This is a genomic window from Nonomuraea sp. NPDC050310 (genome assembly GCF_040655795.1).
Classification (GTDB): domain Bacteria; phylum Actinomycetota; class Actinomycetes; order Streptosporangiales; family Streptosporangiaceae; genus Nonomuraea.
In genome coordinates, this window is record NZ_JBFAKP010000008.1 from 113,549 (window position 1) to 166,534 (window position 52,986).

The following is a 52,986-nucleotide window of genomic DNA, read 5'->3' on the forward strand; positions in this document are numbered from 1 at the left end:
CGACACCTCGTGGGAGTCCGAGCGCGTCACGCAGGAGGAGTGGTGGGATTTCCTCGACACGAGGATCATGACCGACCCGCCGGTCGCCGCCGGATTCCGGCGCGAGTGACGGGACCCACGAGCCTGAGGAGCCACCACCATGCCTGCCAGAGTGCCCGCCAGAGTGCCCACCGGCGTGCCCGCCGGCGCGTCTGAACGCGCCGCCACCGAGGTCGGCAGCCAGACCGTCGCCACGGTCGAGCGAGCCGCCGACGTCCTCGTCCTGTTCGCCGAGTCCGGCGCCCTCACCCTCGGCGTGACGGAGATCGCCGAGAGCCTGGGCATGTCCAAGGCGGCCGTCCACCGGGTCCTGGCCTCGCTGCGCACCAGGGGACTGGTCGAGCTCGACGAGGAGAGCAGGCGCTACTCGCTGGGGCTGACCGCGATGCGGCTGGGCCTGGCCTACCTCGACCGGATCGACGTGCGGCGCCTGGCCGCCCCCGAGCTCGTCGAGCTGAGCCGGCGCACCCAGGAGACGGCGACGCTGTCCATCCGCACGGGCGGCAGCAGCCGGGTCTACCTCGACCAGGTGACACCGGAGCGCGAGGTGATCATGTCGGTCTCGCTCGGCGTGCCGTACCCCCTGCACGCCGGCGGGTCGTCCAAGGCGTTCCTGGCGTTCCTGGCCGACGCCGAGATCGACGACTACCTGAAGCAGCCGCTCACCCGGCTGACCCCCTCGACCGTCACCGACCTCGACCGGCTGCGCACCGAACTGGCGCTCATCCGGCGCCGCGGTTACGCCATGTCCGTCTCGGAACGGCAGAGCGGGGCCGCCTCCGTCGCCGCCCCCATCCTCGACCACCACGGCCGGCCCGCCGCGGTCGTCAGCGTCTGCGGCCCGGCGGAACGCTTCATCGGCGAGGCCGACGCCTGCGCGGCCGCGCTCCTCGAAGCCGCCGACCGGCTCTCCGCCCAGCTCGGCTATCGAAAGGAATCCCCTGATGCACCGCTACGACCTGCTCGTCAAGGGCGGGCTGATCGTCCTTCCCTTCCACGGTGAGATCCGCGCGGACCTGGCCGTGTCCGGCGGCCGGGTCGCCGCCATCGCCTCGGAGATCGGCACGGCCGAGGCCGCCGAGGTCATCGACGCCACGGGCAAGATCGTGCTGCCGGGCGCCGTCGACGCGCACTTCCACATCGGCATCTACCGTGACATGGCGCTGGACGCCTTCGAGGAGACCCGCTCCTCCCTCGTCGGCGGGGCCACGACCGTCCTGTCCTACTTCCGCACCGGGCAGCACTACCTCGACCGGACCGGGCCCTACAAGCAGATCTTCCCCGAGGTGCTGGAGGCGGTGGCCGGGCGGTGCTTCACCGACTACGGCTTCCACCTGGCGCCGATGACGGTCGAGCAGATCGGCGAGATCCCGCAGCTCGTCGAGGAGCACGGGATCACCTCCTACAAGTACTACATGTTCTACAAGGGCTTCGACCTGGCCGCCAACAGCCGGGACGCCCAGGCGTTCACGATGGGCGACGAGTACGACCTCGGCCACCTCTTCCTGATCATGGAGCAGCTCGCCGCGGTGCAGGCCGCCCGTCCGGACGTCCGCCTGTCGCTCTCGCTGCACTGCGAGCAGTCGGAGCTGATGCGGGTCTTCATCGACCGGGTCCAGCGCAGCGGCGCCCCGCAGAACCTGCGGGCCTACAGCGAGGCCCGGCCGCCGCTGACCGAGCGCGTCGCGATCGCCGAGGCGACCACGCTGGCCGGCCACACCGGCACGAACCTCAACCTGCTGCACCTGTCGAGCGCCGACGCCCTGGCGGCCGCGGCCACCGCCCGGGACCTCCACCGGCACGTGGACATGCGCTTCGAGACCACCCTGCACCACCTGTGCCTGGACCACGACGAGCTCGACGCCCGCGGCGGGCTCGGCGGCAAGGTCAACCCGCCCATCCGCACCCGCGAGCACAACGAGGCGCTCTGGCGGGGCGTGCGGGACGGCGTGGTGAGCTGGGTGGCCTCCGACCACGCCTGCTGCATGGAGGAGCACAAGGGCGACCTGCTCTGGCCGGCCCGGCCCGGCTTCGGCGGCACCGCCCTGCTCTATCCCGTGCTGGTCTCCGAGGGACATCTCAAGCGCGGCATCCCGTTGACCAGGATCGCCGAGATCGCCTCGGCCAACCCGGCCAAGGCCTACAACCTGTGGGGACGCAAGGGCAGCCTCGCGGTCGGCTTCGACGCCGACCTCACCGTGGTCGACCCGGAGCTGACCCGGACGGTCACGACCGATCTGCTGCTGTCGGCGCAGGACCACTGCCCCTTCGAGGGCGCCGTCGTGACCGGCTGGCCGGTGGCCACCGTGGTCGGCGGCCGGGTCGCCTACCGGGACGGCGAGGTGGTCGGCTCGCCGGGCGGCGCCTATCTTCCGCGCTCGTGACACGTCCGGCCCGTTGACCCGCGCCCCGGCCGCCTTCGGCTGAGATGCGTGCCGCCGGGGCGCCGGGCATTCCGCCGGTGGGCTACATGCCGTCGCCGTCCCACCGGCCGCGCGAACGGCTCCGGACCGGGATGCTGGAGACGACCGGCGCGGGGATCGGGTCCCCGGGCTTCCACGCCCTGCCCTGCCCCCAGTTGTGCGCGTTGGCGTCGGTGCGCTCGTCGGGGTGCTCCAAGGTGCTCGGGTCGGCACCCCAGTCGTGCCCGTGCCCGTGCTCATGGTCATGGTCATGGTCGTGCCCGTGCTCGTGGTCGTGGCCGCCCTGGAGGCGGGCGGCGTCCATGGCCTTGGCGATGGCGATGAGGCTCTTGTCCGTGCCCATGCCGTGCTGCACGTACTCGGCGTCCGGCCGGCCCTGCTCGTGCTGGAAGCGCCAGGCGGCGGCCAGGTCGGCCAGATCGCGCTCGCTGCGCCGGGTCGGCCGGGCGGCCAGGTCGTGCGAGGACTGCGACCAGCGCATCCGCCCGCCCCGCGGCCCGTAGTTGACCGCTTCGCCGCCCCAGCGGACCCACTCGTTCTGCGTGTACCAGTTGTGCAGCTCGCCGTCGGAGCGCAGCAGCCAGGTGGCGCCGCCCTCCATGGTGGTGAAGTGGCCGTGCTTGACCCGGGCCGGGCGGAAGAAGTAGGTGCCCAGGTCGAGCGTGCCGAAGTTGTACTCCATGTGCCCCTGGACCGTGTAGGCCTCCTCGTAGCAGGGGTGGTGGGCCAGGCGGTGGTCGGCCCAGCCCTCCTGGGCGTGCACGAGGCGGGTGTAGAAGCCGGTCACCGGGTCCACGTGCAGGTATTTGATGAACAGGCCCGGCATGGGTCCGGGGTTGGGCACGGCGTCCCACCGCATGGCCTCGCTGTCGATGACGATGACCTCGTCGCGGGCGCTGTCCCAGCGCGTGGCCCCGAGGTCGAACCCGGCGTCGCCGTACTCGCGGTAGTGCAGGATCCGGGTGCCCTCGGCGAAGGTGACGGCCTCGATGGGCACCCCCTTCGGCGCGTGCACGTAGCCGCCCTTGCCGAGGCGACGACCGCCGTAGGTCATGGAGCCTTCGAGCACGTAGTACTCGGTGTCGGCGTGGTGCACGCCGGGCCCGCGGCCCCAGCCGGTGTGGAAGTCGATCCGCAGCGAGGAGGAGCCGTCCTCCTCGTCCACCGACAACCGGCGCTCGCTGGCGCGGCCCTCGCCGCCGACGAGCTCGGCGCCGTGCCAGACGTAGTCGTCTTCCTGGATCAGCTCAACGTGGGGGCGCATAGCTCTCCTTCAGGGTGCGCTTGAGGATCTTGCCCGCGGCGTTGCGAGGGAGCGCGCTGACGAACTCCACGCGCCGGGGCAGCTTGGGGCCGGAAAGGCTGGTACGGCAGTGCGCGTCGAGGGCGCCGGGCGGCACGGAGGCGCCGGGGAGGGTGACGACGAAGGCGGCCACCGTCTCGCCCCACCGCTCGTCCGGCAGGCCGACGACGGCCACCTCGGCGACGCCGGGGAAGGCGGCGATGACGTCCTCCACCTCGCGCGGCGCGATGTTCACCCCGCCCGAGATGATCATGTCCTTCTTGCGGTCGACGACGGAGATGTAGCCCTCCTCGTCCCGCACGACGATGTCGCCGCTGGTGAGGTAGCCGTCGCCGGTGACGCAGGCGGCGGTGGCCGCCGGGTCGTCCAGGTAGCCGTTCATCAGGTACGGCGAGCGGCTGAACAGCTCGCCGCGCTCGCCCGGACCGACGGCGTGGCCGTCGTCGTCCACGACGCGCACCTCGGTCATGAACCACGGCCGGCCCACCGAACCGATCTTGCGGCGGGCGTCGGCCGGCCGGCAGTTGGCGACGATCCCCGCCTCGGTCGAGCCGTACAGCTCGTGCACGCCGACGCCGGGGAAGGCGTCCAGCACCCACTCCTTGAGCGGGCCGGGCAGCGCGGCGGCGTTGAAGTAGAGCGTGTCCAGCGAGGACAGGTCGTGCTTGCGCAGCGCCGCCTCGCCGAGCGCCCGGATCGCGTGGGCGTGCGTGGGGACCAGGAAGACCGACTGGGCGCGTTCGCGCTCGATCATGGCGAGCAGCCGCTCGGGGTCCCAGGAGCGGAGCATCGCCACCGTCCCGCCGGTGAAGACGGGCGCGTAGCCGAAGGCGAAGCCGGCGCCGTGGTACATCGGCGCGACCGCGATGGTGCGCCGCCCGAGGCCCAGGCCCCACTCCAGGGCCGCGGCGTAGAAGGTCAGCGCCCTGGAGCGGTGGCTGATCACCACGCCCTTGGGGCTGCCGGTGGTGCCGGAGGTGTAGGCGACGCAGAACGGGTCGCGCTCGTCGACGGGGATCCGGGGGCCGGTGCCGGAGACGGTGGAGAGCATCGCGTCGTAGGAGGGGCCGAGCCCCGTCCCGCCGATCGACAGCACGGTCCCGGGCGCGCAGGACGCGGCGACCGAGCTCAGCGCGTGATCCAGGATCAGCGCCCGGCTGCCCGAGTGCCCCATGACGTAGGCCGCCTCGGCGGCGGTGAGGCGGGGCGCGATCGGTACCATGACCAGCCCCGCCTCGGCGATGCCGCAGGCGATCTCGGGGTACTCCATGCGGTTGCCGAGCAGGACCGCGACCCGCTCACCCGGCCGCAGGCCGGCGCGGAGCAGGACGTTGGCCAGCCGTCCGGAGCGGTCGCGCAGCCCTCGGTAGCTCAGTTTCCGCTCGCCGTCGACCACGGCGATCGCGTCAGGGGTGGCGGCGCCGAACTCGCGCACGCCGCCGGCGATGGACAGCGAGGCGCCTCGGGGGAGGGGCATCGGAACACCTCTTGTTCCACTGTGTGAAACGGCATTTCAAAAATGATGTCGCGTGGTCCCGCCGCCCGTCAATGGAAAGTCTGACGTTTTCGCCTAGGATGCTCGGGTGCCCATTCCCGCCTATCACCGGCTCGCGACGAGCCTCAGGGAGCGCATCCTCGCCGGGGAGTTCCGCCCCGGCGACCGCCTGCCCGTCGAGCCCGAGCTGTCGGCCGGCTACGGCGTCAGCCGCAGCACCGTCCGCGAAGCCCTGAGGTTGCTGGCCAGCCAGAACCTCATCGCGACGCTGCGCGGCGTGAGCGGCGGCAGCTTCGTGGTGACGCCGCGCCCCGACCAGATCGGCGACTACCTGCACACCAGCTTCAACCTGCTGGCCGCCGACACCCGGATCACCGTGGACCAGTTGCTGGAGATCCGCGCGCTGCTGGAGGTGCCCGCGGCCGGGCTGGCCGCGCTACGGCGCAGCCCGGCCGACCTCGCCGAGCTGCGCGCCGCGCTCTTCGATCCGGCGACGCTGCCGGTCGAGGAGATGCACGAGCCGAACAAGCGCTTCCACACGCTGCTGCTGCGCTCGTCCGGCAATCCGGTGCTCGAGGTCGTCGCCCAGCCGGTCTTCCGGGTGCTCGACGAGCGGTTCCTGCGCGAGCGGGCGCCCGGCCGGTTCTGGCACGAGGTCGACCGGGACCACCGCGAGATCCTGGCCTTCGTCGAGGCCGGCGACGAGCGGGGCGCGAGCGAGGCCGCCGGTGCGCACCTGGAGCACCTGCGCTCCACCTACCTGGCCATCGACCGGGCGAGCTGAGCGACCACGTCCGGCTCGTCCCAGACCTCCCCGTACTTGGCCTGGATGTCGAAGAGGCCGGCCTCGTGCGGACCCGCGTCGCGGTCGCCGACGGCCTGCCGTACCACGATCGGCACGAAGCCGTGCTGGATCGCGTCCACGGCCGTCGCCCGGACGCAACCGCTGGTGGAGACCCCGGCCAGCACCACCGTGTCCACCCGCAGGGCGTGCAGGGTGGAGGCCAGCGTGGTGCCGAAGAAGGAGCTGGCGTACTGCTTGACGATCACCAGCTCGCCGTGTGCGGGCGCCACCTCCGGCATGAGCCGGCCGAGGGGCCCGTCGCCGACCAGGTGGCGCAGCGGCGCCACCTTGCGGAAGAACAGCCCGCCGTCCAGGCCGTCCGCGCCGAAGGACACCCGCGTGTGCAGGACGGGTACGGCTGCCGCCCGCGCGGCGGCCAGCACCCGCGAGGCCGACTCCAGGCAGGCGCGGGAGCCGATGAACAGCTCCTCGCCCGGCTCGAAGTAGGCCCGCATGAGGTCGACCAGGAGCAGCGCCGGACGCTCACCGAAGGGCAGCGAGCGGCCGTACACCTCCTCGTGGGGCCGGATCACCGCGACACCGGGAAGAGCGACGCGGCCGGTCCGTTCTGCGCGCGGAGGAGCCGATGGAGCATGGGGAGTCCTTTCAGATGACCCTGGCGGACCTCAGGGCGGCCAGTTCCGCTGCGGAGAGGCCCAGCAGGCCGCCGTAGACCTCGTCGTTGTGCTGCCCGAGCGCGGGACCGGCGCTGCGCACCCGCCCCGGCGTGTCCGACAGCCTGGGCACCACGTTCTGCATGGCCAGCTCGCCGAAGTCCGGGTGCGGGACCCGGACGATGGCCTCCCGGGCGGCGAAGTGCGGGTCGGCGAACATGTCCTTCGCGGTGTAGATGCGTCCGGCGGGCACGCCGCTGTCGTTCAGCGTGCGCAGCAGTTCCTCGGCCGGCCGGCCGGCGGTCCAGGCGGCGATGATCTCGTCGAGCTCGGCCATGTGCTCGCCGCGCGAGCTGTGGGTGGCGTACCGGGGGTCCTTCGCGAGCTCGGGCGCCCGCATCGCGGCGGCCAGGCGCTGGAAGACGCTGTCCTGGTTGGCCGCGATGAGGATCTCCTCGCCGTCCTGGGTGGGGTAGACGTTGCTCGGCGAGACGTTGGGCAGCACAGGACCGGTGCGTTCGCGCTGGTAGGAGGCCTGCTGCCACTCGGGCAGCAGCGACTCCATCATGGCCAGGACGGCCTCGTAGATCGCCGAGTCGACCACCTGGCCCCGGCCGCTGCGCTCGCGCTGGTGCAGGGCGACGAGGGTGCCGACGCAGGCGTGGGTGGCGGCCAGCGAGTCGCCCAGGGAGATGCCGGTGCGCGACGGCGGCCGGTCGGGATCGCCGGTGACGTGGCGCAGGCCGCCCATCGCCTCGCCGATCGACCCGTAGCCCGCCCGGGGGGCGTAGGGGCCGCTCTGGCCGAAGCCGGTGACCCGCGTGATCACCAGCCGCGGGTTGATCTCGTGCAGGTCCGCCGGCGCCAGGCCCCAGCGTTCCAGCGTTCCGGGCCGGAAGTTCTCCAGGAGCACGTCCGACTCGGCCACCAGCCGCCGGACGAGGTCCTGGCCCTCGGCGGTGCGCAGGTCGCAGGTGACCGACTTCTTGTTGCGCGCCACCACCGGCCACCACAGGGACTTGCCGTACGGCTTCTCCCTGCCCCACTGCCGCATCGGGTCGCCCTCGGCCGGGTCCTCGACCTTGATGACCTCGGCGCCGAAGTCGCCGAGCAACTGGCCGCAGAACGGCCCGGCCAGCAGTTGTCCGAGCTCGACGACGCGGAGGTCGTCCAGGGGGAGCGGGCTCATGTCTGCTTCCTCGGTTTCCTCGGTCCGAGCAGCGACGCGCGCGCGGAGAACAGGTGGGCGCGCATGACCGCCTCGGCCCAGTCCGGATCTCCGGCGCGGACGGCCGCCGCGACCTCGATGTGGTGGTTGACGCTGCGCCGCATGGCTTCGGCGTCGAAGCTGGAGTAGGTGCGCAGCAGGACGGGCGAATGGATCAGGGAGCTGATCGACTGGGCGAGGACCGTGCTGCCGCCGAGCCGTACCAGACCCTGGTGGAACTCGGCGTTGAGCCGGTAGACCAGGTCCAGCTCGTCCCGCTCCGCGTGCTCCTTCACCGCGACGGCGACCTCGTGCAGCCGGTCCGCTTCCTCGATGGAGGCCGTGGCCGCGGCCTGCCGGGCGGCCAGGCCCTCGATCCGCGCCCGCAGCTCGAAGACGGTCTCCAGATCCTCGGCCGGGTACTCCACCACCCGGGCGCCGCGGTTGGCCACGATCTCGACCAGGCCCTCGGACTGCAGGCGCCGCAGAGCCTCGCGCACGGGGGTGCGGCTGACCCCCAGCGACTCGGCGAGCTCGACCTCGCCGAGCCGGTCCCCGGGGGTGTAGTGGCCGTCAAGGATCAGGTTCCTGAGATCGTCGACGATCGACATGTGTACATTCCTCCGATCGGAATGGCACCATGATGGAGAAATGGCGGCGGCTGGGCAAGGGATTGTATGCAATTCATCGACTTGGAGATCGTCGAGGTCGGCCCGCGCGACGGTCTGCAGAACGAGAGGGTGATCGTCCCCACCGCGGCGAAGGTCGCCTACATCGAGGCGCTGGTCGCCGCCGGGCTGCGGCGGATCGAGGCGGTGAGCTTCGTCCATCCGCGCCTGGTGCCGGCCATGGCCGACGCGGAGCAGGTGATGGCGCGCGTGCCGCGCGTGCCCGGCGTGCGCTACGCGGGCCTGGTGCTGAACGAGCGCGGCCTGGAGCGCGCGCTGGGGGCGGGAGTCGACGAGGTCAACGTGGTCGTGGTCGCCACCGAGACCTTCTCGCGGCGCAACCAGGGCATGTCCGTGGACGAGGCGGTCCGGGGCTTCGGCACGATCGCCGGGCGGGCACGCGGGGCCGGGCTCGGGGTGACGCTCACCGTGGCGGCGAGCTTCGGCTGCCCGTTCGAGGGCGAGGTGAGCCCGGCGTGGGTCGCCGAGCTCGTCCGGCGGTGCCCGGGCGCGCAGGAGGTCGCACTGGCCGACACGATCGGCGTCGGCGTGCCCGCCGACGTGCGCCGGCTGGCCGCCGCGGTCGGCGAGGCGACCACCGCGCCGCTGCGCTTCCACTTCCACAACACCCGCAACACCGGCTACGCCAACGCGCTCGCCGCGCTGGAGGCGGGCGCCGCGGCTCTGGACGCCAGCGCGGGCGGCATCGGCGGCTGCCCCTTCGCCCCCGCCGCGACCGGCAACATCGCCACCGAGGACCTGCTCTACCTGCTGCACCGCTCCGGCCTGCGCACCGGCGTCGACCTGCCCGCGACCCTCGCCGCCGCGGCTCTCATCGAACGGCGCCTCGGCGCCGCGGTCCCGGCGCAGCTCGGCCGTGCCGGGACGTGGCCGGTGAGCCCGGGGACCTGAACCCGCTAGCTTGTCCTGATGGCCGAACGCAAGCACGGACGCCCCGCGCCGCCCACCGAGACGACGATCATCTCCGCCGACTGGGACGGCCGTACGGTCACCGGCGAGCGTCACACGCGGGTGCTGTTCCGCGACGTGGACATGACCGAGCTGGTCAACCACCGCTCGGTCTTCGAGGAGTGCACCTTCAGCAACGTGCGCTTCAACGTCTCCACGCACGAGGACGCCGCCTTCATCAACTGCACCTTCCGCCGCTGCTCCTTCTTCGAGGCCGCCTTCGTCGGTTGCAAGCTGACCGGCAGCATGTTCGACGGCTGCAGTTTCGGCCTGCTGAAGGCCGAGGGCGGCGACTGGTCCTACGTCGGCCTGCCCGGTGCCGACCTGCGGGGCAGTACCTTCTCGGAGGTACGGCTGTGCGAAGCCGACCTGACCGGGGCCCGTCTGGCAGGCGCCCAGGTGCGGCGCTGTGACCTGTCGGGGGCCTGGCTGCACAGCGCCGACCTGTCCGGATGCGACCTGCGCGGCAGTGACCTGAGCGCGCTCGACCCGCAGGTGACCACGGTCAAGGGTGCGATCATCGACTCGGTCCAGGCCACGACGGTGGCCACGGCCCTCGGCTTCGACGTGCAGTGGTGAACTGACAGATCTACAATGTAAAGGCGCGGGGCTGTTCAGGTTCCACGGAAGAGACGAAAGGGAAGAGCACCGGCGTGACCTTCCTCGGAACGATCAGGCTCACGGGAGCACCCGCGCTGGCGGAGCTGACGGCCGCTCTCGAAGCGGCGGCCGAATCCGGCTGGGAGGCGCCCGGTGGCGTCATCCGCATCCGTGACCACCGCGTGCTCGGCCACCCGGCCGGCGCGACGGTTGAGCTGGTTCTCGCCGGCCAGCACCTGGAACTGGATCAGGCCGCAGTCGCCCTGGCCGCCCTGGGCCGTCATCTGCTGTCTCAGAGCCCCGGCCTGCCGGCGTGCACGATCAGCGCCTTGGAGATCACCACCCACGCCGGCATCGGACGGCCCCGCCGCTCCCTGCCCTCCCTTCTGGACGAGGAACTCCTCGCCCTGTCAGCCCAGTACCTGCTCGCCGCGGCGGCGCACTCCCTGCGAAGGCGCGCCGCGACCCCCGCCGTCACCGCGGACGACGTGGTCGCAGCAGCGGCCGACCACCCCTGGGCCCGGGAGCTGACCGCAGCGCTGGGCCCGCTGCTGATCAGCGCCGCCCGCCTGGAGGCCACGACCCAGGCCCGGGCGAACCTGACAGCCGGAGGCGGCGACACGGCCCTGGCCGAGGAACTCCTGCGCCGAGCCCGCGCGACAGCAGTCACCCACGCTGCCGAGGACTCCGCCGCACAAGGCCGCCGCCTCGTCGAAGACTTCGTCCGCGACCACGACCTCCGATGGAACCCCGACGTCCCGCCTTCCGGACCGGACGAGCTGCTGTGGCCGGGGATCCGGGCCCTGGCCACGCTGACCTCCTCCCTCTCGGGAGCCGCCAGCCCGTGGACGCTCCTCACCCGCTTGACCGACGACGAACTCGTCAGCGAGCTGGCCGAGAGGGAGGCCGAGCGGGTCGAGATGTCCCTCGACGGCGACGGGGAAGAAGTGGCCGGCGCCGCGCTCGCCCACGCCGCCGTCTGGCTGGCCATCCAGCGTCCGGACCTGCTGGACACCCCCGACGGCGAACGCCTCGTGTCCGGCCTCGCCGAGGACATCGCCCCCTTCCACCACCTCGCCTACTCAGCGCTGCTCATGGCCGGGGCCGCCCCCGTCACCGCCGCCATCGAGGCCACCGACGCCCAGGCGACCTTCAAGGAGGTCACACAAGCCCTCGGCCTGGAGCAACCGGACAGCGACGCTTACAACGCCCTGCACCACGCACTGGAGACCGTTTTGCAACTGGGGGAGGACCTGCCCGCCCGGTTGCGCCAGCTCTTGACGATCATCACCCTGTCAGCGGACCTCACCGCCACCGAGCTCAACCCGCGCCGTGGCCAGGGCGGCTACGTCTCCTCACCCGCCGAACTCGCCGCCGCACTGCTGCGGCACCCTTCCGAGTACGCCGCCCTCATCCTGTTCGACGGGTTGAGCTCCGACGCCCGCCTACGCCTCCACGCCTTGGCCACCACCGCCGCCTTGGACCCGTCCGCCGCCGGGTCGATGGCCGCCACCCTTCCCGACCTGACCGGCGACGCCCCGCACACCGAGCCGACCGCCCGCGCCCGCCGCTGGGTCGAAACGGCCCTGCTCACCTGGGACGGCCCCCTTCCCGACCTCGACGACGCCCCCGACGCAGGGGTGATCCTGAACGCCGTATCCGCCGGCGCCGCCGTACCCACCGACTGGCCTCTGCGCCGCGTGGTCGCCGCCTCCGCCCAGGCCGCCGCCCTCCTCGCCCACGCCGCAGGCCGAACCGATCTCCTGCGCGAGATCTTCACAGCTGCCTGAGCAGCGAACCGGTCATCCGCCCCGACCGACTCTCGCCTGCGCCTGCGCCGCCACGTCGGGGTCAGGATCGTCAAGGAGAAGCCGCGCAATGGCCGCTGGCGTCGTGGACCAGGTGGCCAGCCACCATCGCATATTGACCGATCGATCATGGGCAAGGCGCTCCATGGCGTCATGAGGGAGCCGCCCCGACTGCACCGCGGCCGCGCGGACGGCTGCGATCCTGTCGTCGGCCAGCAGGCGAAGGTGCGCGGGTGTGGCGCGCACGTTCTGGGCCGCGCCGACGCGAACCTCGGGCTCGGGGGCGGCTATCAGCGCGGCGAGGAGGTCCGCGTCGTCGGTGTACGCGGCCAGTCCCGCACGGACGGCCGGAGCAGGGTCGGCGGCGAGGGTCGCACTCGTCTCCCGATCCAGTCCACTGCGCTCGGCGAGCAGCCGACGCAGCACGTCATCAGCGGATCGGCAGATGGCTCGGCGGACCTCGACGCCGGCGCCCGGATGGTCGGGGAGCGACCACCGGACCGACCAGTGAGGGTCGTCCACCAGGGTGAGCAGCGCGTCAGGCGGGCAGGCCGGGTTCTCGGCAAGCGTCTGGCGCGTCTTCAGGTCCGGGTCCCGGGCCAGTTCACGCAGCAGCTCGGCCGGTGCGTCGGTTCGAGCGGCCAGGGCGCGCCTGACCGCGCGGGACGGATCTGCCGTCATGGGGTGAAGGATCTCCGGGGGAGTGGCGGGGTCGCTCGCCACGGTCACCCGGACACCCACCCGCTTGTCGCGGGCGCGGGCGGCCAGGTGAGCCGCTTCCGTGCTGCCGTTCGTTTCGGAGGTCTCTGGTTCTTGCTGCACGTGCCGGTCCTTTGTCGATCGGGTGCCTGGCTGATTCGGCGGGAGGCCTCCCGACACTCGGTCGGTGGAGACTACTGGTCTGGCAACGCCGGGTGCCCGGCGGGCGTCCTACCCGGAGAGGTGAGGCGGCCGGGGCTGAGGGTAGCGTCGCACCCGCGCCGAGAAGGGCTGGTCAGGACCTGCGCGAAGAGGGGGCCGAGGTGAGGACGCATGGCGGAACCGTACGGACAGCGGGCCGGGCCGCGTCCGCCGGAGCCGCTTGCCGATCAAGGCCGGATCACTATTCTTGGGCGGTCGATGAAGCGGACGGCAGTGGGAATGGTGGCGTGACGACGTTGGACGCTGATGCTCAGATCACGGACCTGGGACTGAACGAACACGCCTGCCTCACCTTCGGTGAACCGGAGGAACTGCTGGACCTCACCGCCGCCTACGTCCGCGACGGCCTGTCCGAGGGCCTGCGGGTGGTGTGGCTGAGCGAGGCGCCGCAGGACGCCACGATCGCTCTCAAACTGCGCGGCGTCTCGATGCATCCGGCCGGCCGGATGGACGTCGGCGCCTGCCAGGACGAGTTGCTGACCGGGCAGGCCTTCGCGCTCGAGCAGGCGACGAGCTGGCTGCACCGCCAGATCGAGCAGGCGGAGCGGGACGGGTGCGCGGGCTTGCGGGTGGCCCTGGACATGAGCTGGGCCCTGCGGCCGATCAGCGGCATCGAGCAGTTGCCCGCCTTCGAGCGGGAGATCGCCGCCGTGCTGGCCGGCACGACCGCCTCGGTGTTGTGCCAGTACGATCGGGAACGGTTCGACCCGGTGACGCTCGCCTCGGTGTCGGCCTTTCACACTCGCTCGGTGGCCGCGGCGACCTACCACCACGACCCGTTGCTGCGGATCTGCCGGCAGTACGCGCCGCCGGGCATCCGCCTGGCCGGGCAGATCGACAAGACGGCCGAGGACGCGCTGGCCCTGGCGCTGGCCGAGGCCATTCGCGCGGAGGGTGAGGTGACCGTCAACATGGCCGAGCTCTCCTTCATCGACCTGGCCTGCACCCGCATGATCCTCGACGCGGCGCGCAGCCTCGCCCCCACCCGGAAGGTCGTCATCCGTGGCCAAGCCGCCATCCTGGCCCGTTTCGTCCTCCTCGGCGCCGCTACGGTGCCGGGTCTCGATCTGGTGACCGTCCATGACCGGTAACGAGCCCATCGACGTTCCGCGCGCCCGGGAGCACGGCCCCGGCGATCCGCTGCCGGGCGGCCGGCTCCTGGTCGATCAGCCCTTCGACCGCGGCACGCTGTACGCGATGCGGGCCACCTTGGAAGCACATCTCGCCCACGCCGGGCTGCCTGAGGGTCGCGTGGCGGACGTGGTCATCACGATGCACGAGCTGGCCACCAACGCCGTGCTGCACGGCGCCGGCTCCGGACGGCTCCGGATCTGGCGGACGGACGGAGCCCTGCACTGCGAGGTGCACGACGCGGGCCGTCCCAAGCCCGCCGGACCGGCCGAGGCCTGGCCCTTCGAGCACGGGCACGGGCTGTGGATCGCCCGGTACCTGGCCACGCACCTCGACGTGCGGACCGGGCCGGGGGGTTCGACCGTGACGGTCGTCTTCCCTCTACCCGGGCGTGACCACCGCCTGCCGTTCAGCCTGAGCCGCCGCCGGCTCGGCGGCCACACCGTCCTGGCGCTGAGCGGCGACCTCGACCAGCACGCGGCGCGCGAGCTCGGCGCGGCGGTGGAGGCTCTGCTCGCCGGGGAGCGCACGGCGCGGCTGGTGCTCGATCTGAGCGGCATCGGCGACTGGGACGCGACCGGCGTCGCCGCGTTGATCACCGTCCAGCACCGCGTCACCGGCACGCCGGACGGCTTCCTGCTCCTGGCCGGGGTGGCGCCGGAGTTCCGTGAGCGGCTCGACGCGCTCGGCACGACCGCCTTCGCCTTCTGTGACAACGTCGACCAGGCGCAGAGCCTGATGCCGCGCCCGGCCGCCGGCGAGGCAGGCGGCCCGGCCTGAGACCCGCCTCATGGCGTTCCGGGCCGGTCAACGCCCGGGTCTCGTGGCACCTCGCGCCGGGAGTCGGGACAATACGGTCATGTCGTTGTGGAAGAAGCTCGGTATCGGCCTGCTGGTGCTGTTCGGGACGCTGCTGGTCTGCCTGATTCTGGTGATCTTCGTGCCTGGCGGGTGGAAGATCGCCCTTCCCATCCTGGCGGTGCCGGTCGTCGCCGGGTTCGGCGTGTGGGCCTGGTTCGACGGATATCATCCGCCCTCTCGGCGCGACGAGGCCCGCTGGGACGACCGGAACGAGCGGTTCCGCTGATCCAGCAGGAAAGCCGCGTCACGCCGGGGGCGGGGAATCGGTGTGGCAGGCGCCGGAGGCTCGGAAGGGTTCGGCGAGCTGGGCGAGGTAGGCCGTCGGGTAGTCCGGCTTGGCGGCCATGCCGAGCTGGTCGGAGGTGAAGCGGCGGGCCGGGTCGTAGGAGAAGGTGCCGAGCAGGTGGTCCCAGACCAGGGTGAACAGGCCGAAGTTGACGTCGCCGACCCCGGCCCACTTGAGGTGGTGGAAGCGGTGGCCCTCGTTCAGCGCGAGCACGTACTTGAGGACGCCGACCCGGTAGTCGGCGTTGGAGTGCTGTAGCAGGAGCTGGACGGCGACGGCGATGGCCAGCGCGCCGGCGACGTCGACGGGGAGCCCGATGAGGATGAGCGGAGCGACGCCGGCGCTCATCTCCAGGGTCTGGTGCAGCGGGTGCTTCATCAGGCCGTTGAAGCCGTAGAAGCGCTTGATGGAGTGGTGGACGGCGTGGAACCGCCACAGCACGCCGATCTTGTGGCTGGCGTAGTGGGTCAGGGTGATCCCGAGGTCGGCGACCACGACGGCGGCCAGCACCTGCAGGGCGAAAGGCCACGCGTGCGGCCACACGTCGGCGACCGTGACGGTGGTGGCCAGCAGCGGGATGACGCCGACGCTGACGAGCAGCAGCAGTTCGTTGACGCCGGCGTGGGCGACGTCGCGGGTGCCGTCGCCGGCCGGGGTGTTCCAGTCGCTCTCGTACGGCAGGGCACGTTCGGCCAGGAAGGAGCAGCCGATGGCGGCCGGCAGCAGGCCGACCAGCCAGAGCTTGGAAGCGCCGGAGGCGGCCAGGGCGATGGCGGTCCCGTTGACGCCGAGCAGCATGAACGGGACGTAGCCGTAGCGGATGAGGGTGCGGTGCATGCCGTACAGCCTCGTGGCGGGCGGCCCGCGGGGACTTGGACGGATCCGCTGCCTGTCACGCCCGCACGACGTGGACGAGCCGGGAGGGCGCCAGGCCGAACATCTCGTGGCAGGCGCGGGTCAGGTGGGAGCTGTCGGCGAAGCCCGCGCCGTGCGCGGCCTCGGTCAGGCCGGCGCCCTGGCGGGCCAGTTCCATGGCGCGGCGCAGGCGGAGCCAGCGCACGTAGACCGGGTAGGGCAGGCCGAGCTCGGCGGTGAACAGGTGGCCGAGGCGGCTGGCCGACAGGTGCACGGCGGAGGCCAGGTCGGTGAGCCGGACGGGCCCGGCCAGCAGGTCCGGCAGCAGGGCCAGGGCCCTCAGCAGGGCCGGGTGGCGCGGGCCCCGGGCCGGTGCGCTCCAGCCCCGCACGAGCGCACCCGGATCGCGGAGGCCGCCCACGGTCACGTCCCGGTCGGGCCTGCCGGGGTCGCCTGCGGTCACGTCCGGGCCGGGCCTGCCGGGGGCGCCCGCGGTCTCCTCTACGGCTGGCAGGAGGGTGTCGGCCGCGGCCACCCAGTCGGCGACCCGGTCGTGGCGCGGCCAGGTGACGGCGGTGAGCAGGTGACGGCCCGCGCTGCCGGCCGGGTCGAGGTACAGCATCTCGGCGCGGGCGCCGGGACCCCCGCGCACGGCGTGCCGGGCACGCGGCGGGATGATCGCCGCCCGCACCCGGAGGCAGGTGCGGTGGGCGTCGGTCACGTCCACCGTCCCGGCGGTCACGACGAGGACCTGCAGCGCGGCGTGCGCGTGCGGTCCGGTGACGCCGACCTCGCCGCTGAAGGCCAGCCAGCCCGGCCGCAGCGTGGTCGTCCCCTGCCATCCGGGGGGTGCGGGCGTGGGAATCACACGCTCATCCAACAGGCTCGCACCCCCGGCTCACCGAGCGGGCAGGCCGGACTGGGACATCTCCCAGAAGGCGGCGTAGCGCCCGCCCCGGCTCAGCAGCTCGTCGTGGCCGCCTTCCTCCACGACCCGGCCGCCGTCCAGGAAGGCGATACGGTCGGCGCGCCGGACGGTCCGGATGCGGTGCGCGACCATCACGACCGTCCGCCCGGCCATCAGGCGTTCGATGCCTTCGTGGACGGCGGCCTCGTTCACCGGGTCCAGGGCGGAGGTCACCTCGTCCAGCAGCACGACGGGCGCGTCCTTGAGCAGCGCCCGGGCGATCGAGACCCGCTGGCGCTCGCCCCCGGACAGCCGCGCGCCGCCCTCGCCGACGTTCGCCGCCCAGCCGCCCGGCAGGCGTTCGATCACCTCGTCCAGCCGCGCCGCGCTCGCCGCCGCTCGTACCTCGGCGTCGGAAGCGCCGGGGCGGCCGAGCCGTACGTTCTCCTCGATGGTCCCGTCGAAGAGGTAGACGTCCTGGAAGACGACGGCGAACCGCGCCATCAGGGCCTCGCTGCCGACGTCGCGCACGTCCACGCCGCCGAGGCGCACCGCGCCGGAGTCCACGTCGTGGAAGCGCGCGAGCAGTTGCAGCAGCGTGCTCTTGCCCGCTCCCGACGGCCCGACGACGGCGAGTCGCTGCCCCTCGGGCACCGACAGCGACACCTTGTCGATCACCGTACGGTCGCCCTGCCGGAAGGTGACGGACTCCAGCTCCAGGCCGTGGCCGGCCGGCTGGAGCGGCTGCGGCGCCTCCGGTAGCGGCTCGGTGCGCAGGAGCTCGTCGAGCCTGGCCAGCCCGGAGCGCGCGCTGCGGAGCTTGCCGCCGAGGTCGGCCAGCGAGAGCAGCGGATCGGCGCAGCGCGCGGCCAGCACCAGGATCGTCAGCACCTCCGCGACGCCGACGCTCCCGCCGAGCGCGAGGAAAGTGCCCAGCACCAGCAACCCGGTGAACACCGCCTGCACCACCAGCGTCAGGCCGATCATGCCGGGCACCACCGACACCACGGTACGGCGGGCCGCGCGCCGCAGTTCCCGCAGCGAGTCGTCGAGCGAGGTGAAGTGCCGGCCGCTCCGGCCGCCGGCGCGCAACACCGGCTGGGCCTGGAGGTATTCGATGACCCGCCCGGTCGCCTCGGTGTCACGCCGGTGGCGCTCGGCGTCGCCGGCGGCCAGCGCCCGGCCGGTCCAGACCTGGATCGCCGCCACGAGCGGTACGGCGATCAGCGCGGCCAGACCCAGGTGCCAGTCGTAGGCGGCCATCACGCCGACGATCGTCAGGGGCGTGACGACCGCGCCGAGGTAGGGCGACAGCAGGTGCGCGAGCACGCCCATCGTCTCCAGCACGCCCTGGCCGGCCAGGACCGACACCTCGCCGACCCGGCTGGCGCCGTACCACCCGAGGGGCAGCCGGGCCAGATGCTCCCCGAGGCGGTGGTACATGCCGCCCAGCAGGGTCGTCCCCGCACGGAAGCCGAACAGGTCGCTGACGTAGCGCAGCACCGCGTAGGCCGCGACCGCGCCGCCGAAGGCGACCAGCCAGGGGGCGGCCTCCCCGGGGTCGCCGCCGAACAGGCCGCGCAGCACGGGGACCAGCAGGGCGTAGGACAGACCCTCGACGACCGCGGTCAGCGTCATCAAGGCCACGGTGCGGCGCACCGGCCGGCCGTACTCCTGGCCCAGGACGCGCAGCAACAGGCGAATCATCGGTACTCCTTGGATTGCCAGAAGGCGGCGAACCTGCGGTCGCCGGCCAGGAGGTCGGCAGGTCTGCCCCGCGCGACGATCGACCCGTTCTCCAGCAGCACGGCGGTGTCGGCGCCGGCGACCGTCTCCAGGCGGTGGGCGATGACCAGGATCGTGCGATCGCCTCCCAGCGTCGCCAGCGCCTGCCGTACCGCCTGCTCGGTGTGCGGGTCGGCGAACGCGGTCGCCTCGTCCAGCACCAGCACCGGGGTGGCCGCGAGCAGGGCACGGGCGAGCGCGATCCGCTGCGCCTCACCGCCCGACAGGCCGCTCTCCTCGCCGAGCACCGTGTCGTAGCCGCGCGGCAGTTCGAGGATCCGGTCGTGGATGTGCGCCATCCGGGCGGCGCGAACCACGTCTTCCACGTCGGCATGCGGTACGGCAAGCGCGATGTTCTCCGTGACCGAGGCGCGCAGCAGGCGCACGTCCTGGAAGACGAAGGACACCAGCCGGTGGAGCGTGTCACCGCCGATCTCGCGCAGGTCGGCACCGCCCAGGGTGACGGACCCGTGGCTCGGGTCGAAGAAGCGCGGCAGCAACTGGACCAGCGTGGACTTGCCGCTGCCCGAGGGCCCGACGATCGCGGTGACCGTACCAGGTTCGAGCGTGAGGTCGATGCCGCGCAGCACCTCATGATCCTCGTCGTAGCCGAAGCGGACGCCGCGCAGCTCCACCCGGTGACCGCGCGGGGTGACGGGGCGGGTGGGCTCGGGAAGCGGCCGCACGTCGAGGACGTCCCGGATCCGGCCGAGCGCCCGGCGGGCGTTCTGCAGATCGTCGAAGCTGTGCGCGATGAGCGCCGCCACCGGAGCGGTCAGGCCCAGGCCCAGCAGCAGGAAGGGCAGCAGGTCGGCCGGGGCCAGACCGCCGGTCATGATCAGGGCCGTCCCGCCGATCAGCACGACCAGCAGCACGAACGGCGGCGACAACACCACCTGCATCCCGGCGGCGACCAAGGAGAGGCCGCGCACGAAGCGGTGGTAGATGCCGACGAAGTCGTCGGTGGCCGTGCGGAACCTGCGGTGGGTACGGCCGGCGCCGCCGAACGCCTTGACCACCGAGACGCCCTGGACGAACTCGACGACGGCACTGGCGATCCGCCCCATGGCCGCGTCGAACTGCTTCTCCTCGCGCAGCCGGGCCGGGGTCATCATCAGCGGGACGTGCGCGAGGGCCAGCGCCACCGGGATCAGCGTGATCAGCGCCAGCCGCCGGTCGACGGTGAGAAGGTAGACCAGCGAGACGAGCGGCACCACGAACGCGGCGACGAGCTCGCCGGGCGCGTGCGCGATGAACGGGTGCACGGCGCTGACGTCGTCGCCGACGACCTTGGTCAGCTCGCCGGTCCGGCGCCGGGACAGCCAGCCGATCGGCACCCGCCCCAGCCGCGCGGCCAGCAGCCGGCGCAGGGCCAGTTGCACGTGGCCGTCGAGCAGGTGCCCGATCGCAGTGGACGCGGCGGTGCACAGCAGCCGGACGAGCAGGCCGGCCGCACCGGCGATCACGACGAGCCAGACCTGATCGTGATCGATCGGGCCGGGCGCCAGCAGGCGGCGCCCCAGCTCGACGACCGCCAGCAGCGGCGCCAGACCCGCGACGGCGCCGGCCACCTGCAGGAGGACGACGGCCGCGAAGCTCCACCGGTGGGGGCGCAGCAGCTCGGCCACGGATCGCCCGCCGGTGTCGTCGGTCGTGGTCATCGTTCCCCTGCCGGGGCGGTGCCCGCCGCCAGGCCGTACAGGGCCGCGAGCGCGTCGTCGATGGGATGGGGCTGCGGCCGGCCCGAAGGGTCGAGCCGGTTCCACCGCTGCATGGTCACCGCGACGGCCATCTGCCGCCGGCCGTCGGCGCTGACCATGGCCAGGGTGCCGCCGCCCCAGACGGTGCCGCCGTGTCCCCAGAAGGTGCCGCCGGGCGTCTCCATCGGGTACAGGCCCAGCCCATAGTCGATGATCTTGCTCTCCTGGGAGATGACACGGACGGTGCGCCGCATCTGCGCCAGCGTCGCCGGGCTGACGATCTCACCGGCGAACAGCAGGGCGTAGAACCGGTTGAGATCGGCGACCGTCGAGATCAGTGAAGCCGACGGCCCCGCGTAGGACATGTCGAAGACGCTGAAGTCGCGCGGGGGATCGATCATGCCGAACCACGACTCGTAGATCCGCGCGTGCGGCCCGTCGACCTGCGGCCCGTCGGGGAACCCGGTGTCACGCAGCCCGGCGCGTTCGATCACGTCCTGGGCGATGTACTGCTCGGCGGTCGTCCCGGTCACCTGCTCCAGCAGTTGGGCGAGGAGCAGGTAGTTGGTGTTGGAGTACAGCCCCGGCATGCCGCCCGGGGCGCCGGCGGCAGGGGCGGCGACCCCGATCTCGATCAGCTCGACGGGGTCGAACCGGGTGAACCGGTGCTCGTCCATGCTCTCCGGCCCGGTGCCGGCGAGGTCGGGGAACGTCTTGAAGGAGGAGTAGACGTAGGGGAGGTACTCGGCCAGGCCGCTGGTGTGGTTGATCAGCATCCGGACGGTGATCGCGTCGCCTCGATCCCCGGGGACCAGCTTCGGGAGATAGCGGCCGATCGGCGCGTCCAGCCCGATCTGACCGCTCTCGACCTGGCGCAGGACCGCGGCGGCGGTGAAGGTCTTGGTGACGCTGCCGACCCGGTGCCGCAGGCCGGGGGTGATCGGGCGGCCGGTGGCGAGGTCGGCGACCCCGGCGGCGCCGCGCCAGACCTGGTCGCCGTCCCGCACCTCGGCGAACACGCCCGGCATCCCGGCGCGGTGGATGTTCTCCAGGGCGGCGTCGAGCTTCTCGATGTCCAAGGGGTTGGTCACGACAGGTGTCCTTTCGTAGTCCCAGGACGAGCACGCGGGGTGGCGGGCTCATGTCCTCATTATGCACGCACTGCGTGCAACACCAAGTGCATGGGCTAGGCTGGGACCGTCGAGAGGAGCACGATGGCGGGCCGAAGGCGCTGGTCGACCGAGGAGATCCTGGACGCGGCGGCGGAGATGCTGCGTACGAGCGACACCGAGTCGTTCAGCGTGCGCAAGCTCGCCGCGGTGCTCGGGACCGACTCCTCCAGCCTGTACCGGCACTTCCGCAACAAGACCGAGCTGCTGCGGGCGGTCGCCGACCGGATCCTGCTGTCCGCCATGGACGGCTACCGCCCCGAGGGCGACTGGAAGCAGCGCATCCTGACCATGGCCCGGCAGGTGCGAGAGGCCTTCGGCCAGCACCCCCAGCTCGCCGCGGTCTGGGCGCGCTACGCCTCGGGCGGGACCGGCTCCCGGCTCATCGTCGACGAGACGCTGCAGGCGCTTCGCGCTTCCGGGCTGCCCGAGGAGCAGATCCCCTTGTGCTACCACCGGATCGCGGTGCTCATCGCCGCGCTGGTCGCCTCCGAGGCCGGGTTCGCCACCGTTCCGCCCGAGGAGCACGAGCAGGGGATGGAGCAGTTCCGCGTCGCCGTCCTGGGCGCCGACCCCGAACGCTTCCCAGCCCTGGCCCACTTCGCCCGCGACATCCGCCCCCTCGGAGGGGACCGAGAGGCGGCGTTCGAGGAGATCCTCGCCGTCCAGCTCGCCCACGTCGAGGCTTTGGCAGGCACGCGCTAGCCGGCGGGCCTTGAGGACCCGTGCTCGGCGCGATCCCGTCATCTACGATCTTCAGGTGCAGCCTGTGGCGCAGCTTCTCCCCGGGTTGGTGGCGTGCGTGCTCCTGGCCGCGTGCGCCCCCAGAGGCCCGCTCTGCGGACCATGCGCAAACACCAACGAGGTGCTGATCCTCGAGCCCGCCGAATCGCGCCTACTTCAGTCCCTCGACGGCTTCGCTCGAGGGCCTCAAACGGTGGGCCGGGACGGGCGCGCGCGTCACCTTGTGGGACGCCACCGGCTCCGTCATCGCCCGCAGTAGGGCTATCTTCGAATACGTCGAGTCGCCACCTGGATCATGCGAGTGCCCCAAGAACCGGGCACTTATCGAGCTCGTTCGTATGTGACGAATGTGGGACGGCTCCGCCCCTCTTGGATCTGCCCTCGCCGATCGGCTCGGAGGGTGCGGGGCGGGTGCTGGCGCTGGGTGCGGGAGTCGCCGGGCTCGCGGTGGGCGACCGGGTGGCGTGGGCGACCTGGTTGGGGTCCTATGCCGAGAAGGCGGTGATCCCGGCGGACCGCTTGGTGAAGGTGCCGGACGACGTGGGCTGGGCACCGACCTGGCCGCGGCGGCGCGGCCAGCGGTCCGGTCCCGCCGATCGAGGTCCAGGAGCTCAACCGGAACGGCTCGCTCTTCCTGACCAGGCCGAATCTGGACCACCACGTCGAGACCCGCGAGGAGCTGGAGTGGCGGGCTCGCGAGCTGTTCGAGTGGCTGGCTCGGGGCGAGCTGACGATCGATGTCTCCCGTCGCTATCGGCTGTCGGAGGCACGGCAGGCGCACGAGGACCTGGCGGCTCGCCGTACCAGCGGAAAGCTGTTGCTCATCCCTTGACGGCACCCTCCTTCTTCGACTCACGCGGGGACGGCCGGGGTGAGTCCCGACGCCGTCTCGCGAGGTGCGGGTGAGCTGGAGCAGGGACGGGCGCGGGCTGGCCCTCGGTCGACGGCAAGGACTCCGAAGCGGTCGTGGCGCTGGAGTGCTTGGAGGGGGTCTTCGAACCCTTCGTTCACCTATGTCGGGAGATGCTCGGCATCATCCTCATCGGCACCCGATTCCTGCTCCAGCCCTTCGCCTCCGCGGCGTGCTACGGAACCCTCGTTCCCGTGAACGCCTTCCCGCCCGCGCCATCACCGCAGGCGTCGTCCTCCACCACCACCTTCGCCCCGCTGAGCGACATGCTGGCCGTCCTCAAGAACAAGGGGCCCCAAGAAGGGGCGCACGGCCTGACGGCCGCGGTGACGGCGGCGGCAGCAGTGGTGCTCATCCTCGGGTGCGGCGTTCCTCGCACACCGTCGCATCACGGTTATTATGTGATCATTCGGACATGCCTCCTCTCGCCTCCGCCTCCGGCACCTGGCAGCTCGGCCAACTGACCGTCAACCGGATGGGCTTCGGCGCCATGCGCCTCACCGGCACAGCCGCCTTCGACCTGGGGCAGGTACGACCTCGTCAGCCCGCCCTCGACGTCCTCCGCCTGGCCGTCGACCATGGCGTCAACCACATCGACACCGCCGCCTTCTACTTCTCCCCGCTCCGCTCCGCCAACGAGCTCATCAACCGCGCGCTCGCGCCGTACCCAGACGATCTGGTCATCGCCACCAAAGTCGGCCCCGGCCGCGACCCGGCGGGGGACTGGTGGTGGGCCACCCCCGAGCAACTGCGCGGCCAGGTCGAGGAGAACATCCGCCAGCTCGGCACCGACCACCTCGACCTGGTCAACCTGCGCGCCGCCAACACCCGCGACTCCATCTCGGAGCTCTTCGGCGCCCTGGCCGACCTGCGGCAGGAAGGCCTGATCAGGGAACTGGGCGTCTCCCAGGTCAGCCCTGCGCAGCTCGCCGAAGCCGAAGCCATCGCCCCCGTGGTCTGCGTGCAGAACTCCTTCGGCGTAGACGCTCCCGAGCGACAACGCGAGTTCGTCCGCGCCTGCGGAGAGCGCGGAATCGCCTTCGTCCCCTTCTTCGCCATGGCGGGCGCGGGCCGCGAACAGGGCCCGGGCACCGAGCAGAACGACGCAGTGACCAAGCTGGCCGCGGCCCGCGGCGTCTCACCCGCCCAGATCCGCCTGGCTTGGACCCTTCACCAGGGCCCCAACGTCCTGGCCATCCCCGGCACAGGGAACCCGGCCCATCTCCTGGAAAACCTGGCCGCCGCCGATCTCCGTCTCACCCAGGACGAACTCGCCCTCCTGTGACCTCCAGGCCACTGCTGAGCTGGAAGGGCCGGCTCCTGGCCGACTGACCGCCCTGGCCGCTGCGCCGTCGATACCGGACTCGCCTGGATCTTCCAGTCGCCGGTCGGAGGCACAAGGTCACCGGACCCCAGGTGACCGACCCGCCGTCCGTGGGCACGTTGGGCGCCGCCGCGCCCGGTCCGGTGGGCGGCTTGCGTGGCCAGTGCGGGTGCCGTGGTGTACGGCTTGCCGCACCTGTGGTCAGGATAGGCCTGCCGGCGATGCTCCCGGGCAGACGGGCAGCGCGGCCGTCGGCTAATGAGGGTTCGGCGTGCTCTCTCGGTCGCGGCGGCCGGTCCGCTCGCTCTCGTCCATCGGCGGCTGCGACCTTCGCCGCCAAGCACGCGCATCCACAGGCCGCCCGGGGCCTGCTGTGGTACGCCGACTTCCTGGTCCTCGGCGTGGCCACCTGGCACTACCGGCGCCGGAGGCGCACCCCCCGAGCGCGAGCGGGTCAGTCGAGCAGGGCCGTTGCCTCGACCTCCACCAGCACGTCCGGCTCGAAGAGGTAGTCGACGCCGATGAGGGAGGCCGGCGGCATGGGGAGCTGGAGGCCGATCTCGTCGGCGACGGCCTCGACACCGGCCATGAGGTCGCTGATCTTCTCCGGGCTCCACCGGGTGACGTAGAAGGTCAGGCGCAGGACGTCGGCGAACGAGGCGCCCGCGCCGGTCAGGCCGAGGGCGGTGTTCCGCAGGGCCTGCGCGACCTGGCCGGCGAGGTCGCCGGGTGCGACCGGGGTCCCGTCGGCCAGGCGGGCGACCTGCCCGCTGACGTGCACCTGCGTCGTGCCGGTGCCGATGGCCACGTGGTGGTAGGGGGTGGGCTGCGGCAGGCCGGCGGGGGTGAAGTGCTTGACGCTCATGGGTGTTTCTCCTCGTCGAAGTAGGTATCTGTAAGCTACCTAGTAGGCCAAGGACACTTCAACGAGACCAGGTTTCACCATGGATACCGACGGCGAACTGCGGATCGACGCCCCGCACCGCGAACTCCTCGATCAGGTGCTGGACAAGTGGTCCCTCGGCGTGCTCAACGAACTGTGTGAACGCCCCTGCCGCTTCAACGAGCTGCGACGGGCCCTTCCCGCGGTCACCCAGAAGTCGCTGACCGCGACCCTGCGCCGCCTCGAGCGCAACGGGGTGGTCGAACGCGAGGTCATCTCCACGCGCCCGGTCGCGGTCAGGTACCGGATCACGCCTCTGGGCAAGACCTTGCGGCCACCCGTCGACGTCCTGCTGGCATGGGCCTCCGAGCACATGCCGGCCGTCGAACGAGCCCGCGAAGCCTTCGACGCCCGAGACGACCAGAGCTGAGCCTCGATCGGCAGGCGGTCAAGGGAGGGACCTCCCGGCTCACCTCGGCCGGGTCAGGAGCGGAAGCGCGGTCATGCCGTGCCGCCTGAGCCGTGGCCGCACGAAGCCATGGAAGCTGGGACGAGTGAGCTGGCCCAGCAGGAACGGCAGCGGCCCGCCCGGGATGCGGGCGTAGTTGATCAGCGCGAACGGCGCCTCACCCACCGGTCGCAGCGGGAGCGAGTTGTCGACGCCGATCACGTCGGTGTACCACCCGGCGACCGACTTCCACCCGGCGACCGCGGCGTCGCCGGACGGGGCGAGGAAGTGGTTGAACAGGTAGAACCCGGTCGACGGGTGCTCGGTGTCGCCCAGCGTGACCGGGTTGACCGCCGGGACCACCAGGCTCGCCCCGATCTCGGCGAACGGCGTCGAGGCGCGGACCGCTTCGACGGTGTCCGGCGAGGTGGTCTCCACCAGCATCGTCACGTCGAAGCGCGGCATGCCCTTCAGCGGCGGGATCAGCACCGCCTCGAAGACCCGCGCCCGGACCACGTCCGGCCGCGCGGAGAGCTGCTGCGCCAGAACGCGGCACCGCTCGACCACCCCCTCCCGCTCGGCGCTGCGCCCGGCCCGCGGCAGCGCGGGCGGATCGACCGACAGGCCCAGGTAGAGGTATCCCGAGCTGGTAGGCGGGCCGAACGCCGGTTCCGGGTGGGTGTCGTCTCTGGCGGTCATCTCGGCCGTCTCCTCTCTTGGCTTCCGGTTCTCATCCAACCGACGAGACACCCCGGCGAAAGGTGAGCCGCGCGATCGCCGCTGCCCGGCCGGGTCGCGTAACGGTCAAGAGGCAGGTCTGAAGCGGGAGTGCTGGGCGAGGAACCAGTCGGTGGCGAGGTCGGTTTCCGTGATGCGCCCGATCAGCGCCAGGGCCGAGCTGATGCTCTCCGGATCCTCCACGCGATCGTCGAGGCCGTCGCCCTCGTTGAGCTGGAAGCGCAGTCCCGCCATCAGGTGATCGAGCGCGTGCGGGTCGTCGCCGGACAGCCTCCAGCTCTCGGGCCAGAGAGGGTCGAAGGAGACGACGGTCCGGCCGTCGCGGGCGTAGTCGAAGTAGGCGTTGAAGGTGATGTCCATGTGGAGGCCGACGGCCTGGCGGCCGCCTTCGGTGAGGGCGCGCAGGGACTCACCGTCGCCGTGTCCCGGGATGACGCCGATCCAGCCGTTGACCTCGGCCACCCAGCGGGATCCGTCGTCGATGGCGTGATCGAGGATCTCGCTCAGGTGACACGGCGTCCGGGTGGCGAGGTCGAAGTGGAAGTCACGGGCGAGGGCGTCGAGGTCCGCACCCTTGATCCACATGGCGCTGAAGCCCAGCGCCCACAGATCCATCTCGGCGTCCAGCTCCTCGGTGAAGAGGGTCGAGACCAGAAGGTCGTGCAGGTAGGTCGGTGACTGCATGGCCGCCTCTCTCACAGGAAGGTGTGCCCAGCGCGGCGGGCGGCCAGTTCGCCGCGGATGACCACGAGGAGGGTCGAGGTGAGGTGCGGGGTCAGCGGCTCGTGCAGCCAGCCGTCGGCGTGCCGCTCCGCGTGGAAAGGCCCGCCCACCCCCATGCTCACCAGCCGCTCGGCCAGGTCGGGGTGCTGCTCGAACTTGGCGCGCATCAGGGCGGCGAGGACGCCTGCCGACTCGAACTGCCACGTGTCGCGAACATGGACGAAGGAGACCAGCTCCTTGACCTCCCGCGGGCCGGGCGCGGCGCGGATGGCCTCGCGCAGGCCCTCGTCCGTCACGGCGAGGGCCCAGTAGGCGTGGACGACGCTCGGATAGACCTGCCCGCCGTACGAGATGGGCGCCGGGTACTCGTTCCGGAGGACGGCGAAGACGTCGTGCCGGGGTGGCCGCGGTTCTTCCCCCTGCACGGGGAGGAAGACGTCGCGATCTTCGATCGGCCACAGGGCGGCTCTGTGGGGTTGCGCGGGCAGGTTGCCGAGGGCCTGACCGCGTAACCAGGTGGTCAGCCCGCGGGCGGCCTCGCCGACCGCCAGCCCCTCCGCGTCGTCGTCACACTCGTCCGGCGACGGCGTGTTGTACTCGTAGCAGTCGATCGCGGTGAGTACGGCCAGCGGAGTCCACAGGGCGCGCCCGGCGAGGTCGGCGGTGGCCTCGGTGAGCGCCGTCCGCTGCCCGTACGTGGGACTCTCGGGGAAGGGGTCGACGAACTCGTAGCGCTGGAACCGGTCGTATCCGACCGAGTGCTCCGACCAGGCCAGCGCCGCGGTCACCAGCGCGTCGACGTGCGTCTTGCCCAGCTCCATCTCACTCACCCGGCGAAGGTTAGCCCTCGCCACCGACATTCTCCTGCCGCTCTGCGGACGTCAGGGCAAGCTGGCCGTACAGCGCCTCCTCCGACAAGGCTCCGCCGTTCAGCGCGGGCTTGCGGTTGAAGCGGAACACCGGTACCGCGGTGACGTCCCGTGCCCAGCGCACGGCGACCGCGGGGTCCCACCGTACGCCGGTCTCGGCGGCCAGCCCGCGCAGGACGTCGAGGTCGCCGACGGCGGCGCCGTCCACGAAGTGGGCCTGGAAGAGGCGGGCGGTCATCGGCTCGGCCAGCCCCTGGGCGGCGGCCATGGCGATCAGGTGGTGGGCGTGGGCGGTGTCGGCCGTCACCGCCTCGGCGAAGTTCAGCGGGATGCCTTCGGCGGCGGCCAGGGCGTCGACCCGCGCCACCCCGCGCTCGCCGAACCTGGCCAGGCTCTGCTGGAGCTTGGACTCGCCGCCCACCGCCCCGGGCTCCACCTGCCAGGAGCGGATGGTGAGGTCGATGTGCCCGCCCTCCGCGCGGAACCGGGCGGCGGCTCGCCGGTAGCGGGTGAAGGCCAGGTAGGACCAGACGCAGATGACGTCGAGGGTGATGTCCACCTGTGCGGTGTTCTTCATGGTCTTCAGCCTGGCCGTCGCCTTGACCTGCGACAACGACGGATTCCGCAACGATCGCTAACCTGCGGGTTATGGAACGGCGTGACATCGAGATCTTCCTGACCCTGGCCGAGGAGCTGCACTTCGGTCGTACGGCGGAGCGGCTGGGCGTCAGTGGCGCCCGGGTGAGCCAGACGATCAAGCAGTTGGAGCGCCGGTTCGGCGTCGCCCTGTTCCAGCGGACCAGCCGGCAGGTGGCGCTCACCCCGGTCGGCGGCCAACTGCGCGAGGACGTGCAGGCGGGCTACCAGCGCATCCAGGAAGGCATCGCCAAGGCGGTCGCCGCCGGGCGAGGGTTCGCCGGGACGTTGCGAGTCGGCTTCTCCAGCCCCTTGGTGGGCGAGGCGATCATGGCCGCCGCCCAGGCGTTCCGCACCCGCCACCCGGACTGCGAGGTGCGCATCCGCGAGGTGCACCTGTCGGATGCGTTCGGCGCGCTGCGCTCCGACGAGCTCGACCTGCAGATCACCGAGCTGCCCGTCCAGGAGCCGGACCTGGCCGGTGGGCCGGCCGTGCTGCGCGACCCCCGCCTGCTGGCCGTGTCCGCCAAGCATCCTTTCGCCCGCCGCGACCACGTCACCGTCGAGGATCTCGCCCGGGACGTCGTGCTGGTGCCCGCCGACGCCCCCGCCTACCTCCTGGACGCGATCATCCCGGCGATGACGCCCGGCGGGCAGGCCATCCGGCGTGAGACCGTGCTGACCTCGCGGCAGGAACTGCTCACGCTGGTCAGCGGCGGCGCGGGAATGGCCGTGGTCGGGAGCCAGGCCACCCGGTACCACGCCCGGCCGGACATCGCCTACGTGCCCATCGCCGGCCTGCCGCCCCTCGAGTACGGCCCGGTCTGGCCGGTCGGCGGGCAGACCAGCAGGGTCCGTTCCTTCCTCGCGCTTCTTCAGGCCGAGCTCGATCGCTAACCCAGAGGTTGTCGATCGTTTCGGTTTCCGTCGTTGTTGCTGGTAGGCGCGGTGCGGAGGATGGAGGCATGACAACGACGAAGCAGACCACCGTGACCAACCCCATCCCCGAGGAGTACAAGGGCGGCGTCCCCTACCTCAACGTGCACGACGCCAAGGCGGCCCTCGCCTTCTACCGCGAGGCCTTCGGCGCGGACGTGCGCATCGAGATCCCCCGCCAGGGCGACAAGATCGCGCATGCCGAGTTCCGGATCGGCGCCGCGGTGTTCATGCTGCGTGACGAGTACCCCGAGTACCGCTTCCGCAGCCCGAGGACGATCGGCGGCACGCCGGTCAACCTGTTGGTCTTCGTGCCGGACGTGGAGGCGTTCGCCGAGCGGGCCATCGCCGCGGGGGCGAGCGTCATCCGGCCGGTCGAGATGCAGTTCCACGGTGACCTGCAGGTCGAGCTGGAGGACCCGTTCGGGCACTCGTGGTTCTTCACCAGCCGGGTGGCGCACATGGATGAGACGGAGCTGAAGGAGACCGCCGCCGCGGTGAACCTCTGAACCCTAGGGCCCGACCGGCGTCCGGGAGAATGCCTGCCGTACGAGACCCATCCGCGTCGGTGGTGGCTCCGAACTCCTCGTGTGACCGGCAAGAAGCGATTCCCAGCAGCGGCGATCTTCGGCATGGTGATCGGGGCGCTGGGTTTCGCGGTGGCCGAGCTCGCGGCTGCCCTGATCGGGCGGCCGCAGGCCGGTCCGCTGGTGGCGGCCGGGTCGGCCTTCATCGACCTGACGCCGCAGTGGCTCAAGGACTTCGCCATCCGGACCTTCGGAACGGCCGACAAGATCGTCCTGCTCCTGTCCCTGGCTGTCGGCGCCCTGCTCGTCGCCGCCCTCATGGGATGGGCCGGGACGCGGCGGCGGCCGTGGCCGGCGGTCGCGGTCCTGTTCGGGCTCGTGGCGGTCGCCGGAGCCGCGGCGCTGACCCGGCCCACGGCGCTGCTCACAGACATCGTGCCGTCAGCCGCCGCGGCCGCCGCGGGCCTGGCCGCCCTGACCCTGGTCCGCCGCCGTCTCCTGCCTCACAGCACCAGTACGGCAGGCGACCCGGCCCAGGACCACCCCGACCAGCGGGAGAACCGGGAGGTCGACCGGCGGGCGCTGCTGATCACGGGCGCCGGCCTGCTGGGGGTGGCCGCACTGGCCGGCGGCAGCAGCCGCGCCATCACGGCTCTGCGCCCCACGGGAGCGACGATGAGCGTGCTCCCACGCCCGGCCTACCCCGCGCCGCCCCTCCCGCCCGGCACCGACCTGCAGATCCCCGGCATGGCCCGCTTCATCACCCCGGCCACCGGCTTCTACCGGGTTGACACCGCCCTCGTCATCCCCCGCGTCCCCGCCCAGGAGTGGACCCTGCGTGTGCACGGCCTGGTGGACCGCCCGTTCGAGCTCACCATGGGCGAACTGCTCGCCCAGCCCTTGACCGAGCGCGACATCACCCTGACCTGCGTTTCCAACGAGGTCGGCGGCCCCTACGCGGGCAACGCCCGCTGGCTGGGCCTGGACCTGCGCACCCTCCTCCGCCAGGCGGGCGTCCAGCGCGACGCCGGGCTCCTCCTGTCGCGCTCGGCGGACGGCTGGAGCGCCACCACCCCGCTGGAGACCGTCCTGGACGGGCGCGACGCACTGCTGGCCGTCGCCATGAACGGCCAGCCCCTGTCGCCCGAGCACGGCTTCCCCGCCCGCCTCATCGTCCCCGGTCTGTACGGCTACGCCTCGGCCACCAAGTGGGTCACCGACCTCGAGCTGGTCGCGAACGCCACCGGCCTGTCCTACTGGACCACCCGCGGCTGGGCCGAACGCGCCCCGATCAAGACCGCCTCCCGCATCGAGGTCCCCAAGCCGTTCGCCACGGTCCCCGCGGGCCGCAGCGTCATCGCCGGAACCGCCTGGGCCCAGCACCGCGGCATCGCCGCCGTCGAGGTCAGCGTCGACGACGGCCCCTGGCAGCAGGCCCAGCTCGCCGCCACCCCGGGCCCCGACACCTGGCGGCAGTGGAAGCTGCCCTGGCAGGCCACCCCGGGCCAGCACCGGCTGCAGGTGCGGGCCGTCGACGCCGGCGGCGCCCTGCAGACCAGCCGGCGCGCGCCCACCTTTCCCGACGGCGCCACCGGCTGGCACTCGGTCTTGGTGACCGTCATCTGAACGTCCCTCAACACCTCCCATTCACCGCATATCGCAAGGAGTCCTCATGAACGTCCGCCGAATCGCCCGCACGCTGACGGTTCTGGCCGTGGCCCTGGCCGCCACCGCCTTCGGGAGCAGCGCGCCCGCCTCCGCCGCCGCGGATCCCTTCGGACCGGCGTGCGCCGGAGTGCCCGCCTCGGGCAAGGGCAGCTTCACCGGCATGGCCGCCGACCCCGTGGCGACCGCCGCCTCCAACAATCCGGCCCTGTCCACCCTGGTCGCCGCGGTCCGCAAGGCCGGGCTGGTCGACACGCTCAACGGCGCGGACGGCATCACCGTCTTCGCGCCCACCAACCAGGCGTTCGCCAAGATCCCGAAGAAGACCCTGAAGCGCGTGCTGGCCGACCGGAAGAAGCTGACCGGCATCCTCGCCCACCACGTCGTCCAGGGCCGCAAGAGCCCCGCCGACCTGCGGATGGGGAGCTTCACGACGCTCCAGGGGAGCAAGGTCCGCACCAGCGGCTCCGGCTCCACCTACAAGATCGGCCGGGCGAAGGTGGTCTGCGGCAACGTCGCCACGCGCAACGCCACCGTGTACCTCATCGACACGGTCCTCATGCCCGGCAAGTAGCCCAGGGCGTATCGCGCCTTGGCCCACCTTCACGACCGAACCATCCAGGAGAGACCCATGAACACCCGCCTCGCGATCCTGCCGCTGCTGGCTCTGGCCGCCTCCCTGGCCGCCTGCGGCTCGGACGGCGGCGACTCGGCCACCGGTGCCGCCATGGCCACCAGTTCCGCGCCGAGCCCCACAGCCTCCGGCACCGCTGCCGGTGAGCCGTTCGGGCCGGGCTGCTCCGCCGTACCCGCTTCGGGCAAGGGCAGCTTCACCGGCATGGCCGCCGACCCGGTGGCCACCGCCGCCTCCAACAACCCGGTCCTGTCCACCCTGGTCGCCGCGGTGCAGAAGGCCGGGCTCGTCGACACGCTCAACACGGCCGACGGCATCACCGTCTTCGCGCCGACCAACGACGCCTTCGCCAAGATCCCCAAGGAGACCCTGGACAAGGTGCTGGCCGACAAGAAGACGCTGACCGACCTCCTCACCTACCACGTCGTCCAGGGCCGCAAGAGCCCCGCCGACCTGCGGCAGGCGAACCTCACCACCCTCCAGGGCGGGCAGATCGCCACGTCGGGCTCGGGCGAGGAGTACACGGCCGGCAAGGCCAAGGTCGTCTGCGGCAACGTCGACACCCGCAACGCCACCGTGTACCTCATCGACACCGTCCTGATGCCGAGCTAGTGACGGGCGACGGGCCGGTCCCGTCGCCCGACCGAAGGGGGCGCCCAGGCGCACCGGGTGCCCCTTCAAGGCAATCGAGTACGGCAGCCGGTCGGCCAGCTCGAGCGTGAGATACCGGCCCGTCACGCCGGGAGAGGCCGCCGCCGGCCGTACGCCCTGGCGATCGCCGCCGGGGCGGCGGCTCGTCCCTTGTCGGTGATCGTGTAGTACCGGCGCCGGGGACGGCCAGGCGGTTCGTGCTCCGTGGTCTGCTCCAAGGCGCTCTCGACCCAGCCGCAGCGTTCCAGCCGGGCGAGGATCGCGTAGATCGTGCCGGAGGGCAGCGCCGTCGTGGTGCACAGCTCCAGCCCGTAGCGAGGCCGCGCCGGATCGGCGAGGAACACCTGCAGGACCGCTTGGAGCTGCAGGGTCATCCGGGGCCCGCCCATGCTCGAACTCTACGTCGCCCGGCCGCGACCCGGATCTGCCGTGGACGGTGTGCTTCAGTCGAGTGCGTCGGCCGGTTCGGGGGCGGTGCGGCGGTTGGCGTACAGGCTGGTCAGGGTGACGGTGGTCAGGACGGCGATGATGACGCCCAAAGAGGCGAGCGTGGGGATCTCGGGCACGGCCGGCCAGATGCCGTGCGCCCAGTGCAGGACCAGCTTGACGCCGATGAAGGCCAGGATGACGGCCAGGCCGTAGTCGAGGTGCCGCAGCTTGTCCAGGGCGCCCTTCAGCACGAAGTACAGGGCACGCAGGCCCAGCAGCGCGAAGGCGTTGGTGGTGAAGACGAGGAAGGGATCCTCGGTCACGCCGTACACCGCGGGCACGGAGTCGACCGCGAAGACGATGTCGGTGGCGAACACGGCCACGGTGGCCAGGGCGAGCGGGGTGAGCGCCAGCCGGCCGTGCTCGCGCACCGCCAGCCGGAAGCCGCGGTAGTCGGGGGTGACGGGGACGATGCGGCGCAGCAGCCGGACGCTGCGCATCTGGTGGATGTCGATCTTGTGCTCGTCGCCGGCGCGGGCCTGCTTGAACACCTTGGCCGCGGTCACCACGAGGACGGCGCCGAACAGCAGGAAGACCCACGTGCCCGTCTGCAGGGCGGCGGCGCCCAGCGCGATGAAGACCGCTCGCAGCACCAGCGCCCCGATGATCCCGTACAGCAGCACCCGCTGGGTCAGTTCCGCTGGTACGGCGAAGGCCGCCAGCAGCAGCATGAAGACGAACAGGTTGTCCACCGACAACGACTTCTCCACCACGTACCCGGTGAAGAACTCCGCCGCCGCCGTGCCGCCGAAGGCGCCCCACAGGTAGCCGCCGAAGGCCACCGGCAACACCAGGTAGAACACCGACCAGCCGACGGCTTCGCGCATCCCTACCTCGTGGGGCCGCCGGGTCAGGGCGATGTCCACCGCCAGCAGGATCAGCAGGACCACCACCGCGATGACCCACAGACGGGGTGAGGCGACAGAACCTGGGGCGGACGTGTTCAGCGCAGCGAAAGTCGTCCCCACGGCCATGAAATCCTCCTCGAACGTGCTCAGCCGTTCGAGGTCTCCTTCACCCGGGGGTGGCGGGCGGCCGTCCGGGGGCGCTCGGTACGCCCGTACTGACCGGATCGACGCTTGGGAAGTACTCCCCTCGCTACCGTCAGAGTAGACAAGACCGCCCGATGCTTCCACTCGTTCGGCGCGCGGAGTGAGTTCAGCACGCTGGGGTCAGGCCAGCGCTGACCGCTTGTCGGTCTCGCGGTCGTCGGCCGGTGCCGGCGTCTCGGACGTCGTGCGCTCGGCCTTGACGCGGGTGAGCAGCGGCTGGGCGAACCACGCCCAGCAGATGAACGCCACCAGCGCGGCGACGAAGCCGGCCGCGATCCAGTCGGCGATCAGGAGACGGAAGATAAACAACGTGACGCTGCCCAGCGCCACCATGAGCGCCACGGTCCCGGCCAGGCCGTACAGGTTGGAGCGCCGGACCAGGAGCCCCTTCGCCCCCGCTCCGGCCCTGAACAGCACCCGGTGTTGCGCGGCCGGGGTGATGAAGCAGGCCGACGCGACCGCGGCGGCGCCGAGGGCGAGATAGAGCAGCCAGCGCTCGCCCTCGGGCACGCTCTGGAATCCGGTGGAGAAGGGGACGGTCAGGAGGAAGGCGAACAGGACCTGGATTCCAGTGGTCGCCACCCGCAGGCCTTGCATCAGTTCGCCCAGCTCCCGGTCGATGCGCTCCTTGGGCGACTCGTCGGTGTGGGGATCGTCGGGGGGAAGGTGCTCGTTCACGGCTGCTCCACGAATCACGCCCGGCGAAGGGGAGGGGTTCTCACGATGGGTCGCGTCAGGGGTTGAAGATGCTGACGCCGCCCGGCCCGACCAGCAGCCCGAGCACGATGAGGACGGCGCCCCAGAGAATGTCGCGGCGGGCGATGAGCACGTAGACGCCGGCGATGACGAGAACGACGGCGATGATCCACAGAAGAGTTGTCATGACGGGAGAACTGACCTCAGCCGGGGCGGATAAACGACCCCCGCGCAGGCCCTCGGCAACGATCCGATCACACCGCGCCCGCGCGGCCGTCGGCCTGGTGATCCACGCGACCTGCCAGGTCGCCGCCGGCACGCCCGTCGTCGTCCCGGCCGCTGACCGGGCGACGCGAGTGCCACACTGGTGCCATGGGCAGGCCGCAGACGATCGACGAGTACATCGAGGGCCGCACCGGGCCGGGCCGCGAGCTGCTGGAAGAGCTCCGCGCGCTGGCCCGCGAGGCGGTCCCGGAGGCGAGCGAGGCGATCAAATGGGGAGATCCCGCGTGGGTGCACCCGTCCGGGACGATCCTGTTCGTCGTCAGCGCCCACACGAAGCACGCGAACGTGACGTTCACCCCCAGCACCCGGGAGGCGTTCGACGCCGAGCTCACCGGCTTCGCCACCGGCAAGGGCTCGGTCAAGCTCCCGTACGGCGAGCCCGTGCCGGGCGACCTGCTGCGCCGGATGATGGCCTTCCGGGTGCGCGAGCACGAGGACGACGGCGTGCTGTGGATGTGACAGCTCAGGACAGGCCGTGCGGGGTCTTCTCCCAGTGGTGGGGCCGGCGGAACAGCTGCCAGACGGCCCGGTAGGCCGCGACGGCGGAGAGCATGACGTAGGCGGGCCCGGTCAGCACCGCGGTCGCCAGGCCGGGCCGCCGGACGATCGCCCCGGTGCAGACGGCCAGGAGATGGGTTCCGGCGGTGACCGCCAGCACGGCGATCGCCAGGGGGAGCGACAGGAAGGAGCCGCCGGTGACGAGCGCGGCCAGCACCCCCACCCACAGGACGGTCGAGGGCACGATCAACGCGGCCAGGACGGGCTCGCCGGCGATCAGCGCGCGGAAGGCCATGCGCGCCTTCCAGGACAACGTCCTGAACGCCGGTGATCGGGAGTGCACGAGCCAGGTCTGCAGGTACCCCTTCATCCAGCGGGTCCGCTGCCGGATCCAGGCCGGCGTCCGCGAGCAGGCCTCCTCGTAGGTGGTCGAATCGAGCAGGGCGGTCTGCGCGCCGTCCAGGTAGATCCGCAGGGCGAGATCGACGTCCTCGGTCACGTTGTAGGGATCCCAGCCGCCGAGCTCCTTCAGCCGGGCGACGGGAAAGTGGTTCGAGGTGCCGCCGAGCGGGACGACCAGCCCGAGCGAGGACAGGCCCGGCAGGAAGCCCTCGAACCAGGCGGCGTAGTCGATGGTGAAGCACCGGGTCAGCCAGTTGTGGTCCTGGTTGTAGAAGTCCAGGCGAGCCTGGAGGCAGATGGTCGCGGGCTCGCTCACCGCGAACAGGTGCGCGGCCTTGCGCAGTTGGTCGAGCTCCGGGCGATCCTCGGCGTCGTAGATGACGCAGAGGTCGCTGCGCGTCTGGGCGAGGGCCACGTTGCAGGCGCGCGGCTTGGTCTGCGGCAGGCCGTCCGGCGGCGGGACGACCACCAGGCGGAAGCGGGGGTCGGGGAGGCTGCTCCGGACGGAGGCGATCGTGGTCTCGTCCCGCGCCTCGCAGATGAGCATGACGTCCAGCTTGTCCGCGGGGTAGTCCAGTCGCGACAGGTGCTCGATCAGCGGCGGAACGACGTTGGCCTCCTGGTGGAGGGGCACGAAGACCGTGTAGGTCGGCAGCCGGTCTTCAGGGAGGTCGGGCGGCGGGCCGGGCGCAGGCCGCTTCCGGACGCCGAGGGCCACCAGCACGGCGCGGAAGATCGAGACCGCCAGGATGATGAGGAGCATGGCGGCGACGAGGACCTCGATCGTCAGCGCCGGAGCCAGCACCAGCCCGGCGAGAAGCAGCACCGCTGCTACGAGTGACTGACGCCGGCGCAGCGGGACCAGCCGGGCCGCGGGGCTGGGCCGCCCGAAACCGATGAGATCGTTGTTCAGGCCGGCATCGGGATCTCCGCTGGGGATCATCCGGGCGGCTCTCCTTCGGCTTCTTCGATCTCGATCTGGAACGAGCCGTTGTCCGTCACGTGGTTCGCGGACAGCTCGGGGGAGGAGTCCGCGGAGACGAAGATCCCGCCGTCGCGGTTGGCCGTGATCGTGTTGTCGTGCACGTGGCCGCGCCCGCGGTCGAGGATGTGCAGGCCGTACTCCCGGTTCGCGCTGATGACGTTGCCCACCAGCCGCGGGTTCCCGCCCTCCAGGATGTAGACGCCGGAGTAGCGGTTTTCAGTCACGCGGTTGCCCTCCAACCGGCCGAGTCCGTCTTCGTCCACCCAGACGCCGTGATCGCGGTTGTGGTGGATCCGGTTGCCGGTGACCGTGGGGTCGCTCTGCTGCAGGATCACCAGCCCGGGGTACTTGTTGTGGTGGATGTCGTTGTCGGCGATCGTGCCGGACGCCTGTTCCGAGACGTAGACGCCGTGCTGGCGCCCGTCGTGGATGTGGTTGCGTCTCAGGATCGTCTCGCTGCCCTGGATGATGGCCACCCCCGGGAACCCGTTGTCGTGGATGTCGTTGTCCTCCAGGGTCCCCGCGCTGGCTTCGAGCACGTAGACGCCGTGGTGCTTGTTGTGGGCGATCCGGTTCCGCCGCAGGACCGGATCGCTGCCCTCCCTGATCACCACGCCGGCCATCGTGTTGTCGTGGACGTGGTTGTCCTCGAAGGTCCCGAAACTGTCCTCCATGATCACGATCCCGTGGACCTTGGAGCCGTGGATGGTGTTACGGCGAAGCCGCGGGTCGGAGCCGCCGCGCACCAGCACGGCCGACAGCGACTCGCTCCTGATGTCGCAGTCCTCGAGGTCGAGCCGGCCCTGGGCGATGTCGACGGCCACGTAGTCGCCCTGGCCGGCGAGCTGATGGATGGAGATGTTCGCGACGCGGCCCATGGTGGTGGCGAACACCACGGCGTCCGATCCGCTGACGCGCAGGCTCACCGCGCTCGGGTCGTTGCCCTCACCGATGATCTCCAGCGGCTTGTCGATGACGACGCCTTCCCGGTAGACGCCCGGCAGGACCAGGATGCGCAGACCGGCCGGAACCTCCCTGACGGCCGCCGCCAGGCTGCGGAAGTGGGCCCGAGCGCCCTCGCCGACGATGACGACTGAGCTCTCCGACCGGATGTCGACCCTGCTGGAGCGGGAGCTGCCGCCGCGGTCCCGCCTGACGTGTCCCAGGGCGCGGCTCGAAGCGACGGTCGCGGTCGCCGAGGGGAGCAGGGTCACGATCTCCTGGGCGAGCTTGGCGATCCGCCGCTGGATCGCGGGGGTGCTGATCGACTCGTGGCGCAGCTCGCGCCAGTCGTCCACCTGGCGGCTCGCGATGGTGCGGAGGAGGGGGTCGGTCGCCTGCCGCAGCGGATCATAGAGCGGGTCGTAGGTCTCGTAGTAGATGGGCAGGATGAGGTCGGTCCGGCCGAGCGCGCGTTCCCGGATGAGGAACTGCTCCAGCTCTCCCCGGCACAGCGGACTTTCGAAATAGCCGGGCGTGATGATGGGGATCAGAAAGGTCGAGCGCTCCAGTGACGTCCTGATCTGCGCCCGCCAGTCGGATCCCCACCGGATATCGACCCGGTCCTGGAAGATGACGAAAGGGAATCCGGTGAGTCGTTCCACCTCTGCGCTCAGCGCCTCACGGAAACGGCTGAGCCAGCTGCTCTCGATCTGCCCTTCGGTCTCGCCCTCGTCCCGGCTGTCGTCGGCCCGGGCGTAGCTGAGAAATCCGACGCCGTCGGACACTTTCGTTCGCGCCTCCCGCCGTGCCCCGATGACAACAGTGCCCGTGGATAGGATGCCGGAGTGCCTGAATCGGATGATAGCGGCCAGGTGTGTTCTCCGCATCAGGAGTGGGACCCGTTAGTTCTCGACGCGTTGGCGGCGGATGACTTCTACGCCTCTTACAAGAAGCGGATCCGCGAATTGCTCAGGCCGCGAAGCGGCGGCCGATATCTCGACGTCGGTTCCGGATCCGGCGAGGCGGCCATTCGCTTCCTCGCCGGCCATCCGGTGGAATTAGTGGCCCTCGATCGGTCACTGCGCATGAGCCGCCTGGCGAAATCCCGTGGAGTTCCGAATGCGCTGGCAGCGGATGCGCACCTGCTGCCTTTCGCGTCGGCATCCTTTGACGGGGTTTATGCGGACCGCGCTTTTCAGCACCTGGACCAACCCGATATCGCCCTGGCCGAATCGGCGCGGGTCCTGCGGCCGGGCGGCAGGCTGGTTCTCGCCGACCCGGACTACGACCTCCAGGCCTTGGAGATAGAGGACCAGGAGTTGGCGCGCCGAATTCTGCGTTATCGCGCGGACGAAATGGTGCGCAACGGGGCTCTCGCCCACCGGCAGGCCGCCCGCCTGGTCGATCTCGGCTTCGACGACATCGGGGTGGAGGCGCGGACGGTGGTCGTCCGGCGGCCGGATGTGCTGGACAACGTGCTGAACCTGCGCGACTGGGCGCACCACGCGGTGGGCCGGGGCCGGCTCCCGGTCGGCGAAGCCGAACGCTTCGTCCGCCAGTTCGACCGGGCGGTCCGGGACGGGAAGCTGACCTATGTCCTGACGTTCTTGCTGACCTCGGGGACGAAGGCGCGCTAGACCGGCGGGCCGGTGAGCCGGTCGTAGGCGCGTTCGAGGCTGGCCTCGAAGGCGTGCGAGGTGTCGACGAACGGCAGACCTTGGGAGCGGCACGACTCCGCGAGCGCCTGGCCGGCCCTCTTCATCTCCTCGACGTGCGCGAGTCGCCCGGCCCGGTCGAGGTCCCGGTCGACCCAGTCGTTCGGCCCGCCGGCGAAGGAGGCCAGTTGCTTCACCTTCTCCTCGGCGGCGACCGTGGGGAAGCCGAGAAAGCAGGCGCGGATCCGCCCCGGCAGGTCCCGGGACAATTCGGTGACGTGATCCGGGGTGACGAGGTCGCCTTCGAGGCAGTAGGGGAGTCCCTGCGTGACCGAGTGGAGGCCGATGGCCCGCAGCACGGGCCAGAGGGCGTCGGCGAGTTCAGATGGGGCGCGGTCGGGGCCGGGGAATATCGCGGGCACGGTGTCGTGCAGCGCCATTTTGAGCACGTCCACGGAGAGAAAGGGAACGTGCCGGCGGCGGAGCACCATCTGAGCGAGCAGGGTCTTTCCCGACCGTGACGTGCCACCGATCAGATACAGCACGCCGGCCCCGTGGTCACGGCGGGGACATGTGAGGCCGGGAGGAGCCGGGGGAATTCGCGGCTCACTTCAACCGCGGAGGCGGAAATCGGTTCGCACGCGATGTGCCGGCCCAGCAGGGCTTTGAGCCGCTCACGCACTGAGGCACTCCCGGGAAAGCGTGGTCTTCGTCCATTAGAGAGCACCTGCGCACGGAGGGAAAGCCCGGCGAAGGTGAGAGGAAGCGGACGACGGGCGCCGAGCGGCATGGTTTGGCCATCGGACGGCACGGAGAGGCTCCGCTCCCGGTTGGCGCTCCGGGCGCCGGGTAGCCACGGGCGGGAGGAAGGGAGCCGACCCATGGCAGACGGCCACACCAAGCCGGAGACGATGCAGGAAACGGACGTCATCGAGCTGCTGCTGGCGCAGCACGGCATGATCCGGAACCTGTTCGACGAGGTCGAGCAGGCGCCGGCGGACCGGCGGCAGGAGGCGTTCACGCGGCTCGTACGGCTGCTGGCCGTACACGAGACCGCGGAGGAGGAGATCGTGCACCCGTTCGCCCGCGCCGAGATCGACGGCGGCGAGGGCGTGGCGGACGACCGCCTGGCCGAGGAACGCGAGGCCAAGGAACTCCTGCAGCACATGGACGAGGCGGGCACGGAGGATCGCGACTTCACCAAGAACCTGCTCATGCTGCGGGCGGCCGTCGAGGCGCACGCGCGCAGCGAGGAACGCTACGAGTTCAACAAGATCATCCAGCACACCACCGCCGCGCAGCGACGCGCGATGGGCGCGGGCGTGAAGGCCGCGGAGGCCATGGCGCCCACCCACCCGGACCCGGGCACGGAGTCGGCGAGCAAGAACCTCCTCGTCGGCACCCCGGTGGCCATGATGGACCGAGCGCGGGACGCCATCCGTCAGGCCCTCGGCAAGCGGTCCTGACCTGCCGTGACGCGGTGCGAGGCCGGAGTTACGGCACGCGGGCCGCCGGGCCGGACATCCATGACGAAGACGTGCGAAGGAGCACCAAGCAGATGACCTTCAATCCCTTGCGCGAGCGGGGCATTCCGCTCGACAAGCAGCTACGGAACTGGCGTGAGCTGAACGTCGCGCCCATCGACGCCGACCACGCCGACCCGTACACGCGGTGCCGGATCATCACCATGAACGGCATCGAGGTCGAGTCGATCCTGTTCAGCCACCAGCTCGCCCGGCACTGCCCGGACCTGGAGCTCAAGCAGCAACTGGCCCGGGTCCGCTACATCGAGGCGCAGCAGCAGAAGGTGGTCAACTGGCTGCTTCCCGGTCTGGCTTCAGTGCTGGAGACCACGATCGCCTACGAGCAGGTGGCCGTCGACCTGACGGCATGGGTGGCCCGGATGGAGCCGGACGAGTATCTCCGGCAGGCCTACCAGTTCGGCGTGCTGGAGGACTTCGACCACCTGTACCGCTACGCCAACCTGTACGAGATGATCGAGCACCGCAAGGCGGAGAAGATCGTCGATCAGCTCACCGAGGTCATGCCCGGCCGGCCGACCATTCGCCACCACCGCGATCCCGTGGACAACGTGCGCGAGCCGTACGACCGGAGCAGTGCCGCGCCGATCTCCAAGCTGCACGCCCTGACGATCATGTCGGCCGAGCAGCAGACCATGAACTTCTACATGAACGTGGGCCCGACCTACATGGAGCCCATCGCGCGCCAGCTCTACCAGGAGATCGGGCTGATCGAGGAGGAGCACGTCACCCACTACGAGTCGCTCGTCGACCCCGGCGAGAGCTGGTGGGAGATGTTGCTCAACCACGAGTACAACGAGTGCTACCTGTACCACTCCTTCATGGAGACCGAGTCGGATCCCAAGGTGAAGAACATCTGGGAGCTCCATCTGAACATGGAGCTGGAGCACCTGCGGCTGGCCGCCGAGCTCTTCAAGAAGCACGACGGACGCGACCCCGAGCAGGTCTGCGCCCCGGAACTGCCCGCGCCGGTCACCTTCGAGCCGAACAAGGCCTACCTGCGCGAGCTGATCGCCACCCAGATCGACTACACCACGCTGGGCACCGGATACGTCCAGGACGCCCATGAGCGGTTCGAGAAGATGCAGGAGGCGCTGATGGGCGGCGAGCAGCCTCCGTCGGAGCGGGTCATCGAGGAGAACCGTGCCAAGTCCGGCGAGGACTACCGGCTGGAGACCGAGGGCAAGCACCCCGTCCGCGATCTGCGCCGCTGAGCTTTTCCGGGGATGTCTGTGCGGGTACGGCAAGCGGTCACCATGACCGCATGCCGTACCCGCCCCCGCCACCCCCGGCGGGGGCGTGTTCCCAGAGGTTCGGTCGCCCTTGGCCTCACCGGCAACCGCGGCTGCGGGCGTGGACCAGCGGGTGCGGGGTAGGGGCGGAGCATGGCAGACGACGTCATCACCCTGATCATGGCCGACCACCGCAAGGTGGAGGAGCTCTTCACCCGGCTGGAGGCCGGCAAAGGCGACGCCCGTGCCATCGTGGCAGAGCTGTTCGCCCTGCTCACCGCCCACGCTCGCGCCGAAGAGGACATCGTCTACCCCGGCCTCGACGCCCACCACGGCCTGGTGGAGCACAAGGAGGCAGAGGTCCTGCTCAACACCCTCAAACGGGCCGAGCCCGGCAGCGCCGCCTTCGTCAACGCCCACAAACTGCTCGCCGCCTCGGTCGGCCACCATGTGCAGGAGGAGGAGAGCACCCTCCTGCCCCTGCTGGCCCGCACCACCGACGCCAAGCGCCTCCGGAGTCTGGCCACGGCCTTCCGGCAACGCCGCGAGCAGGAGCTGCGAGCCCTGACCACGCCCACCGACGGCCGGCTCACCAAGGCGGAGCTCTACGAGCGAGCGCAGCAGGCCGGGATCTCCGGCCGGTCGCGCATGACCAAGAAGGAACTGGTCAAGGCCTTGGCAGACGCTCGCCCCTGACGGGACGCCCCCCGCCCGACGAAGCGGGCGAGCCTCCACGGCGCCCGTCCACATCAGAGCCGGCATCGGTCAGCAGTGCGCGTTTACCGCGGGAAGGTCAACCCCGGTGAGCTGGACGGAGCGTGACCACAGGCGGGCGGCGAGGTCGGGGTCGATGGCCGGCCCGGTGAGCGTCTCGAAGGTCGGCCGGGCCCTGCGCAGGGGGCGTCCCGGCCCGATGTGCAGTCCGGTGGGAGCGCCCGGCTCGGTGGCGGCGTAGAGGATCGGCGTGACGGCGTCGTCGATCGGACGGCTGTAGAGCAGGCCCATCACCGCTCCCGCCAGGCGGGCCGACGGCGGAGCATCCCGGCTGAGGTCGGTCTTGGCCATGCCGGGATGCGCGAGCAGGCTGCGGACGGGTGAGGCGGTGGCGCGTAGCCTGCGGTCGAGTTCCAGGGCGAACAGCACGTTGGCGAGCTTGGAGGTGGCGTAGGCGCCTCCGGGGGAGTAGCGGTGTTCGGCGGCCAGGTCGTCGGGGTCGAGGCGGCCGATCCGGTAGAGGCTGGAGGAGACCGTCACCACGACCGGGTCCCGGCCCGCGGCCAGCCGGTCGAAGAGCCGGGCGGTGAGCGCGAAGTGGCCCAGGTGATTGGTGGCGAGCTGGCTTTCCACGCCCTGCGGGCTCAGCCGTCGCGGCACTGTGCCGATCCCGCCGTTGTTGACGAGCCCGTCGACGACGACGCCGTCCGAGCGCAGCCCGTCGGCGAACCGGTGTACGGAGTCCAGGTCGAGCAGGTCGAGCCGGCGCACGTCGAGGTCGGCGGTGGCGTGGTCGGCGCGCAACTGGTCGCGCACGCGACCGCCCTTTCCGGTGTCGCGCACGGCCATGATCACTCGGGCTCCGCGGGCGGCGAGGTGGGTGGTGATCGCCACGCCGAGGCCGCTGCTGGCGCCGGTCACGACGAAGGTCCGGCCGGTCTGATCGCCGAGCCGGGCGAGCGTCCAGTTCGCTGTGCTTGCCATGACGCCTCCATGGAATAAGCGGATAAGTAATCCGATTAAAGCCTCGGGCTAACCGGATAGTCAATCCGGTTCTGTAGGCTGGCCCCATGACCCCGGCACAACGCGCCGACGCGGCCCGCAACCGCGAGCGGCTCCTGGACACCGCACGGCTCGCGGTGGACGCGGGCGACCTGTCGTTGCAGCTCAACGAGGTCGCCCGCCAGGCCGGCGTGGGCGTCGGCACCGCCTACCGGCACTTCCGCACCCGCCGGGCACTTGTGGAGGCTCTCGCCGATCCCACGTTCACCGCGCTCCTCGACGACGCCCGCACCGCCGCCCGGCACCCCGACGCGGGCCGCGGCGTGGCCCACTTCCTGCGCGCGCTGCTGGAGCGGCAACTGGCCGACCCGGCCTTCTTCGAAGTCGTCTCGACCGGCCCGGAACACGACGCCGCCCCGCGCACCACCGGCCACCGCGAGGAGTTCGCCGAGCTGGCCCGGACCGTCGTCGAACGCGCCAGGGACGCCGGAGCCGTGCGTGCCGGCCTCACCGACGACGATCTGCACCACCTCGTCTGCGGCACCGCCTTCGCCCTGCGCATCAGCGGGGACCCTCAGGGCCGGCTCGACGCCTACCTCAAGGTCATCCTCGACGGCATCCGCGCGTAGGGCACGGCCACCAAAGTCGTGGCCACCTGCCGCGTCCCGTCCTGGCGGGCCGGGGCGTTCGTGGTGCGCACTATGGACAGCGCGCAGATGGAAGCCGCCGCTGCCGTGGCGGCCAGCGGGCCGTTCACCCGCTAGATCGTCCCGGCCCCGCTGGGCGCCGTGTCCTTGTCCGGCTTCCCCGGCATCAGGGTGGTCTGTCCCTGGTCGGGCCGGGCCTGGCGTACCTCGGGCTGGCGTTCCAGCGCTCGCTCGCGTCCAGCGCCCTGTGCGGCGTGGGGGCCGGCACCGCGTACATCATGGGTCCGCTCGCCGCCCATGCCCGCCGCGCCCCCAGCATGTCGGCCTGTGACGCGCTGATTTGACATCTCTCTAATTAGAGGCGCATCATAGCTACTATTTCGACAATCTTCTAAACAGGAGCTGCGAACGCCGCCGTCGACCGCGTCCGCACCTCCGCCCTCACCCTTCGATAAGCCCATCACCCCTGGACCTTGAGGACTCTTGTCATGAGCGACAGTTGCTGCGGCACCACCCCGTCCTTCGAACTCGAGCAGCCGGCCACCACCGGCGCCACCGACACCCTGCCGGTCGTGGTGATCGGCGCAGGGCCGGTCGGCCTCGCTGCCGCCGCCCATCTGGCCGAGCGCGGCCAGGACTTCCTCGTCCTGGAGGGGGGCGAGCAGGTGGCCGCCTCCATCGCGCAGTGGGGACATGTCCGGGTGTTCAGCCCGTGGCGCTTCAACCTCGACGCCGCCGCCAAGCGCCTGCTGGAGGCCGACGGCTGGACCGCCCCCGACGAGGACTGGCTGCCCACCGGCGCCGAGCTGATCTCCGACTACCTGGCTCCGCTGGCCAAGCTCTTCGGCGACAAGATCCGCCTGGGCGCGAAGGTGACCGCGATCAGTCGCGTCGGCTACGACCGGGTTCGCACCAACGGTCGTGAGGGCGTGCCCTTCCTCATCCGCCTGGCCGGCGGCGAGGAACTGCAGGCCCGCGCGATCGTGGACGCCTCCGGCTCCTACAGCACCCCGAACGTGCTGGGCGCGAGCGGTCTGCCCGCCTTTGGAGAGGAGCAGGCGGAGATCGACCACGCTCTGCCGGACGTCCTGGGCGCCGATCGCGAGCGCTACGAGGGCAAGCACGTCCTGGTCGTCGGCGCGGGCCACTCGGCCGCGACCACCCTGCTCGGCCTGGCTCAGCTCTCCGCCGACACCCGCATCACCTGGGCCATCCGCGCCGGTACGGCAGGCCGTACCTATGGGGGAGGCGACGCCGACGCCCTCCCGGCCCGCGGCGCGCTCGGCACGAGACTCCGTGCGCACGTCGAGTCCGGCCGGATCGACCTCGTCACCGGCTTCTACGTCCACCGCATCGAGGGTGACACGGTGATCAGCCGCGACCCGTCCGGTCACGAGCAGACCGTCGTCGCCGACCGGATCATCAGCGCCACCGGCTACCGCCCCGACCACACCATCGCGAGCGAGCTGCGGCTGGACCTGGACCCGATCCTCGGCTCCACCCGCGCGCTCGCCCCGCTGATCGACCCGAACCAGCACTCCTGCGGCACCGTCCCCGGCCACGGCGTGGACGAGCTGGCCCACCCTGAGCCCGGCTACTACGCGGTCGGTGTGAAGTCGTACGGCAGAGCGCCGACCTTCCTCATGGCCACCGGCTACGAGCAGGTCCGCTCCGTGGTCGCCGCCCTCGCCGGCGACTGGGAGGCCGCCCGCGAGACCCACCTCGACCTGCCCGAAACGGGGGTCTGCTCCTCCAACCTGGCCGAGGCCCAGGAGCAGCGCGTCGGCCTGGCCACCGGCCTCAGCGGCGGCCTGCTGTCCACCCCGCTCCCGCTCGCCACGGTGAACTCCGGCGGCGGCTGCTGCGGCTGACCAGGATTCCGAAAGGAACCCGACCACCTGGTTGCAAAGCAGGATGTCCGGAAATGTCTGACGGCTACCCCACCGCCGCGCAGAAAGAAGCGCTGCGCCTCCTCTGCCACCACGACGGGCTGGACACCGAACGCCTGGCCGGCACGCTCGCCTGGCGGCTTGAGGCACAGGGCTTCATCGCCCAGGCCGGTGACACGTGGACCGCCACGCCGGCCGGAGCGGCGCGGCGTGACCGCTGAACCCGAGACCGCCGCCCTAGCCAGCCGGGGCGGCGGTCAGCCGTACACCAGGCAGGGCCGGTGGATCGACGCGGCGCTCGGCCTGTCCGTGCTGGCTGGACGCCGACCTGGTCAAGAAAGCCGCCTGATCATCACTCGGTCCAGTGGCACGGCCCCGATCGCCCGCCATCGCGTATGATTTAGACGAGGATCGAATTAAGGAGCCCCGGATGACCGCCGTGACGATCCAGTGCTGCGCGCCGATCGCCCGCGAGCCGCTGTCGGAGGCCGACGCGGCCGACCTCGCGGTCCTGCTCAAGGCGGTCGCCGACCCGGTACGGCTGCGCCTGCTGTCGATGATCGGCTCCCACGCCGGCGGCGAAGCGTGCGTGTGCGACCTGACCGGCTCCTTCGACCTGACCGCCCCGACGATCTCCCACCACCTGAAGATCCTGCGCACCGCCGGGCTGATCGACGGCGAGCGCCGTGGCACCTGGGTCTACTACCGGATCATCCCGGAGGCGGTGAACAAGCTCGGCGCCCTGTTCGCTCCGCTGGGCGAGCCCGCCCGCGCCGACCTCGGACTCGCTCCCGCCTGACCAGCCGCGGCCGGCTCAGGCGGGTTCCTGGCCCAGTTCCCGTAGCAGCGCACGCACGCGCTGTCCGATCTCGTCCCGGATCGGGCGCACGGCCTCGATGCCCTGCCCGGCGGGGTCGTCGAGCTTCCAGTCCTCGTAGCGCTTGCCGGGGAAGATCGGGCAGACGTCGCCGCAGCCCATCGTGATGACGACGTCGGAGGCCTCGACCGCGTCCGGCGTCAGCACCTTGGGCTGCTGGGCGGTGATGTCGATGCCGACCTCGCGCATCGCCTCGACGGCGACCGGGTTGATCCGGTCGGCGGGCTCGGACCCGGCCGAGCGCACCTCGACGCGGTCCCCCGCGAGGTGGGTGAGCCACCCGGCGGCCATCTGGGAGCGGCCGGCGTTGTGCACGCAGACGAACAGGACGCTAGGCATGGACGGGCTCCTTGAACAGGCGACGGCCCCACAGGCTGACGTAGACGAGCGCGACCAGCACGGGCACCTCGATGAGCGGCCCGACCACCCCGGCGAGCGCCTGCCCGGAGGTGACGCCGAAGACGCCGACCGCGACGGCGATGGCGAGCTCGAAGTTGTTGCCCGCCGCGGTGAAGGCGAGCGTGGTGGTCTTCTCGTACGGCAGGCCGATGGCCCGCCCCGCGAGGAACGACCCGCCCCACATCAGGAAGAAGTACGCCAGCAGCGGCACCGCGATGCGCGCCACGTCCAGCGGACGTTCGCTGATGGTGTGCCCTTGCAGGGCGAAGAGGATGACGATGGTGAACAGCAGGCCGTAGAGCGCGATCGGCCCGATCCTGGGCAGGAACCGCTGCTCGTACCAGTCGCGGCCACGAGTGCGCTCACCGAGCCTGCGTGAGGCGTACCCGGCGGCCAGCGGGATGCCCAGGAAAATGATCACGTAGAAGGCGATCTCCCAGGCCGACACGGCCAGGGTCTCCTGGGACAGGCCGAGCCACCCCGGCAGCAGGTCGAGGTAGAACCAGCCGAGCAACCCGAACGCCACGACCTGGAAGACGGAGTTGAGCGCCACCAGCACCGCGGCGGCCTCGCGGTCGCCGCAGGCCAGGTCGTTCCAGATGAGGACCATGGCGATGCACCGGGCCAGGCCCACGATGATCAACCCGGTGCGGTACTCGGGCAGGTCCGGCAGCAGCAGCCAGGCCAGCGCGAACATCAGCGCCGGCCCGAGGACCCAGTTGAGCACCAGCGAGGCCGGCAGCAGGCGCCGGTCGCCGGTGACGGTGTCGAGGCGGTCGTAGCGGACCTTCGCCAGCACCGGGTACATCATCAGCAGCAGCCCGAGCGCGATCGGCAGCGAGATCTGCCCGACCTTCACCGACTCCAGGGCGGTGTCGAGCCCGGGAAGCAACCGGCCGAGCAGCAGCCCGGCGGCCATCGCGAGCCCGATCCACACCGGCAGGAACCGGTCGAGCGTGGACAGGCCCGCAACGACGGACCGCGACGTCCAAGCATCCACGGTCACACCGCCGCCGGGGAGCCGATGATGGCCGACAGCTCGCCCAGCGTCTCGGGGACCAGCCGGTAGTAGACCCACGACGCCCGGCGCTCCGAGGTCAGCAGGCCGACCTCCTTGAGCACCTTCAGGTGGTGGCTGATGGTCGGCTGCGACAGCTCGAAGGCGCCGGTGATGTCGCACACGCACACCTCGCCGCCCTCGCGGCTGGCCACGATCGACAGGATGCGCAGCCGTACCGGATCACCCAGGGCCTTGAACACCCGGGCGACCCCCGCGGCCTGCTCGGCGTCCAGTGGCCGGCGGGCCAGCGGGGGGCTGCACTCCAGGAGCTGCGGCAGTTCCATCTCCACCGTTCCTCATATCGACAGCCGTCGAAGTCGAGCACAGTCTATATCGATGGCTGTCTATATCCAGACCCGGTCAGTCGATCGCCGGGCTGCGGCGTTCCAGGAAGACCACGTCCCGCCAGACGCCGTGGTGGCGGCCGATGCGCTCTCGGATGCCGAGCATCCGGAAGCCCAGCGCCTGGTGCAGGGTCAGGCTGGCCGCGTTCTCCGGGAAGATCGCGGACTGGATGGTCCACACGCCCGCGTCCTCGCTGGCGGCGATGAACGCCGTCATCAGGGCCCGGCCGATCCCGTGCGCCTGGCAGCCCGGGTGCACGTAGACGCTGTGCTCGACCACCCCGGCGTAGACGCACCGGCTGGAGACCGGCGAGGCGGCGACCCAGGCGAGCACCTCCCCGGTCGCGGTGTCCTGGGCGACGTAGCGGAGCACCTTGCCCTCGCTGAACGTCGCCCAGTCCGGGGCGGTGGTTTCGAAGCTGGCGTTGCCGGTGTCGAGGCCGGCCTGGTAGATGGCCAGCACCTGCTCGGCGTCCTCGTCGCGCATGGGCCTGATCACCATGCCGGGCGGGGCCTTCGGCTTGGACGCCCGCACGAGGGCCGAGTGCACCCCGCCGCCGTGATCGGCGGTGAGCTCGATCGACAGGCCGACGAACCCGGCCTGCTGGAGCAGGCGCCGGTACTCGCCCACGGACAACGCCCCGGCCGGGCAGCCCACGCGCCGCTCGGCCTCGGCTCGCCGTACCGGATCGGTGTCGTCGGCGCTCACGATGTCGCTGATCCCGAGCCGCCCGCCGGTGCGCAGCACCCGGAACGCCTCGGCGAACACCGCGGCCCGGTCGTCGGAGAGCGTGATGACGCGGTTGGAGATGACGACGTCCACCCACAGGCCGGGCAGCGGGATGTTCTCGATCGAGCCCTGCAGGAAGTCGACGTTTCCGACGCCGGCCTCGGACGCTTCGCGCCTGGCCAGCTCCACCGTCTCGGCCGCGGCGTTCAGGCCGTAGGCGCGCCCGTGCGGGCCGACCCGGCGGGCCGACAGCAGCACGTCGAGACCGCCGCCCGAGCCCAGGTCCAGCACCGTCTCCCCGGTGCGCAGTTCGGCGACCGCCAGGTCGGAGTAGCGGGTCACGATCTCGTCGTCGGCCATGATTCCTCACTCGCAGGCTGGGGTCGCCGGGACCGGCTTGCCCATCACCACGTCGGCGGCGGTGGGGAAGCAGCTCACGCAGGCTTCGTTGATCCGGTAGAGGCTCGACGTCCCCCGGTGCTCGACCAGGACGAAGCGGACCTCGGCCAGGATCTTCAGGTGGTGGGACACGGTCGACTGGCCGATCGAGACCGCCGCGACGATCTCACCGACGGTCATCGGCTCCCGCTGCCGGGCCAGCAGGGAGACGATCTGGATGCGGGTGGCGTCGGCCAGGGCCTTGAACCAGCTCGCGTACTCCTCGGCTTCGGCTCTCTCCAAAGGCTTCATCGTTAATCGACGATACTCGATCAAAGCGTGCCTTTCCAGCCCCGGGTCCCACGCCGCGGGCCGGCTCGGCCTGAAGGAGCCGGGCGAGCTACCGCCTGGAGATCCACGCGAACGCGGCGAGCCGTACGCCTCCACCCGCATCAGCACCGCCTGGGCCTTCCCGCCGCAGCCGCGGTGATGAGCTTCTCCCTGGGCCCTGAACCGGGAGAACCGGGCCCAAGGCGGCGTTCCCTCCCTGGTCCCGGTCACGGTACGGCAGGCAGGTCACCCGTTGTCAGCCCTGACGGTCGAGGTCTCCTACGACGCCGGGGTGACCTGGCGGCCCGCGCCCATCACGCGCACACCGTCCGGCGGCGTGGCCCGCGTCGGCAACCCGGACGCCCGCCACGTCTCGTTCCGGGCGCAGACCACCGACTCGGCCGGTAACACCGTCGACCAGACGATCACCGAGGCCTACCGCACCGCTGTCTAGCCCGCCGCTTGTACGGCGAAGCGACCCGCCTCGCCGTACAAGCGGAGCTGCCTCACCCGGCCGGCTTGGCGTACTCGTCGGCCCCGCCCGCGAAGTCATAGGCGACGGCTTGTTCGTCGCCCACCACCCAGGCGTCATGCCCCGGCGGGCAGACGAACACGTCGCCGGGCCCCACCTCGGACTCGGTGCCGTCACGCATCTTCAGATGGATGCGCCCCTGGACGACGAAGCCGTTGTGGTGCACCTCGCACAGCTCGGTCCCGGCGATCGGCCCTACCGACTCCGACCACTTCCACCCCGGCTCCAGTGTGATGACGCCGAAGCTGAGGCCGCTCAGTCCCAGTACGTCCAGGTGCCCGCGCGGGAAGTCCCGGCGTTCATCCGGCTTGTCGATGTTCTTGACCTCGATCATGCTCTTCATCCCCTCTCGTCCTGACGGGGCAGTGCGTTTCCAGCAGTCAGATCGTCAGCGGCACGGGATGGATCTCGTCGGCCGGGTGCCCCGCACGCTGGTGGATGCGCTGGACGGCGTCGGCGTCCGGCGCATCGGACAGGCAGTAGACGAGCCCGGACTCCGGGTCGGCCCACGCCTGCTCGAAGGTGACCTGCTCTTCGTCCTGGATGGCCAGGTCGGCGTCGTGGGCCTGCTTGAGCTGGTCCGCGGTGATGCCGGTCATGCCATGGTGGACGTCCATGAATTTCATGGTTGCCTCCCAGTCCATGTCCATCCCAGCGTAGGACTGTTCCGGGCCGCCCGTTCCCCTGTGTTGGTTCAAGCCTGCCTATGGTGGACCACACCTTCAGGACGGATCCCCACCGTCGGTCCCTGTTTGGGGGCGGCGCAACGAGTGGCATAAGCAGGTGGGGACGCTCGGAGGGGGATGCGATGGCCAAGGTGTTGTTCGTCCGCTACCTCGACTCGATCCAGGCCGAGCTGGACACGCCCCGATGCCTGGATGAGGTCGACCAGAGGGGCTTCGACCTGGTCTTCTACCCCGGAGGGCACGGCCCGATGGAGGACCTCGCCCACGACGAGGTCTCAGGTGCGCTCCTGACCGGAAGGCTCGCCTCCGGCAGGCCTCTGGCCATGCTGTGCCACGGGCCGGCCGCGT

At 71.3% G+C, this 52,986-nt stretch carries 62 protein-coding genes (2 of these 62 only partly in view); 31 read left to right on the forward strand and 31 right to left on the reverse strand.

What is annotated here, in order from left to right:
• The 3 genes in view from AB0I67_RS20935 to AB0I67_RS20945 are tightly spaced (at most 30 nt apart) and all read left to right on the forward strand, a layout consistent with a single transcriptional unit that may run on beyond the window.
• A protein-coding gene (locus AB0I67_RS20935) for a hypothetical protein (protein WP_357925903.1) crosses the window boundary here: on the forward strand, positions 1 to 109 show its 3' end. 236 nt of this gene lie to the left of the window's left edge; 109 of the gene's 345 nt are visible here — the last part of the coding sequence; its start codon lies off the left edge, out of view; its stop codon occupies positions 107 to 109.
• A 30-nt stretch (positions 110 to 139) separates the two neighbouring features.
• Positions 140 to 1,042, forward strand: a complete 903-nt coding sequence (locus AB0I67_RS20940) for an IclR family transcriptional regulator (RefSeq protein WP_357925906.1) — start codon at positions 140 to 142, stop codon at positions 1,040 to 1,042.
• A complete protein-coding gene (locus tag AB0I67_RS20945) occupies positions 984 to 2,423 on the forward strand; it encodes a dihydroorotase family protein (protein WP_357925909.1) in 1,440 nt (479 codons plus the stop codon). The genes AB0I67_RS20940 and AB0I67_RS20945 overlap by 59 nt, the downstream gene beginning before the upstream one ends.
• An 82-nt stretch (positions 2,424 to 2,505) precedes the next feature.
• On the opposite strand, the gene AB0I67_RS20950 is transcribed toward AB0I67_RS20945, so the two are convergent.
• Both AB0I67_RS20950 and AB0I67_RS20955 read right to left on the reverse strand, forming a co-directional pair.
• Complete coding sequence (locus AB0I67_RS20950) at positions 2,506 to 3,726, reverse strand: DUF4437 domain-containing protein (RefSeq protein ID WP_357925912.1); 1,221 nt, start codon at positions 3,724 to 3,726, stop codon at positions 2,506 to 2,508.
• The gene (locus tag AB0I67_RS20955) at positions 3,710 to 5,242 is read right to left on the reverse strand and encodes an AMP-binding protein (protein WP_357925915.1); all 1,533 of its coding nucleotides are present in this window, start codon (positions 5,240 to 5,242) and stop codon (positions 3,710 to 3,712) included. Before AB0I67_RS20955 ends, AB0I67_RS20950 begins: the two co-directional genes overlap by 17 nt.
• A gap of 106 nt (positions 5,243 to 5,348) precedes the next feature.
• Here AB0I67_RS20955 and AB0I67_RS20960 point away from each other — a divergent pair, with 106 nt between their 5' ends.
• Positions 5,349 to 6,044 (forward strand): FCD domain-containing protein, encoded by a 696-nt coding sequence (locus tag AB0I67_RS20960; protein WP_357925918.1) that lies wholly within the window; start codon positions 5,349 to 5,351, stop codon positions 6,042 to 6,044.
• Here the strand turns inward: AB0I67_RS20960 and AB0I67_RS20965 are convergent.
• The 3 genes from AB0I67_RS20965 to AB0I67_RS20975 form a co-directional block, all read right to left on the reverse strand.
• Positions 6,017 to 6,637, reverse strand: a complete 621-nt coding sequence (locus tag AB0I67_RS20965) for an isochorismatase family protein (protein ID WP_357925921.1) — start codon at positions 6,635 to 6,637, stop codon at positions 6,017 to 6,019. The two genes, AB0I67_RS20960 and AB0I67_RS20965, sit on opposite strands and share 28 nt — an antisense overlap.
• Positions 6,638 to 6,710: 73 nt before the next feature.
• Positions 6,711 to 7,907: a CoA transferase gene (locus tag AB0I67_RS20970; RefSeq protein ID WP_357925923.1), complete on the reverse strand. Its 1,197-nt coding sequence runs from the start codon at positions 7,905 to 7,907 to the stop codon at positions 6,711 to 6,713.
• Positions 7,904 to 8,536, reverse strand: coding sequence for a GntR family transcriptional regulator (locus AB0I67_RS20975; protein WP_357925925.1), 633 nt, complete (start codon positions 8,534 to 8,536; stop codon positions 7,904 to 7,906). Before AB0I67_RS20975 ends, AB0I67_RS20970 begins: the two co-directional genes overlap by 4 nt.
• A gap of 66 nt (positions 8,537 to 8,602) precedes the next feature.
• On the opposite strand from AB0I67_RS20975, the gene AB0I67_RS20980 reads away from it, so the two are divergent.
• The 3 genes from AB0I67_RS20980 to AB0I67_RS20990 all read left to right on the forward strand — a co-directional run bounded on the left by AB0I67_RS20980 (position 8,603) and on the right by AB0I67_RS20990 (position 11,952).
• Positions 8,603 to 9,505 (forward strand): hydroxymethylglutaryl-CoA lyase, encoded by a 903-nt coding sequence (locus tag AB0I67_RS20980; protein ID WP_357925927.1) that lies wholly within the window; start codon positions 8,603 to 8,605, stop codon positions 9,503 to 9,505.
• Between the two features lie 18 nt (positions 9,506 to 9,523).
• Positions 9,524 to 10,141: a pentapeptide repeat-containing protein gene (locus tag AB0I67_RS20985; RefSeq protein WP_357925929.1), complete on the forward strand. Its 618-nt coding sequence runs from the start codon at positions 9,524 to 9,526 to the stop codon at positions 10,139 to 10,141.
• A 74-nt stretch (positions 10,142 to 10,215) separates the two neighbouring features.
• Positions 10,216 to 11,952 carry a hypothetical protein gene (locus AB0I67_RS20990; RefSeq protein WP_357925932.1) on the forward strand — a complete coding sequence of 579 codons (1,737 nt, stop codon included), beginning with the start codon at positions 10,216 to 10,218 and terminating at the stop codon, positions 11,950 to 11,952.
• A gap of 12 nt (positions 11,953 to 11,964) precedes the next feature.
• On the opposite strand, the gene AB0I67_RS20995 is transcribed toward AB0I67_RS20990, so the two are convergent.
• Positions 11,965 to 12,792: a hypothetical protein gene (locus AB0I67_RS20995; protein ID WP_357925933.1), complete on the reverse strand. Its 828-nt coding sequence runs from the start codon at positions 12,790 to 12,792 to the stop codon at positions 11,965 to 11,967.
• A 326-nt stretch (positions 12,793 to 13,118) separates the two neighbouring features.
• On the opposite strand from AB0I67_RS20995, the gene AB0I67_RS21000 reads away from it, so the two are divergent.
• The 3 genes from AB0I67_RS21000 (at position 13,119) to AB0I67_RS21010 (ending at position 15,109) form a co-directional block, all read left to right on the forward strand.
• Positions 13,119 to 13,982, forward strand: a complete 864-nt coding sequence (locus tag AB0I67_RS21000; protein ID WP_357925936.1) for an MEDS domain-containing protein — start codon at positions 13,119 to 13,121, stop codon at positions 13,980 to 13,982.
• Positions 13,972 to 14,802, forward strand: a complete 831-nt coding sequence (locus AB0I67_RS21005) for an ATP-binding protein (RefSeq protein ID WP_357925939.1) — start codon at positions 13,972 to 13,974, stop codon at positions 14,800 to 14,802. Before AB0I67_RS21000 ends, AB0I67_RS21005 begins: the two co-directional genes overlap by 11 nt.
• Positions 14,803 to 14,881: 79 nt before the next feature.
• Entirely contained in the window at positions 14,882 to 15,109 is a 228-nt protein-coding gene (locus tag AB0I67_RS21010; RefSeq protein WP_357925941.1) for a hypothetical protein, read from the forward strand.
• Positions 15,110 to 15,127: 18 nt separating this feature from the next.
• Here the strand turns inward: AB0I67_RS21010 and AB0I67_RS21015 are convergent, their stop codons facing one another.
• The 5 genes from AB0I67_RS21015 to AB0I67_RS21035 are packed head-to-tail and all read right to left on the reverse strand — an operon-like array spanning position 15,128 to position 21,507.
• Entirely contained in the window at positions 15,128 to 16,006 is an 879-nt protein-coding gene (locus tag AB0I67_RS21015) for a sterol desaturase family protein (protein ID WP_357925944.1), read from the reverse strand.
• 55 nt (positions 16,007 to 16,061) lie between these two features.
• Positions 16,062 to 16,904 (reverse strand): helix-turn-helix transcriptional regulator, encoded by an 843-nt coding sequence (locus AB0I67_RS21020; protein WP_357925947.1) that lies wholly within the window; start codon positions 16,902 to 16,904, stop codon positions 16,062 to 16,064.
• An 18-nt stretch (positions 16,905 to 16,922) separates the two neighbouring features.
• Positions 16,923 to 18,638: an ABC transporter ATP-binding protein gene (locus AB0I67_RS21025; protein WP_357925949.1), complete on the reverse strand. Its 1,716-nt coding sequence runs from the start codon at positions 18,636 to 18,638 to the stop codon at positions 16,923 to 16,925.
• The gene (locus tag AB0I67_RS21030; protein WP_357925952.1) at positions 18,635 to 20,377 is read right to left on the reverse strand and encodes an ABC transporter ATP-binding protein; all 1,743 of its coding nucleotides are present in this window, start codon (positions 20,375 to 20,377) and stop codon (positions 18,635 to 18,637) included. Before AB0I67_RS21030 ends, AB0I67_RS21025 begins: the two co-directional genes overlap by 4 nt.
• Positions 20,374 to 21,507 (reverse strand): serine hydrolase domain-containing protein, encoded by a 1,134-nt coding sequence (locus AB0I67_RS21035; protein WP_357925955.1) that lies wholly within the window; start codon positions 21,505 to 21,507, stop codon positions 20,374 to 20,376. Before AB0I67_RS21035 ends, AB0I67_RS21030 begins: the two co-directional genes overlap by 4 nt.
• 123 nt (positions 21,508 to 21,630) lie before the next feature.
• Here AB0I67_RS21035 and AB0I67_RS21040 point away from each other — a divergent pair, with 123 nt between their 5' ends.
• From AB0I67_RS21040 to AB0I67_RS21055, 4 genes are all read left to right on the forward strand, one after another.
• Positions 21,631 to 22,290 (forward strand): TetR/AcrR family transcriptional regulator, encoded by a 660-nt coding sequence (locus AB0I67_RS21040; RefSeq protein ID WP_357925958.1) that lies wholly within the window; start codon positions 21,631 to 21,633, stop codon positions 22,288 to 22,290.
• Between the two features lie 718 nt (positions 22,291 to 23,008).
• Positions 23,009 to 23,161 (forward strand): zinc-binding dehydrogenase, encoded by a 153-nt coding sequence (locus AB0I67_RS21045; protein WP_357926353.1) that lies wholly within the window; start codon positions 23,009 to 23,011, stop codon positions 23,159 to 23,161.
• 191 nt (positions 23,162 to 23,352) lie between these two features.
• Entirely contained in the window at positions 23,353 to 23,703 is a 351-nt protein-coding gene (locus tag AB0I67_RS21050) for a hypothetical protein (protein ID WP_357925961.1), read from the forward strand.
• Positions 23,655 to 24,524 (forward strand): aldo/keto reductase, encoded by an 870-nt coding sequence (locus AB0I67_RS21055; RefSeq protein ID WP_357925964.1) that lies wholly within the window; start codon positions 23,655 to 23,657, stop codon positions 24,522 to 24,524. The genes AB0I67_RS21050 and AB0I67_RS21055 overlap by 49 nt, the downstream gene beginning before the upstream one ends.
• Before the next feature lie 493 nt (positions 24,525 to 25,017).
• Here the strand turns inward: AB0I67_RS21055 and AB0I67_RS21060 are convergent, their stop codons facing one another.
• Positions 25,018 to 25,428: a Rid family hydrolase gene (locus AB0I67_RS21060; protein ID WP_357925968.1), complete on the reverse strand. Its 411-nt coding sequence runs from the start codon at positions 25,426 to 25,428 to the stop codon at positions 25,018 to 25,020.
• A 79-nt stretch (positions 25,429 to 25,507) separates the two neighbouring features.
• Between AB0I67_RS21060 and AB0I67_RS21065 the strand changes: the two genes are divergently transcribed.
• A complete protein-coding gene (locus tag AB0I67_RS21065) occupies positions 25,508 to 25,876 on the forward strand; it encodes a helix-turn-helix domain-containing protein (RefSeq protein WP_357925971.1) in 369 nt (122 codons plus the stop codon).
• Positions 25,877 to 25,915: 39 nt separating this feature from the next.
• On the opposite strand, the gene AB0I67_RS21070 is transcribed toward AB0I67_RS21065, so the two are convergent.
• From AB0I67_RS21070 to AB0I67_RS21085, 4 genes are all read right to left on the reverse strand, one after another.
• The gene (locus AB0I67_RS21070) at positions 25,916 to 26,593 is read right to left on the reverse strand and encodes a hypothetical protein (protein WP_357925973.1); all 678 of its coding nucleotides are present in this window, start codon (positions 26,591 to 26,593) and stop codon (positions 25,916 to 25,918) included.
• Positions 26,594 to 26,698: 105 nt separating this feature from the next.
• On the reverse strand, positions 26,699 to 27,316 hold the full coding sequence (locus AB0I67_RS21075; protein WP_357925976.1) for a DUF6461 domain-containing protein: 618 nt from the start codon (positions 27,314 to 27,316) through the stop codon (positions 26,699 to 26,701).
• Positions 27,317 to 27,327: 11 nt separating this feature from the next.
• A complete protein-coding gene (locus AB0I67_RS21080) occupies positions 27,328 to 28,185 on the reverse strand; it encodes an NADAR family protein (protein WP_357925979.1) in 858 nt (285 codons plus the stop codon).
• A gap of 10 nt (positions 28,186 to 28,195) precedes the next feature.
• Positions 28,196 to 28,801 carry a DsbA family protein gene (locus AB0I67_RS21085; RefSeq protein ID WP_357925981.1) on the reverse strand — a complete coding sequence of 202 codons (606 nt, stop codon included), beginning with the start codon at positions 28,799 to 28,801 and terminating at the stop codon, positions 28,196 to 28,198.
• A 71-nt stretch (positions 28,802 to 28,872) separates the two neighbouring features.
• On the opposite strand from AB0I67_RS21085, the gene AB0I67_RS21090 reads away from it, so the two are divergent.
• The 5 genes from AB0I67_RS21090 to AB0I67_RS21110 all read left to right on the forward strand — a co-directional run bounded on the left by AB0I67_RS21090 (position 28,873) and on the right by AB0I67_RS21110 (position 33,234).
• Positions 28,873 to 29,757 carry a LysR family transcriptional regulator gene (locus AB0I67_RS21090; protein ID WP_357925984.1) on the forward strand — a complete coding sequence of 295 codons (885 nt, stop codon included), beginning with the start codon at positions 28,873 to 28,875 and terminating at the stop codon, positions 29,755 to 29,757.
• 68 nt (positions 29,758 to 29,825) lie between these two features.
• A complete protein-coding gene (locus tag AB0I67_RS21095) occupies positions 29,826 to 30,305 on the forward strand; it encodes a VOC family protein (RefSeq protein ID WP_357925987.1) in 480 nt (159 codons plus the stop codon).
• Positions 30,306 to 30,386: 81 nt separating this feature from the next.
• On the forward strand, positions 30,387 to 31,949 hold the full coding sequence (locus AB0I67_RS21100; protein ID WP_357925990.1) for a molybdopterin-dependent oxidoreductase: 1,563 nt from the start codon (positions 30,387 to 30,389) through the stop codon (positions 31,947 to 31,949).
• A 46-nt stretch (positions 31,950 to 31,995) separates the two neighbouring features.
• The gene (locus AB0I67_RS21105; protein WP_357925992.1) at positions 31,996 to 32,562 is read left to right on the forward strand and encodes a fasciclin domain-containing protein; all 567 of its coding nucleotides are present in this window, start codon (positions 31,996 to 31,998) and stop codon (positions 32,560 to 32,562) included.
• 57 nt (positions 32,563 to 32,619) lie between these two features.
• A complete protein-coding gene (locus AB0I67_RS21110; protein ID WP_357925994.1) occupies positions 32,620 to 33,234 on the forward strand; it encodes a fasciclin domain-containing protein in 615 nt (204 codons plus the stop codon).
• 122 nt (positions 33,235 to 33,356) lie between these two features.
• Here the strand turns inward: AB0I67_RS21110 and AB0I67_RS21115 are convergent, their stop codons facing one another.
• The 4 genes from AB0I67_RS21115 to AB0I67_RS21130 form a co-directional block, all read right to left on the reverse strand.
• Positions 33,357 to 33,662, reverse strand: a complete 306-nt coding sequence (locus AB0I67_RS21115) for a PadR family transcriptional regulator (protein WP_357925996.1) — start codon at positions 33,660 to 33,662, stop codon at positions 33,357 to 33,359.
• Positions 33,663 to 33,716: 54 nt separating this feature from the next.
• The gene (locus tag AB0I67_RS21120) at positions 33,717 to 34,736 is read right to left on the reverse strand and encodes a TerC family protein (RefSeq protein ID WP_357925999.1); all 1,020 of its coding nucleotides are present in this window, start codon (positions 34,734 to 34,736) and stop codon (positions 33,717 to 33,719) included.
• Positions 34,737 to 34,934: 198 nt separating this feature from the next.
• Positions 34,935 to 35,492: a DUF6328 family protein gene (locus AB0I67_RS21125; protein ID WP_357926001.1), complete on the reverse strand. Its 558-nt coding sequence runs from the start codon at positions 35,490 to 35,492 to the stop codon at positions 34,935 to 34,937.
• 55 nt (positions 35,493 to 35,547) lie between these two features.
• Positions 35,548 to 35,697, reverse strand: a complete 150-nt coding sequence (locus AB0I67_RS21130) for a GPGG-motif small membrane protein (protein WP_357926003.1) — start codon at positions 35,695 to 35,697, stop codon at positions 35,548 to 35,550.
• Positions 35,698 to 35,882: 185 nt separating this feature from the next.
• Between AB0I67_RS21130 and AB0I67_RS21135 the strand changes: the two genes are divergently transcribed.
• Positions 35,883 to 36,254 (forward strand): DUF1801 domain-containing protein, encoded by a 372-nt coding sequence (locus AB0I67_RS21135; RefSeq protein ID WP_357926006.1) that lies wholly within the window; start codon positions 35,883 to 35,885, stop codon positions 36,252 to 36,254.
• A gap of 4 nt (positions 36,255 to 36,258) precedes the next feature.
• Here the strand turns inward: AB0I67_RS21135 and AB0I67_RS21140 are convergent, their stop codons facing one another.
• Positions 36,259 to 37,638 carry a glycosyltransferase family 2 protein gene (locus AB0I67_RS21140; RefSeq protein WP_357926008.1) on the reverse strand — a complete coding sequence of 460 codons (1,380 nt, stop codon included), beginning with the start codon at positions 37,636 to 37,638 and terminating at the stop codon, positions 36,259 to 36,261.
• Positions 37,635 to 39,407: a right-handed parallel beta-helix repeat-containing protein gene (locus tag AB0I67_RS21145; RefSeq protein WP_357926011.1), complete on the reverse strand. Its 1,773-nt coding sequence runs from the start codon at positions 39,405 to 39,407 to the stop codon at positions 37,635 to 37,637. The genes AB0I67_RS21140 and AB0I67_RS21145 overlap by 4 nt, the downstream gene beginning before the upstream one ends.
• Before the next feature lie 60 nt (positions 39,408 to 39,467).
• Between AB0I67_RS21145 and AB0I67_RS21150 the strand changes: the two genes are divergently transcribed.
• Complete coding sequence (locus AB0I67_RS21150) at positions 39,468 to 40,259, forward strand: methyltransferase domain-containing protein (RefSeq protein ID WP_357926014.1); 792 nt, start codon at positions 39,468 to 39,470, stop codon at positions 40,257 to 40,259.
• On the opposite strand, the gene AB0I67_RS21155 is transcribed toward AB0I67_RS21150, so the two are convergent.
• The gene (locus AB0I67_RS21155) at positions 40,256 to 40,732 is read right to left on the reverse strand and encodes a hypothetical protein (protein WP_357926017.1); all 477 of its coding nucleotides are present in this window, start codon (positions 40,730 to 40,732) and stop codon (positions 40,256 to 40,258) included. The two genes, AB0I67_RS21150 and AB0I67_RS21155, sit on opposite strands and share 4 nt — an antisense overlap.
• A gap of 426 nt (positions 40,733 to 41,158) precedes the next feature.
• Here AB0I67_RS21155 and AB0I67_RS21160 point away from each other — a divergent pair, with 426 nt between their 5' ends.
• From AB0I67_RS21160 to AB0I67_RS21170, 3 genes are all read left to right on the forward strand, one after another.
• Positions 41,159 to 41,743 (forward strand): hemerythrin domain-containing protein, encoded by a 585-nt coding sequence (locus AB0I67_RS21160; protein ID WP_357926019.1) that lies wholly within the window; start codon positions 41,159 to 41,161, stop codon positions 41,741 to 41,743.
• A 92-nt stretch (positions 41,744 to 41,835) separates the two neighbouring features.
• A complete protein-coding gene (locus AB0I67_RS21165) occupies positions 41,836 to 43,032 on the forward strand; it encodes a hypothetical protein (protein WP_357926022.1) in 1,197 nt (398 codons plus the stop codon).
• A 171-nt stretch (positions 43,033 to 43,203) separates the two neighbouring features.
• Complete coding sequence (locus AB0I67_RS21170; protein WP_357926025.1) at positions 43,204 to 43,746, forward strand: hemerythrin domain-containing protein; 543 nt, start codon at positions 43,204 to 43,206, stop codon at positions 43,744 to 43,746.
• A gap of 69 nt (positions 43,747 to 43,815) precedes the next feature.
• Here AB0I67_RS21170 and AB0I67_RS21175 read toward each other — a convergent pair whose 3' ends face one another.
• Entirely contained in the window at positions 43,816 to 44,748 is a 933-nt protein-coding gene (locus AB0I67_RS21175; RefSeq protein WP_357926027.1) for an SDR family NAD(P)-dependent oxidoreductase, read from the reverse strand.
• Positions 44,749 to 44,834: 86 nt separating this feature from the next.
• Between AB0I67_RS21175 and AB0I67_RS21180 the strand changes: the two genes are divergently transcribed.
• The 4 genes from AB0I67_RS21180 (at position 44,835) to AB0I67_RS21195 (ending at position 48,101) form a co-directional block, all read left to right on the forward strand.
• On the forward strand, positions 44,835 to 45,395 hold the full coding sequence (locus AB0I67_RS21180; RefSeq protein ID WP_357926030.1) for a helix-turn-helix domain-containing protein: 561 nt from the start codon (positions 44,835 to 44,837) through the stop codon (positions 45,393 to 45,395).
• A gap of 506 nt (positions 45,396 to 45,901) precedes the next feature.
• The gene (locus AB0I67_RS21185) at positions 45,902 to 47,284 is read left to right on the forward strand and encodes an FAD-dependent oxidoreductase (protein ID WP_357926033.1); all 1,383 of its coding nucleotides are present in this window, start codon (positions 45,902 to 45,904) and stop codon (positions 47,282 to 47,284) included.
• A gap of 53 nt (positions 47,285 to 47,337) precedes the next feature.
• Entirely contained in the window at positions 47,338 to 47,523 is a 186-nt protein-coding gene (locus AB0I67_RS21190) for a hypothetical protein (RefSeq protein ID WP_357926035.1), read from the forward strand.
• A 209-nt stretch (positions 47,524 to 47,732) separates the two neighbouring features.
• Positions 47,733 to 48,101: a metalloregulator ArsR/SmtB family transcription factor gene (locus tag AB0I67_RS21195; protein ID WP_357926038.1), complete on the forward strand. Its 369-nt coding sequence runs from the start codon at positions 47,733 to 47,735 to the stop codon at positions 48,099 to 48,101.
• A 15-nt stretch (positions 48,102 to 48,116) separates the two neighbouring features.
• Here AB0I67_RS21195 and AB0I67_RS21200 read toward each other — a convergent pair whose 3' ends face one another.
• The 5 genes from AB0I67_RS21200 to AB0I67_RS21220 all read right to left on the reverse strand — a co-directional run bounded on the left by AB0I67_RS21200 (position 48,117) and on the right by AB0I67_RS21220 (position 51,402).
• Positions 48,117 to 48,518, reverse strand: coding sequence for an arsenate reductase ArsC (locus AB0I67_RS21200; RefSeq protein ID WP_357926041.1), 402 nt, complete (start codon positions 48,516 to 48,518; stop codon positions 48,117 to 48,119).
• Complete coding sequence (arsB, locus tag AB0I67_RS21205; RefSeq protein ID WP_357926043.1) at positions 48,511 to 49,578, reverse strand: ACR3 family arsenite efflux transporter; 1,068 nt, start codon at positions 49,576 to 49,578, stop codon at positions 48,511 to 48,513. Before arsB ends, AB0I67_RS21200 begins: the two co-directional genes overlap by 8 nt.
• A gap of 2 nt (positions 49,579 to 49,580) precedes the next feature.
• Positions 49,581 to 49,922: a metalloregulator ArsR/SmtB family transcription factor gene (locus AB0I67_RS21210; RefSeq protein ID WP_357926046.1), complete on the reverse strand. Its 342-nt coding sequence runs from the start codon at positions 49,920 to 49,922 to the stop codon at positions 49,581 to 49,583.
• Positions 49,923 to 49,998: 76 nt separating this feature from the next.
• Positions 49,999 to 51,072 carry a GNAT family N-acetyltransferase gene (locus AB0I67_RS21215; RefSeq protein WP_357926049.1) on the reverse strand — a complete coding sequence of 358 codons (1,074 nt, stop codon included), beginning with the start codon at positions 51,070 to 51,072 and terminating at the stop codon, positions 49,999 to 50,001.
• Between the two features lie 6 nt (positions 51,073 to 51,078).
• Entirely contained in the window at positions 51,079 to 51,402 is a 324-nt protein-coding gene (locus AB0I67_RS21220) for a metalloregulator ArsR/SmtB family transcription factor (RefSeq protein WP_357926051.1), read from the reverse strand.
• A 271-nt stretch (positions 51,403 to 51,673) separates the two neighbouring features.
• Here AB0I67_RS21220 and AB0I67_RS21225 point away from each other — a divergent pair, with 271 nt between their 5' ends.
• The gene (locus tag AB0I67_RS21225) at positions 51,674 to 51,874 is read left to right on the forward strand and encodes a hypothetical protein (RefSeq protein ID WP_357926053.1); all 201 of its coding nucleotides are present in this window, start codon (positions 51,674 to 51,676) and stop codon (positions 51,872 to 51,874) included.
• A 52-nt stretch (positions 51,875 to 51,926) separates the two neighbouring features.
• On the opposite strand, the gene AB0I67_RS21230 is transcribed toward AB0I67_RS21225, so the two are convergent.
• Entirely contained in the window at positions 51,927 to 52,295 is a 369-nt protein-coding gene (locus tag AB0I67_RS21230) for a cupin domain-containing protein (RefSeq protein WP_357926056.1), read from the reverse strand.
• A 37-nt stretch (positions 52,296 to 52,332) separates the two neighbouring features.
• Positions 52,333 to 52,569, reverse strand: coding sequence for an SCO4226 family nickel-binding protein (locus tag AB0I67_RS21235; protein ID WP_357926059.1), 237 nt, complete (start codon positions 52,567 to 52,569; stop codon positions 52,333 to 52,335).
• Positions 52,570 to 52,760: 191 nt separating this feature from the next.
• Here AB0I67_RS21235 and AB0I67_RS21240 point away from each other — a divergent pair, with 191 nt between their 5' ends.
• Positions 52,761 to 52,986 carry the start of a DJ-1/PfpI family protein gene (locus tag AB0I67_RS21240; RefSeq protein ID WP_357926061.1) on the forward strand. It continues 266 nt past the right edge of the window, so 226 of the gene's 492 nt are visible here — the first part of the coding sequence; it begins with the start codon at positions 52,761 to 52,763; its stop codon lies beyond the right edge, outside the window.

Coding starts and splice junctions, on each gene's coding strand:
- AB0I67_RS20940 (WP_357925906.1), top strand. CDS start 140: ATGCCTGCCAGAGTGCCCGCCAGAGTGCCCACCGGCGTGCCCGCCGGC.
- AB0I67_RS20945 (WP_357925909.1), top strand. CDS start 984: ATGCACCGCTACGACCTGCTCGTCAAGGGCGGGCTGATCGTCCTTCCC.
- AB0I67_RS20950 (WP_357925912.1), bottom strand. CDS start 3,726: ATGCGCCCCCACGTTGAGCTGATCCAGGAAGACGACTACGTCTGGCAC.
- AB0I67_RS20955 (WP_357925915.1), bottom strand. CDS start 5,242: ATGCCCCTCCCCCGAGGCGCCTCGCTGTCCATCGCCGGCGGCGTGCGC.
- AB0I67_RS20970 (WP_357925923.1), bottom strand. CDS start 7,907: ATGAGCCCGCTCCCCCTGGACGACCTCCGCGTCGTCGAGCTCGGACAA.
- AB0I67_RS20975 (WP_357925925.1), bottom strand. CDS start 8,536: ATGTCGATCGTCGACGATCTCAGGAACCTGATCCTTGACGGCCACTAC.
- AB0I67_RS20980 (WP_357925927.1), top strand. CDS start 8,603: ATGCAATTCATCGACTTGGAGATCGTCGAGGTCGGCCCGCGCGACGGT.
- AB0I67_RS20985 (WP_357925929.1), top strand. CDS start 9,524: ATGGCCGAACGCAAGCACGGACGCCCCGCGCCGCCCACCGAGACGACG.
- AB0I67_RS21005 (WP_357925939.1), top strand. CDS start 13,972: ATGACCGGTAACGAGCCCATCGACGTTCCGCGCGCCCGGGAGCACGGC.
- AB0I67_RS21010 (WP_357925941.1), top strand. CDS start 14,882: ATGTCGTTGTGGAAGAAGCTCGGTATCGGCCTGCTGGTGCTGTTCGGG.
- AB0I67_RS21015 (WP_357925944.1), bottom strand. CDS start 16,006: ATGCACCGCACCCTCATCCGCTACGGCTACGTCCCGTTCATGCTGCTC.
- AB0I67_RS21025 (WP_357925949.1), bottom strand. CDS start 18,638: ATGATTCGCCTGTTGCTGCGCGTCCTGGGCCAGGAGTACGGCCGGCCG.
- AB0I67_RS21030 (WP_357925952.1), bottom strand. CDS start 20,377: ATGACCACGACCGACGACACCGGCGGGCGATCCGTGGCCGAGCTGCTG.
- AB0I67_RS21040 (WP_357925958.1), top strand. CDS start 21,631: ATGGCGGGCCGAAGGCGCTGGTCGACCGAGGAGATCCTGGACGCGGCG.
- AB0I67_RS21050 (WP_357925961.1), top strand. CDS start 23,353: ATGCTCGGCATCATCCTCATCGGCACCCGATTCCTGCTCCAGCCCTTC.
- AB0I67_RS21055 (WP_357925964.1), top strand. CDS start 23,655: ATGCCTCCTCTCGCCTCCGCCTCCGGCACCTGGCAGCTCGGCCAACTG.
- AB0I67_RS21060 (WP_357925968.1), bottom strand. CDS start 25,428: ATGAGCGTCAAGCACTTCACCCCCGCCGGCCTGCCGCAGCCCACCCCC.
- AB0I67_RS21065 (WP_357925971.1), top strand. CDS start 25,508: ATGGATACCGACGGCGAACTGCGGATCGACGCCCCGCACCGCGAACTC.
- AB0I67_RS21070 (WP_357925973.1), bottom strand. CDS start 26,593: ATGACCGCCAGAGACGACACCCACCCGGAACCGGCGTTCGGCCCGCCT.
- AB0I67_RS21075 (WP_357925976.1), bottom strand. CDS start 27,316: ATGCAGTCACCGACCTACCTGCACGACCTTCTGGTCTCGACCCTCTTC.
- AB0I67_RS21085 (WP_357925981.1), bottom strand. CDS start 28,801: ATGAAGAACACCGCACAGGTGGACATCACCCTCGACGTCATCTGCGTC.
- AB0I67_RS21090 (WP_357925984.1), top strand. CDS start 28,873: ATGGAACGGCGTGACATCGAGATCTTCCTGACCCTGGCCGAGGAGCTG.
- AB0I67_RS21095 (WP_357925987.1), top strand. CDS start 29,826: ATGACAACGACGAAGCAGACCACCGTGACCAACCCCATCCCCGAGGAG.
- AB0I67_RS21105 (WP_357925992.1), top strand. CDS start 31,996: ATGAACGTCCGCCGAATCGCCCGCACGCTGACGGTTCTGGCCGTGGCC.
- AB0I67_RS21110 (WP_357925994.1), top strand. CDS start 32,620: ATGAACACCCGCCTCGCGATCCTGCCGCTGCTGGCTCTGGCCGCCTCC.
- AB0I67_RS21115 (WP_357925996.1), bottom strand. CDS start 33,662: ATGGGCGGGCCCCGGATGACCCTGCAGCTCCAAGCGGTCCTGCAGGTG.
- AB0I67_RS21120 (WP_357925999.1), bottom strand. CDS start 34,736: ATGGCCGTGGGGACGACTTTCGCTGCGCTGAACACGTCCGCCCCAGGT.
- AB0I67_RS21130 (WP_357926003.1), bottom strand. CDS start 35,697: ATGACAACTCTTCTGTGGATCATCGCCGTCGTTCTCGTCATCGCCGGC.
- AB0I67_RS21135 (WP_357926006.1), top strand. CDS start 35,883: ATGGGCAGGCCGCAGACGATCGACGAGTACATCGAGGGCCGCACCGGG.
- AB0I67_RS21140 (WP_357926008.1), bottom strand. CDS start 37,638: ATGATCCCCAGCGGAGATCCCGATGCCGGCCTGAACAACGATCTCATC.
- AB0I67_RS21160 (WP_357926019.1), top strand. CDS start 41,159: ATGGCAGACGGCCACACCAAGCCGGAGACGATGCAGGAAACGGACGTC.
- AB0I67_RS21165 (WP_357926022.1), top strand. CDS start 41,836: ATGACCTTCAATCCCTTGCGCGAGCGGGGCATTCCGCTCGACAAGCAG.
- AB0I67_RS21170 (WP_357926025.1), top strand. CDS start 43,204: ATGGCAGACGACGTCATCACCCTGATCATGGCCGACCACCGCAAGGTG.
- AB0I67_RS21175 (WP_357926027.1), bottom strand. CDS start 44,748: ATGGCAAGCACAGCGAACTGGACGCTCGCCCGGCTCGGCGATCAGACC.
- AB0I67_RS21180 (WP_357926030.1), top strand. CDS start 44,835: ATGACCCCGGCACAACGCGCCGACGCGGCCCGCAACCGCGAGCGGCTC.
- AB0I67_RS21185 (WP_357926033.1), top strand. CDS start 45,902: ATGAGCGACAGTTGCTGCGGCACCACCCCGTCCTTCGAACTCGAGCAG.
- AB0I67_RS21190 (WP_357926035.1), top strand. CDS start 47,338: ATGTCTGACGGCTACCCCACCGCCGCGCAGAAAGAAGCGCTGCGCCTC.
- AB0I67_RS21195 (WP_357926038.1), top strand. CDS start 47,733: ATGACCGCCGTGACGATCCAGTGCTGCGCGCCGATCGCCCGCGAGCCG.
- AB0I67_RS21200 (WP_357926041.1), bottom strand. CDS start 48,518: ATGCCTAGCGTCCTGTTCGTCTGCGTGCACAACGCCGGCCGCTCCCAG.
- AB0I67_RS21210 (WP_357926046.1), bottom strand. CDS start 49,922: ATGGAACTGCCGCAGCTCCTGGAGTGCAGCCCCCCGCTGGCCCGCCGG.
- AB0I67_RS21215 (WP_357926049.1), bottom strand. CDS start 51,072: ATGGCCGACGACGAGATCGTGACCCGCTACTCCGACCTGGCGGTCGCC.
- AB0I67_RS21220 (WP_357926051.1), bottom strand. CDS start 51,402: ATGAAGCCTTTGGAGAGAGCCGAAGCCGAGGAGTACGCGAGCTGGTTC.
- AB0I67_RS21230 (WP_357926056.1), bottom strand. CDS start 52,295: ATGAAGAGCATGATCGAGGTCAAGAACATCGACAAGCCGGATGAACGC.
- AB0I67_RS21235 (WP_357926059.1), bottom strand. CDS start 52,569: ATGGACGTCCACCATGGCATGACCGGCATCACCGCGGACCAGCTCAAG.